Below are 55,915 nucleotides of genomic sequence, written 5' to 3'. Positions count from 1 at the left end.
TGATTGCCGATGCCGACGCCAACATGAGCTCGGCCACCGTCAAGCTGACCAACGGCCAGGCAGGCGACGTGCTTTCGATCGCCGGCCAGGCAACCACGACCGGCACGATCGGCGGCATCGCCTACAGCATCAGCGGCAACACCGTTACCTTCACCGGTTCTGCCACCAAGGCTGCTTACGAAGCTGCGATCGAAGCCGTCCGCTTTGCGAACAGCTCGGAAAACCCGAACGGCGCTGACCGTACCTTCCAGGTCGTCGTCAACGACGGCCTCAACTCCAACACCGCGACGACGATCGTCCACGTGACGGGTGTCAACGATGCGCCGGTGGTCTCGAACCTCGTCGTCACCGAGAGCGGCATCAAGTTCACGCTCGCGGATCCGGACAGCTCCGGCTTCACGCTTGCTTCGCCGTTTGCCACCGCATTCGGCAGCAACCCCGGCCTCCATGTCGGCGACAACACCCTGACGCCGACGGCACAGGCCAGCGTCGTCAGCGGCACGCTGACTGTCAGCGATGGGGCTTTGTCTGATAGCGTCGTCAACGTCATCCTCGGCACCAACGGTACCAACTCGTCGCTAACCGCCTCTGGCTCGACCCCCACAGCCATCTATGGTTTCGGCGGAAACGATACCCTGACGGGCGGCTCCGGTGCGGACTGGCTGTTTGGCGGTGATGGCAACGATACGCTCGACGGTAACGGCGGCGCGGATACGCTCTCTGGCGGCGTGGGCAATGATAACTTCCTGTTGGCCAATAACGATTGGGTTGCTGGCGAGACGATCGACGGTGGAGTTGATAGCGATACAATTACGCTTGTCGGCGCCACGACTGTCGACTTCACGACCGGCACGATCAGCAATGTCGAAACGCTGACTGGCAGCTCAAGCAGTGATACGGTTACGATGTCGGCCGAGCAGCTTACCGGCTTCACCTCCATCAACCTCGGCAGCGGCAACAGCGACTCGCTGACCGTAAGCGTAAACGGAACAGCCGATATCTCCTCCTCCGCGCCGACGATCTCGAACGTAGAAACGTTGAAGATCACCGGTTCGACCGGTAACGACAACCTGACCATCAGTGCCCAGCAGTATGCGGCCTTCGACAGCATCGATCTCAAGGGCGGCAACGACACGTTGACGGTCAACGTCGCCGGGACGACCGATCTTTCGGCTATCAGCGCGACGCTTGTCGGTATCGAAACCTCCAAGGTAACTGGGTCGACCGGTGCTGATACGGTCACAGTCAGCAATTCGCTTTCCGGCTTCACTTCGATTGACCTAGGTGACGGCGCTGATACGCTGAAGATCGCCGGCGGCTTTACTGACAGCAACGACGCTCAGCTCGCTCGCATAGAAAACGTGGTGATGGCGAGTTCGGGTACCCTCAACCTCTCGCACCAGTCCGAAGGGCTCACGATCACCGGCTTTAGCGGCAATGACGTGATCACCGGCGGTTCTGGAGAAGACAGGATCAACGGGGGTGCTGGCGCCGATGTCCTTACGGGTGGTGCCGGTAGAGATACATTCGTGATCGCCTCAGGTGAATCCACGCCTATCGCCGCTGCAGGTAGCACCGGCAACACTGCGACAAGGAATGAAAACGGCACGATCAGCGGATACGACAAGATCACGGATTGGGGAGCGGGCGGCACTGCCGACAAGCTGGATTTCTCCGTAGCCCCGGTAAAGGCCTTCGCTTCTGTGAACGGTTCAGACTCTGCGCTGACTATTGGCGGCGACACTGTCGAGTCCCACAGTGTCAATACCACTACTGGAATGACCACTTTCTATGGTAACGACAACTTCACTCAATCCTTGTCGGTGACGTCGACTTCGGGCTTGGCCGCGGTCGTCCAGTACCTCATGGCGAGTGATATTGGCGATGCGGGCGCAACGCTTGCATTCACGGGGATGGGCAACACCTACGTGTACCAGCAGACTGGCGCCACTGCCGGCGGCACGCTGGTCGAACTTTCTGGCGTCACCCTTGCCAACGTGTATGCGAGCATGGGGTCCGCGGCCACGTTCGCCATCGACCCGATCATCCTCGACCTCGACCACAATGGCGTCGCCCTGACCACGCTCGATCACGGCGTCCAGTTCGACATCAATGCCGACGGCCACAAGGATCAGATCGCCTGGACAGCCGGCAGTGATGGCATCCTGGCCTTCGACGTCGACGGCAACGGCAAGATCGACAATGGCAGCGAGATCTTCTCGCCGCACTTCGCCGGCGGCAGCTACGTCGATGGCCTGGCGGCGCTAGCGACTCTCGACAGCAACCATGACGGCAAGATCGATGCGGCCGACGAAGCCTTCTCGAAGCTCACCGTCTGGCAGGACCTGAACCACAACGGCATCACCGACAGCGGCGAACTCTCGAGCCTCTCGGATCATTCGATCAGCAGCATCTCGCTTGATGCGAACGCTTCAAACTCGGAGATCAACGGCCAGTCGATCCTTGCCGACGGCAGCTATACGTTGACGGACGGCTCGACCGGTCACTTTGTCGAGGTTGCCTTCGACACCACGCTTGGCGGCAGCAATGCCTACTCGCTGATCGGCAGCGACGGCGACGACATCCTGTCGGGCGCCGGAGGCATGTACACGCTGACCGGCGGGGCAGGGGCTGATACCTTTGTTCTCGACGCCGATGCCCTTGCTGACGTCAAGCTCGCCGACGTGATCACCGACTACAAGGCCAGCGAAGGCGATACGCTCGATGTGTCGAAGCTTCTCGACAGCCTGCTCGGTCATCAGGCCACCGAAGCCGAGGCGCTCGCCAGCGTCAAGACGACGGTATCAGGTGCGGATACCGTGGTCAGCGTCAACGCCAATGGCGGCTGGCACGATGTGGCTGTTCTCCAGAACACCACCGAAGCGGTCAAGATCCTGTACGACGACAAGCACGATACGACGACGGCCCCGCACGTCGGCTGATGCTTGTATGAACCAGCGAGGGAAAAGGCGCCGCTTGGCGCCTTTTCTGCATTCTGGGCTTATCCGTCAGCGGTCCACGGCCGAGTACGCCTTCTCAGCTCTTGAAGCAGAGAAAGTCGCTTCGGCTCTTCCCTCGAGTGGCTGCCGTCATGAGTTGATATCCGCGACCGCGACACCGGAATCGCTCGCTAGGCTGCTTGGCTACTCATCCTCGATGTGCGCGTGTGCCTGAAGTCGGTGGGTTCGTTGCCACGGCGGTCTGCCGTCGCGGGCATTACTCTACCTAGAGAAACTGCGATGGGCCGGCGGATGTGGTCGAGAACCGGTGTCTTGAACGGTAGCTTATGGGCGACAGCCGGCATTCGTTGATTCCGAAGCCGGCAACAAAAAGGCGTCCTTTCGGCACCCCACGCTGCTGACAGCCTCTTGTTGTTTGACACCCTTGCTTCTCTGTCATTCCGGCCTTAAGCCGGATTCCAGCTGTCGTGCGTCTGCGCGGCTAAAGAGCCCTTCGCGATCAAGGGCTTGGTCACGCTGGACACCGGCACCAGGCCGGTATGACGGCAATGACTAACTCCGGAAATCAATCGAGCTGACGGCTCTGTCAGCAGTCCGGCGCGCCCTGTCGGCGCCCCGGACTGTTGGCCGTGGACCGATCAGCTCAAGCGGCCGGCAGTCGTGACATCGGAATCGCCTCGTCGCTGTCGCCGCCGCGCTGCATGGCCATTTCGTCGGCGAGCTGGCGGATGTGGTTGAAATCCGTCGGCCCCTCGAAGACCGCGCCGCCGAGACGGATGCCGATGCTCATTGGGGTGCCTTCGTCAGAGAAGGACGCTTCCGCCACCCGCCGGCGGATACGGGTGCCGACATCCTGGGCGTTCTCGACGGTAGCGCCCGGCAGGAACACCCCGAGTTCGTTGGTGGCAAGACGGGCCACAAGGTCGCCCTTTCTGACCGAGGACTGGATGATGGCGGCCAGCGACTGCATGACCGTATCGGCCCATTGCGGGCCGTAGCGCCGGCTGATCTCGTCCAGCGTATCGACGACCACGGCGATCATCACGCCGCCGGCGTCGGTGGCGATTCGCTTGCGTCGGTCGATGTAGTGTTCGACGGCCGCGGCAAAGGCCGTTCCGTTCAGCGTCTTCGTTACGGCGTCGTGGCGCGCAGTATAGTTAACGGTTTCCTGTAGTTTTTTGAGTTCGGCGACCTTGAACTGCAAGATCAAGAGCAGCGGAAATGCAACAAAAAGCGAAATTACGCTTGCGCCGACAAATCCCACCAAAATTGGTCGATCCGGCACGAGAAGGTTTAAGATAAGTAAAACGCCGACGGATCCGGCCGCGAAGCAGACAGCGCCGAGGGTGGCGATCCGAAGAGCTGAAACGATTGTGGCTGAAGAGTAACGCTGGCCTAGATTCATCGCGGTCATGTCCGTTTGAAAGTAGTACCAGATAAACAGGTCCGGGCAAAACCCCCGTTAAAAAATCCTGTAAAATTCTTGCTTTAGGCAGTTGTCCACCGCGATTAACTGTTTTGGGACGAATGCTCGCGGTCGTAATTGGAATGTGGAAAGATTGGTGTTACTTATTTGCCGAAGAACAGTCTTTGGTATACGGGTACGCCGTGTGAATCTTTGATGTTGAGGGGCATCGATCTTGTTTAAGGCCAAAAGAATTTTTGCAGCATTGTCTGCGACGGTTGCTTTAAGTTTTTCGTTTTATGCTGATGCCAATGCAATGTCTCTGCAGCAGGCCATCGAAAAGACGATGAAAACGAACCCGCAGATCTTGCAGGCTGCGAAGGATCGTGAAGCTGTCGAGTTTGAACTGCGCCAGGCGCGTGGTCTATACTTGCCTTCCGTAGATCTGGAGAGCGGGATCGGGCGACGTCGCTTGTCGAACGCCAGCTCCGGGTCGCTGCGAGATGATAGTGACTATCTGTCTCCGGGCGATGTTGGTCTGACGATCTCGCAGACACTATACGATGGTGGCAGCCGTCGCGCTCAGGTGCAGCAGCAGGCCTCGCGCGTCGATGGCGCTTCCTTTCGGGTCCTCGAACGCTCTGAGTCGCTCGCCCTCGAAGTGACGCAGGACTACCTGGAATACGTGCTCCAGAACCAGATCGTTGCAGCTGCAAAGCAGAACGTTGCCTTCCACTCGCAGATGGTCGGCGATATCGACGAGAGCATCAAGGGCGGCGCCCTGACGGATGCCGACCGCCTCCAGGGCAGCGAGCGTCTGCAGGCCGCCAAGGCGCGCCTGCGCGAAGCGCTGGAAGAGCTGGAGCAGACGAAGATCCGCTTCCTCCAGGTCGTCGGCGAGCCGATCACCAATACGCAGACGCCGCCATCGGTCGCCAAGTACGTTCCGAAGACACTGAACGATGCGGTGTTCGTCGCCGCCAAGAACAGTCCGCGCATCTATTCGGCCAATGCTGATGTCGATGCGGCCGATGCCGGCGTTCGCGGCGCGCGCGCCAACTACATGCCGAAGGTCAACCTCGAAGGCACTGCCCGCGTCGGCAACGATATCGACGGCGACGAAGGCAACACCAACGACTATCAGGTTCGCGTCGTTGCCCGTTGGAACCTTTATCGCGGCGGCATCGATGTTGCTCGCGAGCAGGAGCAGATTCGCCGTGCCGGCGAGCAGCGTTACAATCTCGCCCAGGTGCAGCGCGAAGTCGAAGAGTCGGTCCGCTCTGCCTGGAATGAGCGCGTCAGCCGTGGCGAGCTCTCCGGTATCCTCAACAAGCAGGCCTCGATCAACAACCAGCTTGTCGGTTCCTATCGCGAGCAGTTCAAGGTCGGCCAGCGTTCGCTGCTCGACGTGCTCGATGCGCAGAACACCCGCTTCAACACACAGGTTCTCGCCGATACCGCGCGCGTCGCGTCGCAGTTTGCCGAGTACAAGATCCTGGCGGCCTCGGGCAATCTGCTTCAGACGATGAAGCTGAAGCCGGTCGAGCAGTCCAAACCTTATGCGCGGGAAGAGTTTGTTGTCCCCGCGGGCGTCGCGAATCCCGGATACGTCGAGCTTGATTCTCATCAGAAAGCCGGCATGCCCCTGGACCTCCTAGCGCCAATTCGACAGCAGTAGTCGACATGGCCATGGAACAATGCTGAACGTAGCGCTCGAGACCTCCAGCAGCACACCGCTGCAGACATTCAAAGCCGCATTCAAGTCCGTGGCTGCGTTCTATGGCCGACCAAGCTCCGACACGGTCCTCTTCTCCGGTCTTCCGGATGAGGTGACCGAGTCGCTTGAGCTGGATGATGTCGAGCGCATGGCCGAGCGCATCGGCTTGCAGGTGATCAAGCATCAGGAGCGTGAATGCCGCCAGGGCAATTTCGATTGCCCGGCGATCGTCGCCTTTGCGGATGGCAGCGTGCTGCCGCTGCTTGAGATCGCCGAGGACGGCTCCTATGTCACGGATATCGTTCCGATTGCCGGCAACGCGATCCGCCTGACGCGGGAAGAATTTCTGGCGCTGAAGCCGCAACTGGCCTTTGCCTTTACGCTCTACTATCAGAACGCCTCGGAAGAGGCGCTCGTCGGCAATGCCGTCGAGATCGAGAAGCGGCATTGGCTGGCGACGACGCTTGCGCCGTACTGGCGCACCTATGTCCGCGTCATGGTCGCGGCGCTGTTCATCAACCTGATCGCGCTCGGATCGCCGCTCTTTACCATGAACGTCTACGATCGGGTGCTGCCGAACAAGGCGATCCCGACGCTTTGGGTGTTGGCCGCTGGCATCTCGCTCGCCTATATCTTTGACTTCCTGCTGAAAACCGCACGCTCCTCGTTGATCGATTATGCGGGACGCAAGGCGGACCTGCGCCTCTCGCAGCTGCTCTTCGACAAGGTGCTCAATTCGACGCTCGCTTCGCGGCCGATGTCGACGGGCGAATATGCCAACCGCGTGACGCAATATGAGTTCGTCCGCGAGTTCTTCACGTCGAATACCATCGGCGTGCTGATCGACAGCCTGTTCGTCTTCATCTTTCTCGGCGTCATTTATCTGATCGCCGGCTGGCTTGTGGTTATCCCGGCCGTGGCGTTCGTCTTGTCGGTTGTCATCGGCCTCTATGCGCAAGCAGCGATTGGCAAGCGCATGGCGACCGCCGCCAACGAGGCATCGCGCCGCCAGTCGCTGTTGGTGGAGACGATTTCGACGATCGAGACGCTGAAGAGCCTGCGCGCCGAAGCGACGATGCTACGCCGTTGGCAGGAGCTCACCAAGTATTCGAGCCGCACCAGCGAGGATATCAAGCATATCTCGACGAATGCGATCAACCTGACGATGTTCATCCAGCAGATGGTGAGCGTCCTGATCGTGATTGCCGGCACCTACGAGTTTTCGGAGGGGCGGATTGCCATGGGCGCGATCGTCGCGACGGTCATGCTGGCGAGCCGCGCCGGCGCGCCGCTCGGCCAGATCGCCATGACGCTGGCGCGCTTCCGCCAGGCTACGATGTCACTGCGCATCCTCGACAAGATCATGGAGCAGCCCGACGACCGCCCGTCGACTGTCGGCTTCGTCAACCGGGAGATCCCCCGCGGCGCCTTCAGTTTCCAGGACGTGTCGTTCCAGTATCCGGGCTCGGACTATCCGGTCATCAACAAGCTGTCCTTTACCGTGAAGCCCGGCGAGCGGATCGGCATCATCGGCCGCATCGGCTCGGGCAAGACCACTCTCGGTCGCTTGCTCGACGGGCTGTTTTGCCCTTCGGGCGGTCGCGTGCTGATCGACGGCGTCGACATCCGTCAGTATCACATGGCCGAGGTTCGCTCGGCGGTCGCCGTGGCTGGCCAGTCTTCCGATCTCTTTTCTGGAACGGTGAAGGAAAACCTCCTTATCGGGCGTGCCGACGCAACCGACGAGGAACTCCTCGAGGTCGCTCGCATGACCGGCGTCGACGAGTTTGTCGGCAACCATCCCCGCGGCTTCGATATGCCGGTCGGCGAACGCGGCACGAACCTGTCGAGCGGCCAGAAGCAGGCGCTGACGATCGCTCGTCTGCTGCTCACGAAACCGAAGATCGTGTTTCTCGACGAGCCGTCCGGCGCCATGGATCTGGCCACCGAGCGCAACCTGATTGCGCGCCTGTCGCAGGCGATCAGCCGCGACACCACACTTCTGATTGCCACCCATCGCTACAGCATGCTTGAGCTTGTCGATCGCCTGATCGTCGTCGACAAGGGCCGGATAATCGCCGACGGGCCGAAGAATACGGTCATCGAAGCCATGCAGCGTAAGCCAGCGGGGGCGCAGCCATGAGCCTCGCAAGCAATCGCCACGACAATCCTCCGCTTCTCGCCCGCGGCATGCTGGCATTGGTGGCTCTCGTCATTGCGAGCTTCATCGCTTGGGCGGCAATCGCTGACATCAACGAGATCGCCCGCGGTGAGGGCAAGGTCATTCCGGTGTCCAAGACCCAGATCATCCAGTCCTCGGAGCCCGGCGTCGTCCAGCAGATCGCCGTCGTCCTCGGTCAGGTGGTTCGCAAAGGCCAGCTGCTCGTTCAACTCGACAACACCACAACGACATCCACGCTTGGCGAGTCCGTTGCCAAGGCGCGGGCTCTGGGTGCCAAGGTTGCACGGCTGAAGCTCGAGGAGGCCGGCCAATACGACGCCGCGTTCGTCTGCCCCGAAGAAATCATGTCGGTCGCCAAGGACGTCTGCAGCAACGAGGAGAAGCTCTTCGCCGCTGATCGCGCGAGTTACCAGAACAAGCTCGGGGTGTTGCAGGAACGCGTCCGCCAGCGCGAGAACGAACTGAGCGAAGCGCACGCCAATATCGATCGGCTGGAGCAGAATATCGAAGGAGCGCAGCGCCAATACGACCTCATTCATCCGTTGGCCCAGAAAAAGCTGGTCGCCCAGACGGAAGTGCTGAAGACCGAGCGCGATCTCACCGATCAGCAAGGCCAGCTCAAGGTCTACCAGGAAAGCATAGACCGCCTGCAGGCCGCGGTGCAGGAAGCCAAGCTGCAGCTCGGCGATCTTGCCCTCGAACTGCGCCAGCAGGCGCTGACGGACAAGGCGCAGGCGCTGGCCGAACTCTCCGTCGTCGACGAGACGATCCGCGGCGCGTCCGACCGCGTCAAGCGCACCGATATCCGCTCGCCGGTCGACGGCATTGTCAACACGCTCGAGGTCAATACCATCGGCGCCTACGTCGATCCGGGCCGCGTCATCGCTGGCATCGTGCCGACCGCTGATACGCTGCTCGTTGAAGCGAAGATTTCGCCGCGCGATGTCGCCTTCGTGCGCCGCGGCCAGCCGGCCGTCGTCAAGATCACCGCCTATGACTTCTCGATCTTCGGCGGCCTCGAGGGCATCGTCGAGAACATCTCTGCCGATAGTCTTGTGGAGAAGGAAAAGGGCGAGACCTACTATCTGGTGCAGGTCAAGACCGACAAGTCCGCCCTGGAGCGCAACGGCAAGTCCTACCCGATCATCCCCGGCATGGTCGCATCGGTCGAGATCATGACCGGCAACAAGACGGTGCTGAGCTACCTGATGAAACCGATCAACAAGGCGCGCAGCGAAGCGCTGACGGAGCGATAGATGTTGATCGTCAAGCCAAGCAGCAATGCCCTCTCCAAACTCGAGCCGATTGAAGAGCCATTGCCTGCCATCGCCGCCGACGAGATCGAGCCGCGCTTCCGGGCGGTCGTCGGTCGGGGCGGCGAGCGTCGCGGCATCCGTCTCGAGGGGATCTACTGGGATGGCCTCGGCCGCATGTCGTCGGCGGGCAAGATGAGCACTGCCGACCTCGTGCACTACACCGCCTCGCAGATGCCGGAGTCCGGAAACCTTGCGTCGCTGCTGCGTGTGCTCAGCTTCAAATGGGCGCTGCGTCGGCTGGATACAGTCGAGGACGCCTCATCGATGGCTAACGTCAACGCCATCATTCAGGCGTCGCCGTCGCCGACAATCCTGCTGACCCAGGAAAAGAAGATCCAGCTCTTCAACGATCCCTTCCTGACCATGCTCCGCCAGCGCCTGCCGCTTGGCGATGCGGCGCAGTTGACGAAGACCTTGCGGTTCTCGATCGATACACAGATCGACGAGGCGATCGCCACGCTTTATCGCAACAGAGGCAGGACACTGAACACCGGCTTCACGATTGCCGTCGGAGCGGCCTCGATGAAAGGCCAGATCAATCTGGCTCTCGCACCGACGCACGAGAAGCCGATGCTGATTGGCTACGTCTCGCGCTACTGATCGCTAAATGCGGACATGGAAAAGGCGGCTGAAATTCAGCCGCCTTTCCGGTGCCCCAGCCATGGTTACTTCAGAACGCCATGCCTTCGCCCGGAGCGATCTTTTCCAACGGCATGGCCGAAGCCACTTGCTTGGCGCCGGTGCGCGTTCCGTGGAGGTAGCCCTTGCCGTCCGCGATCGAATAGAGCGGAACGTAGTCAGGCAGTTTCGTGTCCGGCAGCACCTCGTCACGCATGTTGTCGAGGATGAAGCGGTTGTCGTTGACCGCGACGGAAAGTACCGCGTGGTAGAAGTGACGCCTCTGATCAAAAAGGACGACAACGGACATGTCCTTGAGGTCGACGCCTTCGGCATGCAGAGCAGCCATCTTCAGGATCGCAAAGTCTTCGCAATCGCCCTGCTGGCGCGAGAGGGTTTCGGCCGGCGTCGCCCAGTAATCGGCCACCTTGTAGGTGTCGATGTCGCGGCTGTAGCGGATCGTGTGGTTGATGGTGACGTTGACCGCGTTCAACTTGTCGCGGATAGAGGACTGCGACGTCTTGGCAAAGGCAACCTTGATCGCCGTCGTCGTTTCGGAGCATTGAGCCGCGTTGCAGTCGATGGCGGTCCCATCAGTCATTTCCGACAGCGAAGGTGCGAATTTCTTTAATGCGGCGAGCCGCTTGAAAGGGATGGCGACGGTTCCGAACGCGGCAGTGCCGGTTGGCGCGGCAATCGTCGCGCGCGCGACCGGCTGTTCCGGCGCGACGCTCTCCTTGACCCAGCGGGCTGGCTCGGGCTGCAGCGTTCGGGTCAGTGCGGCCACATCGATGGCGGCGATGGTCTTTGCGATATCGTTCGTCGCCAGGCTGACGAGGCTGGCAACACTGCCAAAGGTCAGCGCGCGCGCCGCATCGGCCGCGAAATCGGCGGTGTACATCGCGCCCGAAATCTGTGGCGAAGGCAGGACCGACGCGCCGGAAAGACTCGGTGCAACACTGGCCGCAAATGCAGCCAGAGTAAAAGCGGCAATGTTGTTTGTTTTTATACTGCGCTTCATGAAGTCGTCGCCTCTTCTTGGGTGAGGACAACGTACAAAACAGCTATAAAAATCAGGTATTTAAGCGTAGATAAGGTTGGGATAAATTATCCGTTCAAAAGAACATAAAAGTTTAGTGTGTCCATCAACCAAGTTTGGGCGAAGGGTTTGCTTTCGCGGGTCGCTTGTGCAGATATGAACCCCTGCCAAAAGGCCGGAAAAGGCCGTGATTGAGAGAGTGGGGAAACGGTGAAGGTGCATTCGATCGAGCAGGCGCAACGCGCGCATGGTTTACGCGCGGCACGGCGAGCGCCGCCTCAGGAAGGCGCCGGCCCCTTGAAACTGATCAAATCCGTCCTCGCGGTGTCGATCGTCGTCGCCTGCGGTGCGCTCTTGGGATGCCAGTCCGACGTCGATGGCATCGCCAAGAACGTCAAGACTAATGACATCAAGGCACCTTCGAGCGAGGTTGATGAGAGCTTTGGCGAAACCGGAGCGGAAATCACGCTGCTGCTGCCGAGGGGCACGGCGGGTATTTATGAGGGCACTGCGCGTGACGTGCGTGACGGCGCCGGCCTCGGCGTCGGCGAACTCGGCGGCAACCAGGTCTTTGTGAAGGTCGTCGACGTAGCCTCCGGCGCGCCTGCCGCCGCGACGGCCGTGAGCGCCGCCAAGGCGCGTGGTTCTGTGCTTCTCGTTAGCTATGCATCGCCGGCCGTCACCGCGGCTGTCGCCGCGATCCCTGCCGATCAGCGGCCGCCTTTGCTCAACCTCGGCGCGCCCGTGCCGCCAACATCGGGAAATGTCTACAACTTCATTTCCGATGAGATCGACAGCGCCATCGAGGGTGTGCGGGCAGCCGCTGTCAGCGGCCACAAGAAGGTGGTGGTTTTTGCGCAGACTGATTTTCCGGCTGCAGGCGAGGAACGTCTGGCAAGCGCCATCCGCGCCGGCGGCGGCACATATCTGGGGCTCACCCGTTACGATCTGACCGATGCTGCGGCTGCGGACGCCGTCAAAAGGAGCGCTGCCAACCTCCAGAATGCCGACACCGTGCTCGTCCTGGGCAAGACGGTCATCACGACGACCATTGCCGGCGCCGTAAAGGCGAGTGGCAAGACGAACGTGACCTTCGTCGGCACCAATGCCTGGCCGCCGCAGACACACTCGAATCCCTCCGTCGCCGGCACCGTGATCGCCATGGTCGAGCCCGAGGGCGCGACGATGATCGCCGAGCGCTATCAGCGTCACTACAAGCGGACGCTCTCCACCGATGCGGCTTACGGCTATGACGCCGTGGCGGTCGCCTCGGGCATCGTCCGGACAAAGGGGCCGGAAGGGGTGAACGCGCAGAACCTGACCAGCAAAGTCGGATTCCGCGGCGTGACCGGTCTCTTCCGACTGATGCCAACCGGCACCGTGGAGCGGAAGATGAGCCTCTATTCCCTCAGCGGCGGCAAGCTCACCTTGCTCGGCGCCACGCCGGCCTCGTTCTGATAGCCGCATTCCTGGGTCATCAATCCAAGGATAAATCCGCTATCATCCGGCGTCCGCGCATCGAGAATAGGCCGGCAGGTGCGTATCCTTTGCCCGGCATAACGGTAGGCTTTCGCACGCCAGCCCCTCCTGAGAGGCGGCCGATCGCCCGAGAATCCAGCCCTCACGGAGATTCCCGCCACCGTCACCTATCAAATAGGAGTCAGGGCACGAATTCACGTCTAACGGCCAGACTTGCGTTTGCTCTCACTTGGCGGCCTCGTCGGCGCCAAGCAGGTAGCCTCCGTCCCAGTGATAGATTTGCTTGTCGTCGACGGTCACCTTGACGACCGCCTGGAAACCGGCGAGCGTTCCGCTACCGGCATGAAACGCACAGGTTCCCTGCATCGGGCTGGCGGTGTCATAGGTGACGCAGTACCCGACCGCCGTGTCTCCGTTTCCGACGGCAATAACCGCCGTGCTACTGCCGAAAAGAGGGCTACCGGTCACCGGCCCATAGTACAAGATCTTGGTGCCCGCCGGGATCGCCGCGAGGTTCGATTCCGTAATCGTGCAGAAGCTCGGCGTCTGGCCGGTGTACTGGCTACATTCCTTGGAAATCTTCAGCGGTTGCATAGCCGGTGCGGCGGACGCCACGGAAGCCAGTGCCAGGATGGCGCCAGCCGACAGGATCAACAGTCTGCTCATTGCCTTGTCCCCCAGTCGAATGACTGTCGAAAATTGTACTCTCTATCGCCTCTCCTCGCAATTCGCCGCTGGGCGAGGGTTGTCATGCCTCGCCACCGCCTTCTTGCGACGAGCCTGTACGCTAAGGCCGTGCAGCCGCAAAGAAGGGCTCCGGGCTCTCCACTTCGATCAGCCGTCGGCGTTCGATCTGCCAGAACCGGTTGCCGATGGCGCGCACGAAGCTGCGGTCGTGGGAGACGACGAGGCAACTCGCCTGATGGGCCATGAGTTCGCTCTCCAGCGCTTCCTGCCCGTCGATATCCAGATGGTTTGTGGGTTCATCGAGCAGATAGAAGTTCGGTTCCGCCAGCCGCAGAACCAGCATGCCGAGCCGCGCCTTCTGGCCGCCCGAAAGCCGCCCGACCGGACGCACCTGCATGTCGATGCTCATACCGGCGCCCGCCAGCAACCCGCGAGCCCGCTGGTCGCCGACATCGAAGCGGCGAATGATCGTCTCCATCGGCGTATCGCTGTCTTTCAAGTCGGCAAGCGCCTGGTCGCTATAGCCGAGCACCAATGAAGGGGTGGCCTTGATGCCGTCCTGCGCCGTCTCTGCGCTGGCGATCGCTTTCCGAAGCATCGCGATCAGCCGCGATTTGCCGGCGCCGTTCTCCCCGAGCAGGACGATCCGGTCGCCCTGGCAGATGAACTGCTTGTCGGTGCGGAAGAGCGCAATGCCATCCGGGGTACGGACCTCCGCGTCGTCGAGTGTCACAAGCACCTTGGCATGCGTGCCCCGGTTGGCGAGCCTGATCGCACCCGCCGATCGCTCGAGGTGAGCGGGCTTGGCCGCATCCTCCAGCTTCTCGGCGCGCTGCTTCAACTGCTTGGTCTTGACGACAAGCAGGTCGCTGCCGGAGTTGATGCCGATATTGTTGAGCTTCGCCGCCTGCTTGCGCAGTTGCTCGGCCGTCTTCATGTCGCGCTCGTAGCGCCTCCGGTCGGCCGCATCCACTTCGTCCAATGCGGCCCGCGCCCGGCTGTAGGGCAGGGAGAAGACCTGCGACTGCTCCGGCCGCAGGAACAGCGTACGATTGGTGACGGCATCGAGAAAGGCGCGGTCGTGGCTGGAGATGATCACAGGCACATCGCGGGGCAGGGCATTCAGCCAATCCTCCAGGGCGGCAATCTTGGCGAGATCGAGGTGGTTCGTCGGTTCGTCGAGCAGCAGCGCATCCGGCTCCATCACCCAAGTCCGCGCCAGCATCGCCAGTCGCTGCCAGCCGCCGCTAAGCTGCCCGACCGGCCGGCCGCGCAAGGCTTCCGGGACATCGAGAGAATCGAGCACGATGTCGACGCGCCAGCTTTCGTTCGCCTGCTGATCTGCCGGCAGCGCCTGCAGGACAGCATCGTGGAAAGCTACATCAAGCAGCTTGGCCGGCACGTCCTGCTCGACGTAGCCGATCGTCAGCCCGCGCGAGCGCGTGATATCGCCTTGGGTTGCCTCCAGTGCCCCCGAGATGCAGCGGAGCAGGGTAGACTTGCCGCGGCCGTTGGCAGCGACGAGTCCGAGACGGTCGCCGGGATTGATGACGAGGTCGAGTTTGGCGAAAAGCGGTGCGCTAAGTGTGACGCCGAGATTGCGGATATTGATAAGGGTCATGATCTTGCTCTGGTCTTGCCGAACGATCACACGAGCGAGGGCATGCAGCCGTCATCGCGTGCGTGTGCTCAAGCTCGGTGGATGAGGAATTGCAGACGAGCCGAATGCCCGAACTGCTGCCACGAGAGGCAGACCAGGAAGAAAGTTTGTGAGAAACGGTCTCTGGTCAGCCCTGCAAACGCATTTGCAGGGCGTTGACGGGGCCACGTTGCCGGTTGAACCGGAAATAGTAATTTTGCACGCGACCCTCCTTTCTCTTTGAGTGCATAGGCGAAATACCATCCGGCAGGAAAAAATGCAATCGAGACGGTTGTATCCGGGCCTTCAGTAGGCGGACGCAGGCCAACTTGCGCAAGGCGGCTTGGTTGTTGTAAGCGGCCCCGACAGGTAAAATTCTGAACTCCAGGAGAAGCGCCATGGCAGGCGGTGACGACGAATACGTCTATGACGAAGTGACGGGTGAATGGCGCCCGGCTTCCGAATTGGCGGCCGCAGGGCAGGGAAATACCGAGGTCCGGGACGCTTCCGGAAACGTCCTTAGGGATGGCGACTCCGTTACCCTCATCAAGGACCTGAAGGTGAAGGGCGCCAATCAGACGCTGAAGCAGGGCACGGTCATCAAGTCGATCAGGCTGACGGACAACCCTGAAGAGATCGATTGCCGCCACGAAGCCATCAAGGGCCTTGTGCTGCGCACGGAATTTGTCCGCAAGCGCTAGGTGGTGTGCCCGTCGTCGGGCGGAGGGGCGATAAACGCCCTTTCCCTCAGCGCTTCAAGCTGCCGAGAATACCGCGCACGAGCGCTCGACCGACCTGTGTCGCCACCGTCCGGGCAACGCTTTTCATCGCGGCTTCCACGACCGTTTCACGCTGATAGCCGGAGGAGCGGGCGCGACCCTGGCTCTTGGCCTGCGGCTCGTTGTCGTCGTCACCGAAGCCCGGCAGGGTCCAGCGACCCGAGGCGCTGCCCTCGGTCGGTTCTGTCGGCTGCACCTGCTTGGCGGCATCGGAGTCCGACGCCTTCTTCGCGCGTGCCGCCAGAATCTCGAAGGCGGACTCGCGATCGAGGTCTTCATCATAGACGCCGAGCACCGGGCTCCTGTCCATGACCTGCTGACGCTCCGCATCAGTCAGCGGACCGACACGTCCGGACGGCGGGCGGACTAGGGTCCGCTCGACGATCGAGGGCGAGCCCTTTGCCTCCAGCGTCGACACCAGCGCCTCTCCGGTGCCGAGCGTGGTGATGACGGTGGCGCAGTCGAAGGCAGGGTTGGGGCGGAAAGTGTCGGCAGCGGTCTTCACCGCCTTCTGCTCGCGCGGCGAATAGGCGCGCAACGCGTGCTGCACGCGGTTGCCAAGCTGCGCGAGCACCGTTTCCGGCACATCGAGCGGATTCTGGGTCACGAAATAGACGCCGACGCCCTTCGAGCGGATCAGGCGAACGACCTGCTCGACGCGTTCGATCAGCACCTTCGGCGCGTCGTTGAAGAGCAGGTGGGCCTCGTCGAAGAAGAACACGAGGTTCGGCTTCTCCGGGTCGCCCACTTCAGGCATCTCCTCGAAGAGTTCGGAGAGCAGCCACAGCAGGAAGGTCGCGTAAAGCCGCGGGTTCATCATCAGCTTGTCGGCGGCAAGCACCGAAATCTGGCCGTAGCCGCGGTTGTTGGTCCGCATGATGTCGGTTATCTTCAGCGCCGGCTCTCCAAAGAAATGCTCGGCGCCCTGTTGCTCCAGCACCAGCATTGCGCGCTGGATCGAGGCGACCGACGCCTTCGAGATCAGGCCGAACTTGCTGGAGAGTTCCGTCGCGTTCTCTGCCATGTAGTTCAGCAGCGAGGAGAAGTCCTTGAGGTCGAGCAGCGGTAGGCCGCCCTGGTCGGCGATCTTGAAGGCAATGTTGATGACGCCTTCCTGCGGCTCGGAGGCATCCATCAGGCGGGCCAGCAACAGCGGCCCCATCTCTGCGATAGTGGTGCGGACACGGTGGCCTTTCTCGCCGAACAGGTCCCAGAAGATGACCGGGAACTGGTCGAACTCGTAGTCGTCGAAGCCGATCTGCTCGGCGCGCTTGGTCAGAAAATCCTTCGGCTCGCCCTTGGCGGCGATACCGGAGAGGTCGCCCTTGATGTCGGCGCAGAAGACTGGCACGCCGGCCCTCGAAAAGCCTTCGGCAAGCACCTGCAGCGTCACCGTCTTGCCGGTGCCGGTCGCGCCCGTCACCAAGCCGTGGCGGTTCCCGAACTTCAGGTCGAGATATTCCGGCTTGTTGATGCTGTCATCGGGATTGCGGCTGACGCCGACGAAAATCTTGCCATCCTCGAGCATTTCGAAAATTCTCCCTGCGGCTGTCGGCGCCGATTGCGTCAAAATGCGGAGCAACGTTTCCGCACGGTCATTGTAATATCGTTTGCCTGTTATAAGCAGGGAGCCCGGTGCGGACAACTGTCTGCATTAAAAGGAAAACTAGGATAAAGCCCGCTTTCGCGGCAGGCGTCTTGAGTTGCCCCGAAAGTTCGATTAACGTTGACGTTAACGTCAAAAATAGGAGGCTGACAATGAATGAAATAGTAGACCAGATCGCCGCGCGCGTGGGCATCCCCTCAGAGGTGGCCGAAAAGGCGCTCGGCATGATGCTCGGCTTCCTGCAGCGCGAAGCGGCGGACGGTCCGGTCGCCAAGATGATCGAAGCCATTCCGGGCGCCTCCGACCTCGTTGCCAAATACAACGGCGAGGGCGCGACTGGCGGCGGCGGCATCCTCGGCAGCATCATGGGCGCTCTCGGCGGTGGCGGTATCATGGCGCTCGGCCAGCAGCTGATGTCGGAAGGCCTCGGCATGGGCGAGATCACCACGCTTGCCAAGGAAACCATCGCGATTGCCGAGCAGTATGCCGGCAAGGAAGTGGTTGACGAGGTTGTCGGCTCGGTTCCCGGTCTCAGCCAGTTCGTCTAAGCGGGCGAGTCAAGCTTTCAGCGGGCGGGCCTGGTCCCGCCCGTTTGCATTGTAGCTACGGCGTTATGCCGAGCAAGGTGAGCCAGTTCCGCGACTGGTCGCTGGCTGCAGCGCGTCCGGTCGTGTCAAGCACATGAGGGCCGCAATAGCGCTCGACATTGCGCCGATCGGCATCGGTGATCTGAGGGTTGCGAGAGGCTGCGATGACCTCGCGCCAGGCGCAGCCAAGGACGGGCTCGACCACGATGCCGCGGTCGCAGCCAGTGCTCAGGCAAAAGGAGACTTTCCGTTGGCTTTCGATGCGGCCGCCGATCGCATCGGCGTAGAGGCCGGTCCAGTCGGCGCGGATCTGTTCGCAGCGCGCGGCCGCCCCGCTTTGGCTGCAACTGACCTTCGGCACGTAGCTGTCCGCTGGCGCCCAGTCGGCAACCTCGGCGAGGCTGACGCATCCACAGGCAAAAAGAGCTGCGGCAATGAACTGCAACATAGGGCCCCTTTGCTTGGCGCAAGCGCAAACGAATCACACGAGACAAGCTCAAGGATTTCTTTACTTGCTAAAGGAGCACTTCTGAAGCGCCATTGTATCGGGATCGGCGAGGCAAGCGGATCAATGCTTGCTCTTCGTTTCTCTCGCCAGCTTGAGGATCACGTCGTCAGCCGCGTCGGCCAGCGCCATTGCGATTTCTGCTGCCTTCCAACCCCGCTTCTCGCCATTGCGAATGAGCTCGAAGAGGAGCGGTTCGAACTCCGACCTGCAGGTTTCCATACGCTGATCGGAAGTCGAACGATTCTTAGCCAATTGAGTATCTACCATGTCAATACCCCAAAACCCTGAGGATAGATTTAGCAAGGCCGCGTAAGAGCGCAAGTAAATATATTAATCGAGCTTTAACAATTTCGACTAATATATGCTTTATTCGCCAAATGCTAGAAAAAACATAAGAAGGGCCCGTCGGGGTTGGACGAGCCCCGCCTTCTTTGTCGCCGGAAAAAGCAACGCGGTCAGCAAAGGAATCTTCGTTGTGCCAAGTGAAGGGGTCAATTCATCCATATTTTGTATAGCGTACCATAAATATGTTGGCGGCGATCGCGTATAAACATCTCTGAATCGATATTTATGCTCGTTATGCGAGAGTGGCATAGAAATGCCATTTGGTTTTACTTTAGTTGGGCGGGTATTTCTTAAGTTACTTTTGGCCTTGGTTGTGCGGCGCTTCGCCCAGCTGATGCCACTCCCGGCCATCGCGTCGGATGAGCTCGTCAGCACAGGACGGGCCGCTGCTTCCGGGCGCGTAAGCCTCCGGCGTTTCGCTGCTCTTTGCCCACATATCCAGGAAGGGTTGGACCGCCGCCCAGCCGGCTTCGATGCCGTCGGCGCGCTGGAACAGCGTCTGGTCACCGATGAAAAGGTCGTAGAGAAGCGACTCGTATCCGGTCATCTTGCCGATATCGAACTCGTCAGCGTAGCGGAAGTCGAGCGAGACCGGGACGGTATCGACGGAAAGGCCGGGCGACTTGATGGAGATCTCGACGCTCAACCCCTCATCCGGCTGCACCTGGATGACCATCTTGTTCGCTGGCAAATGGCGGTTGACGTCCTTCTTCCGGAACTGCGCGAACGGCACCTGCTTGAAGGTGATCACGACCTCCGTATCGCGCGCCTTCAAGGCTTTGCCCGTTCTGAGGTAGAACGGCACCCCGGCCCAGCGCCAAGTGTCGACATAGAGCTTCAACGCGACATAGGTCTCGGTGTTGCTGTCCGGCGAGACATCCTTGGTCTCGCGGAATGCGGTAATGTCGCGTCCGTCGAGCGGGCCGGCCGCATAGGCGCCGCGAACCGCGTGCGAGACAGCCTCTTCTGGCGTGTAGATGCGCAGAGCGCTCAGCGCCTTGCTCTTTTCCGTGCGGATTGCTTCGGCGCCGAAGCCGTTCGGGGCCTCCATCGCGATCATCGCCAGCAACTGGAACAAGTGGTTGGGAATCATGTCGCGCAGCGCGCCGGTCGCGTCATAGAATTTGCCGCGTGTTCCGACGTCGACGATCTCCGCCGCAGAAATCTGCACGTGATCGATGTAATTGTTGTTCCAGAGGGATTCGATCATCATGTTGGCGAAGCGGGCCGTCAGAATGTTCTGCACCGTTTCCTTCCCCAGGAAGTGATCGAGACGATAGACCTGGTTCTCGGAGATGTTGCTGAGGATATGCGCGTTCAACGCACGGGCGGAGGCTAGGTCGGTGCCGAAAGGTTTCTCGATCGCAATGCGCCGGAAACATCCCTCGGCCTCGGTGGTCAGCCCATGTGCGTGCAGCCTTTCGACCAGTGGTCCGAAAAACTGCGGCGGCACCGCAAAGTAGAAGGCGGCGTTGCAGCTCGTGAGGTGCTTCTTGATCTCGAGGAATATCGCATCTTGCGTGAAATCGCCGGAAATGTAGGAGACGCGTTGGCGCAGCCGACGCCATGCATCGTCGGTCTCCGGCCGGATCGGTTCGCTCAGGGTGGCGAGAAAGCTGTCCAGCCGCGCCACCAACGAGGCGTCATCGCCTGGTTCGATGCCGACGCCGAGAATCTTCAGGTCGTCGCCGACCAGCCCGCTCCGCGTCAGATTGATGATTGCCGGGATCAGCAGGCGCCGCGTCAGGTCGCCCGTGGCGCCAAAGATAACAAGGGTGGCTGGCGGAATGGGGGCGGCGTCCATAAAGCTCTCTCCTCGCTGTTTGTCACGACTATAGTGCGCACTGGTGCGGCGGCAAGCAGGATGCCGGCCGACCATTGCAGGGCGATGTCAGAGAGATCAGGCTGCGTTCCGCCCCGAAAGGCGGTCGCGCTGTTGTCAGCCCTTGACGGCCACCATGAAGATCCGCGGAAAACGCAGCAAGACGCGACCGTCCGACATCTTGGGGTAGGCCTTTTCGACGCGGCCGAGATAATCTGCCAGAAAGGCGTCGCGATGATCTTCGCCTGCGTGATCGAGATAAGGTCTGAGGCCCGTACCCTTCACCCATTCGACGATCGCGGCGGCATCCGCCATTGGATGATTGTAGGCGGTATGCCAGATGTCGACCCGCGCCGCCTTGGCGATCAGCCGGCTGTAGTAGGTCGAGGCCGGCGGCAGTGGCTTGCGGCGAACGCTCTTCGCCTCGAAGGCCGCCTTCCACGGGCCGGAATGAGCGGTTTCTTCCATCAGCAGATGGGTCGGCTCGGTAAGATTGTCAGGCATCTGCACGGCAAGCACGCCACCCGGCGCCAGCCCGTCCATCAGGCGATCGAAAATGTCGAGATGGTTCGGCAGCCATTGGAAGACAGCGTTTGCGAAGAGGAGGTCTGCCGGTTCGATCGGGTGCCAGGTGGCAAGATCTGCCTCGACGAAGGCCGTGCCGGGCATCCGCTTGCGCGCGGCCTCCAGCATGTTGAGATCGCTGTCCAGGCCGGAAACGCCCTCAGCGCCGAAGCGTTCGACGATCAGTTCGGTCGAATTGCCGGGACCGCAGCCGAGGTCGATGGCATGGCGCACGCGCTCGAGCGGCACTTGCGCGAGCAGATCACGCGCGGGACGCGTGCGCTCATCTTCGAATTTGACATATTGGCTGGCAGACCATGCCATGAAACGTCTCCTTGATTACGCATTCCTCGATACGCTCGACGCCGCGCATTGTCGATGTTGCGGCGACCCCGCCTGGCGAGCTCAAGGGCAAATTTTTGCCCACGGATAGCCGGCGAAGGCGAGCGCCGAATACAGTCGAGGAAACGCGACGGGCGCAGGGGTAACGCCCGAAACCGCCATGCCGTCCTTATATGACAGCAATTTTTAAGACAGGAGAGATCGCCCGAACAAGCAACTCGGGCGTCGAGGTCATGCCGCCAGGATGGTGATGCCGTGCGCATTGGCCGCAGCCTTCATGCGTTCCATTGTCTCGGTGGAAGGTGTCGCCTTTGGCGGCTCCTGCGAACCGGCAGCTTCCAGGAAGTCCGCCATGTCGCTATCGACGATCGCCGAGAACACGGCGGCGTCAGGACCGGGATTGGAATAGGCGTGCGGCTGGTTCGCTTCGATGCGGACGATATCGCCCGCTGTCGCCTGAAATTCCTCGATGCCGTTCTCGGTCGCGCGCCGGATTGTCAGCCGGCCCTCGATGATCCGGAAGACCTCCGGGCTCGCGTGTCGGTGAAGCGGCGTCCGGCTACCCGCCGGCACGGTAATGTCGAAGATATTGAGCCAGGCTCCCTGCAGACGAGCCCGTCGCTCGATCCGATCGCCCAGCACGAAGAACACCTTCGCGCTCGCCGGGGCAGGCGCTTTCACAAATGAGTTGGACATCATGTCTCGCTTTTCTTGTTCTTGGCGGCGAGCCCGTTAGACCTTTCCGAGGTCATTGGCAACCCGCTCAAGTTCGTCGATTGGCGCTTGCAGCGCCGACCGGCATTTGGGTGGTGATCCTGTCGGTATCAAGGTGGCGCGTCGTACCGCCGCATCGCGGACCTTCCCGTCCGAGGACCCGGCGTTCACCCGGCTTTGGCCGTGTGCTATCGTGAATACAATCAGCAAGCGAGGGCGGCCATGTCCGGTTTTCGAAGTGCAGTTGTCTCTTTGCCGGGGCGCGAGCGCGTCGCTCGGACGCCCTTCGGCGCCAGGATCGTGATCCACGCCACGGCCGCCGAGACCGGTGGCGCATTCGGAATGTGGGAAACCTTCACGCCGCCCGGACAAGGCCCGGCGCCCCACACGCACACGCGCGAAACTGAAGTCTTCCGCGTCATCCGTGGCTTATACCGCATTCGATGCGGGGACGATGAGTTCGATGCTCCGCCTGGAACGGTGGTCGTTCTGCCGCCGCATGTTCAGCACAGCTGGCGGAATATCAGCGACGAGCCGGGCCAGATGTTCGGGACAGTTACGCCGGGAGGCTGCGAGCAGCTCTTTATAGACATCGAGGCGCTGAATGCCGATACGCCCGAAAAAATTGCAGTCATCGAGGCCCGCCTCGGAATTGTCAACGATGCGACGTTGGCTATGGGTCTGGCGATTGCAAAGCGCGAATAGGCTGCGGGCGTAGACGTGGGGGCCACCCTTCAAGCGGCGGCGCTGACTTTTGCGTTGGTCTGCACGGCGCCTGGCGATCTCGTCGCGGGCGCCCCTCCACGCAGGTTCATCCGGCCGCAGAGAGCAGGGTGTACAACCAAATCAGAACTGCGTAATCACGCTGATCCCGACCCCCTCCGCACGGTCCAGCGTCATCAGGCCCGGTATCGCCTCCTCAAGTGTGATGCGCCGACCGATCAGCTTTTGCGGCGCGATCTTGCCCGACGTCAGCATCGCCAGCATCGCATCGTAGCGCCAGGCTTGCATCCCATGACTGCCGTAGATCTCCAACTCGTGGCCGATCACCTGCGCCATAGGGATCTTGGGTGTCGCATATTCGCCGAGCATCAGGCCGATCTGCACGTGCCGCCCGCGCCGGCGCAGGTTCTTGATTGAGTTGAAGCAGGTGACGGGATGGCCGAGCGCGTCGATGGAGACATGCGCGCCGCCCTTGGTGATTTCGCGCACGGCTTCCGCCACATCGACCACGTTGCTGGCATTGATCGTCGCCACGGCTCCGCATTCGCGCGCAAAAGCAAGCTTCTGATCGGAAAGATCGATGCCGATCGCGTTGGCTCCCAGCGCGCTGGCGATCATGATGGCCGAAAGCCCGACGCCGCCGCAGCCATGCACGGCAATCCATTCGCCGGGGCCGGTGCGTGCCTGGTCGGCGACCGCCCGAAATGATGTCGCGAAGCGGCAGCCGAGGCTTGCTGCGGTCGCGTCGTCGACGCTGTCAGGCAGATGCACGAGGTTGATATCGGCGTAGTCAATCGCCACGTATTCCGCGAACGAACCCCAATGCGTGAAGCCCGGCTGGAACTGGTTGGGGCAGACCTGCTGATTGCCGGAATGGCATTCGCTGCAATGACCGCAGCCGGAAACGAAGGGGACCGTCACGCGATCGCCGACCTTGAAGCGCATGACGCCCTTGCCTGTCGCAACCACCTTGCCTGCCAACTCGTGGCCCGGCACGTGTGGGAGCCTGATATCGGGATCGTGGCCCATCCAGCCATGCCAGTCACTGCGGCAAAGCCCGGACGCTCCGACGGCGATGACGACGCCGTCCTCGCTGGGCGTCGGGTCGGGGAGGGCGCGAATTTCCGGAGCCTTCTCGAAGGCGTCGTAGAACATGGCTTTCATCGCTATCACTCCCCGTCGTTCGCAGCGTTCGCGGCGCATGATGGCACGGCGCCTGCGTTGCTTCCAATCGCGCAATCCATGATTTTCAGTGATAGACCCATCGATGGCGTTCAACAGGTCGCGCACGAATATTACTCCCTGCAAACGCTCTTCGCCATTTTCTTGCGTAGGGTTCCGGGGCGCGGATTTCTCCTTGACCGCCTCTCTGCAGGGGGATTTTGCTCTTCTGACTTTTCAAGGAGAACGCAATGGCCGTCGATACATCGCCCCGTTCAACCACCTGGACCTACGTTGACGGAGAGTGGCTTCCCGGCAATCCGCCGCTGATCGGTCCAACCTCGCACGCGATGTGGCTTGCCTCGACGGTCTTTGACGGCGCCCGGTGGTTCGATGGCATCGCGCCTGATCTCGACCTGCATTGCCAGCGCGTCAATCGCTCCGCGATCAACATGGGCCTGAAGCCGGTCAAGACAGCAGAGGAAATCGAGGCGCTGGCCTGGGAAGGCATCAAGAAGTTCGACGGCAAGACGCCGATCTACATCAAGCCGATGTACTGGGGCGAGCATGGCTCGGCCGGCAGTGTGGTCACGGTTGACGGTGAATCGACCCGCTTCGCACTTTGCCTCTTCGAAGCGCCGCTCGGCAATCATGCGCCGAATTCGCTCACCGTTTCGCCCTACCGCCGTCCATCACCGGAAACGGCGATGACGGATGCCAAGACAGGTTCGCTCTATCCGAACAGCGGTCGCGCCATTGCCGAAGCCAAGAGCCGCGGCTTCGACAACGCGTTGATGCGCGACATGAGCGGCAACGTCGCCGAAACGGCATCCTCCAACATCTTCATGGTCAGGGACGGCATCGTCTCGACCCCGATCGCCAACCGCACCTTCCTGGCCGGCGTCACCCGCGCCCGGGTCATCGGCCTCCTGCGCAAGGCGGGCTTTGAGGTCCGAGAAATGACGCTCTCCGTCGAGGATTTCATGAACGCCGACGAGATCTTCACGACCGGCAACTACTCCAAGGTCGTCGGCATCAGCCGCCTCGACGGCCGCGACTTCCAGCCGGGGCCGGTCACCCGCAAGGCGTTCGAGCTCTACATGGACTGGGCTTTCGGTCGCAGTGAAAGCGACAGCTAAGTCTGTTGTCTCGGATCTGAATGGAATGGTCGCGCTTGCCGCGGCCATTCGGTCGGCTGTAGGGAGGAAGGGCCGAGATTTCATCAATCGAACGACCGAGAAGCCCGCGTCATGATCGTGCGCCCCCGTCCCAGCCTGCTTCAGCTCTTCTTCATTCTCCGCGGCTCGATCATCAAGCAGGTCTTTCCGCAGATTCTGCTGACCGGCTTCATCTCCTCGATCGTGGTCCTTGTCCACACCGTCTGGCCCGGGGTTCTGCCGGTCTTCAACGGCGCTCCCTTCGCGCTGCTCGGTATCGCAATCTCCATCTTCCTCGGCTTCCGCAACAACGCCTGCTATGACCGCTGGTGGGAGGCGCGCAAGCAGTGGGGGCAACTGATCTTTTCGGCGCGCCACTTCGCACGGCAGACGCTGATCCTCGAAACGGGGCAGGGCGAAGCCGGTGCCGAAGCGCGCAAACGCCTCGTCACACTCGTCATCGCCTTCATTCAGTCGCTGGTGCCGCACTTACGCGCCGGCAGCGGCCGCGAAAAGGTCGAGCGCCTGCTGCCGCCCGAACTGAAAGCGCGCTATCACGCTAGCCGCACGCCGCCGGAGGCGATTTCGCTGGAAATCTCGCGAGAGCTTGCCGATCTGCGCGCCAATAGCATGCTGTCAGACATCTCCTATCAGATACTGGATAAGACGCTTGGCGAGCTGACGCTGGCGCAGGCCTCCTGTGAGCGTATCCGCTGGACGCCGGTGCCATTTGGCTACACGCTGCTGCTGCACCGCACGGCGCACCTCTTCTGCCTGCTGTTGCCGTTCGGCTTCGATGATGTTCTCGGCTGGTTCATGCCGTTTGCCACCGCGCTGGTCGCCTACACCTTCTTCGGCCTAGACGCATTGGGCGACGAACTGGAAGCCCCCTTCGGCAATCAGCCGAACGCGCTGCCGATTGGCGCTCTTGCCGACACGATCGAGATCAATCTGCGCGAAGCGCTGGGAGAGACGGATCTGCCGCCTCTCCCGGTGCCGGTGGACTACCTGTTGATGTAAGCTCTGCGGCGCTTCCTCGCGTCGACAGAAGTCAGGGCAGGACAGGCGTGCCGGTCCGGTTGGCCGCGGTAAGGTAGACCTCCGGGGCAAAAAAGACGCCGTCCTGTTCGAAGGCCAGCAGCTGCTCGGCCTGTAGCGCCTCTTTCACCCTTGGCCGCTCGGCAACCCGCTTCATGAAAGCGGAAAGCATGGGCCATTGTCTGAGGTCGATAGCGATCCATGGCGACCAGTTCAGGCAGACGAAGAGATAGGCATCGGCCACGGTGAAATTTTCGCCGGTCAGGTAGGGCCCTTTCATATGGTTGCTCAGCCATTCCAGCCTTTTGACGAGCAGGGCGTGGATCTGGTCATGGGCGCCGGCATAGGCTGCATCGAAAAACATCACCATCGGTTTGTGCAGCTCCGATGCGATGAAGTGCCGGCATCAATTCATTGGACATTTGTACTGTTTCGCATAAAAATATGCTCGTCAAGAATTTAATGCGAAGCGGTACAAAAATATGATGGATGAGAAAAAGCGCGGCCGTCCGCGCGCGTTCGATGCGAGCGCCGCGATCGGCAAGGCGCGTGAGGTTTTCTGGGACCGGGGATTTTCCGCGGCGTCGCTGGACAATCTGAGCGCCGCCACCAGCCTCAACCGGCCAAGCCTCTACAATGCCTTCGGCGACAAGGAGGATCTTTATCTGGACGCGCTGGAGGGCTACCGGGCCGACAGCATGGTTGCGCTCGAGGACGCGCTGGATCCGTCCTTGCCGGTCCGAGAGAATCTAGCCCGGATGTATGATCGCGCCCTTGCCACCTACCTTCATGGCGATACAGCTGCGCGTGGCTGCCTGTTGATCAGCACCGCGACCGTCGAAGCCGTCCGGCACGAGCGGGTGCGCGAGGTGCTGGGCCGCAGCCTTGCTGATTTCGACCGCGCGATAGAAGATCGCCTCGCCCTGGCGATCGAACGCGGAGAACTGCCGGAGAAGACCGATCCGAAGGCATTGGCCCGGTTGGCCTCGACCATCATGCACTCGCTGGCAGTGCGGGCGCGGGCCGGGGAAACCCGTGAGGCGCTGGAAGCGCTGGCGCGCTCCGCCGTCGATCTTATCTGCGGCGTGCCGTGACGGCGCGCGGTCGCACGAGCCAGGCATAGGCGGAACCGGCAATCAAAAGCACACAGGTTCCAAGAAAGACCGCCCGCATGCCGATATGGCCGCCAATGAAGCCGCCGAGCACCGGGCCGGCGACCTGGCCGACATATTGCGACGATACCGAAAGCCCGAGGATGCTGCCAGCCGCACTGTCCGGTACGCTATGGCGGATGACCGCGGAAATGCAGGGCAGAAGCCCGCCGAGCGCGATCCCCATCAGGAAACGCAGGACGATCAGCTGCCAGGAACTGGTCACGAATGCCTGCGGGATCAACAGCACGCCGGCAGCGGCAAGCGCGCCCGCTATAACAGGCCAGTGACCGATCCGGTCGGCAAGCTTGCCGAGCCGCGAGGCCGACAGGATGCTGCCGAGGGCTGCGGCCGACATGACGATACCCGCGATCATCGTGACCTTGCGCGGGTCTTCCGCCAGTTGCGCGACATAGACGGTGATGATCGGCTCGATCGACATGTTGGCGAGCATCAGCAGCATACCGGTCGCGAGCATCGCGATGACGGGTCCCTTGTCCGGGATCGAGGCCCAGCCGCCGCTCGCCTTTGCGGCCTGTTTGCGGGCAGGGGACTTCTCTTCCTTGATCAGGAAGGTGGTGGCGAGAAACGCCAGGAATATCATCGCGCCGGCGGCGAGGAAGGTGTTGCGGATGCCGATCAACGGCGGCAGCGCGCCACCGATCAGCGGCCCGACAAGGTTGCCAGCCATGATGCCGGACGAGAGCATGCCGAGCGCCCAGGCGGAACGGTCCTTCGGCGTCTGCGTGGCAACCAATACCATCGAGCCGGACGAATAGCCGCCGGCAAGGCCGACGAACAGGCGCAACGCCACCAGCTGCCAGACATTGTCGGCCATGCCCATCAGCGAGATCGCGACCGTCATCCCGGCGCTGGCGCGCACCAGCATCAGCTTGCGCCCATAGATGTCGCCGAGGCGGCCCCAGAGCGGCGCCACGAATGCGGCGGCCAAAAAGGTCGCGCCATAGGCGATGCCCGACCATTGCACGATCGCCGCATGGTCGCTGACGCCCAGCTCCTCGACATAGAGCGGCAGGAAGGGGAGCAGCAGCGTCATTGCGACGATCGTCGTGAACGAGCCGAGCAGCGAAATGACCAGATTGCGCTTCCAGTATATCGAACCGCTGTCGACGACCGCGGCTTCCCATTTGGTATCGGTCATTTCATGGCCTTTGCATTGATCGTATAGGTCAGTTCAGCCGCGCGGGAGGCAAGCATGTCCCTTTGCGGCGGCAAGGAAATCGGCGCGGGTGAAGGCGTCGGGAAGCGGGAGCCGGTCGGTGTCGAGCGCATGGGCGGTTGCCCGGCAGTGGATGCGCAGATCGTTCCGGGGTGGGTACACGCCCATATAGCTCCCTCGCGGACCATCCATCAAGGCGGCTTCGAAGCCGTTTTGTCGGCGCCGTGGTGTTCCATTGGTCTCCGATGCAACCCGCCGCAGGCCGTCACCATCAGCCCTTCGCCAGCCGATTCCCGGCCGCGGTTGCGCAAGGTGGTTCCCTCTGCTATAAACTGATTGCAAATTGCAATCGGAATTAAAACGAAGGACCGGGCGATGGCAGGCGATGACACACGACGCAAGGGCATCGTTCGCAGCCTTTACGCTGCCTACATCGAGGGCCGCAAGGATGATGCCGGTGCAATGCTGACGGAGGACTTCAGCTTCTCCAGCCCACGCGACGATCGTATCGATCGGATCGAATATTTCAGCCGCTGTTGGCCAGAGCCGCCACCGTTTCGCGACATGGAGATCGAATACCTCCAGATTGCGGGCGACGAGGCCGTGGTCCGCTACCGCGCCGAAAAGCATGACGGCGGCGCGTTCCGCAACATGGAGGTTCTACGTTTCAGGGGCGACAAGGTCGCCTCCGTGGACGTTTTCTTCGGTCGCAACGTCTAGCGCTTGGAAAACAACTCGGCGAATACGCGGCCGACCCTCGAAATGCCCTAGCGCCAGCTTGGGTCGACGGGTTCTTGCGGCTGCAGCCTCGATCGGGCTCGCGCCGCAGCCGGCGTTGCAGGCCGGTCGTCAATCCGTTATACAGCCTGCGTCGGAAAAGGCAGACTTGGTTTGGTAAGCCCAAGTCCTTTTGGAAACGAAAGCTCTGGCCTCCTGCCTCGCGCATGAGATCCCCCACGACGAGCATCGGGCCGCTCAGGCGGTGCCGATTGTTCGTCCGTGTGGTTCTCGCGTCGATGAACCGCTCCGGGTCGAACACCAACAAAGGAGCAGTTCATGCACAACAGCCAATCGACCATCTATGACGTCGTGATCGCCGGCGCCGGCCCCTGTCGGCCTATTTCTCGCCTGCGAGCTGCGGCTTGTGGACCTCTCGGTCTTGGTGCTGGAGCAGGCCGAAGACCCGATTTCGCCGTTGAAGCGCCTTCCATTCGGAATGCGCGGCCTTTCGGCTCCCACCATCGAAGCCTTCTACCGTCGCGGAATGCTGGACGACATCACTGCTCCGCAACCTGCAAAGGACGACCCGGGCAACCGAAGCGCTCCGGCATCCGCGCATTGGATGCAACAGGCGCGCCGGCCGGCTGGCCATTTCGCCGGTATCCAATTTTACCAAGACAACGTTGACACCGCGAAGTGGCAGTATCGTCTGCCAAGTCCGGCCGGCACCAGCATGGTGATCGAGATGGAGCACCTCGAAGCCGTCTTGGCCGCCCGCGCAACCGCAATGGGCGTCGAGATCCGGCGCGGCTTCAGCGTCGAGGAGCTCGAGCAGTCCGGCGAAATCGTCAGCGTCCGCGCCGGTGGTGAAACCTTCGAGGGACGCTGGCTCGTCGGTTGCGATGGTGGCCGCAGCACCGTGCGCAAGGCCGCCGGCTTTGAATTCGTCGGTACCGATCCCGAGTTCACGGGCTATTCCGTCGAGGTTGAAATGGCCGATCCGGACAAGCTCCAGCTCGGCCGTCACTATACGCGGACGGGCATGTACACGTACTCCCGCCCCGGGACGATCGCGATGGTCGAGTTTGACGGGGGCGCTTTCCACCGCACGCAACCGATTACGCTCGAGCATGTGCAGGCGGTTTTGCACCGGATCTCAGATGCCAACGTGACGATAACAGCACTCCAGCTTGCCACCACCTGGACGGATCGCGCCCATCAGGCGACAGAGTACCGCAACGGCCGAGTGCTGCTCGCCGGCGACGCAGCGCACGTCCATTCCCCCCTGGGCGGCCAAGGCCTCAACCTCGGGCTTGGCGACGCGATGAACCTCGGATGGAAGCTTGCCGCCACCATCCGCGGCGATGCGGCGGACGGCCTGCTCGACACCTATGCAAGCGAGCGGCACCCTGTCGGGGCTCAGGTCCTCGACTGGTCGCGCGCCCAGGTCGCGCTCATGCGGCCGAACCGCAGTTCGCGAGCGCTCGAAGCCATCATCCGTGATCTGATCGAAACTCGAGACGGGGCGACATATTTCGCGGAGCGGGTATCGGGCGTTTCTCTCCGCCAGGATCTAGGCGGCAGCCATCCGCTGGTCGGTCGTAGCGCGCCCGACTTCGAGCTCGCCGACGGGACGAAACTCGGCGAACGCCTCAGGCGTGGGCAAGGCCTGCTGCTGGACTTTGGCCCTGGCTCTCCCCTTCAAGCCTTGGCAAACGGTTGGAGTGAACGCATGACCTACGTCGCGGGCACCGCGAAAGACCGGCTGGGTTTGAGTGCTTTGCTCGTGCGCCCGGATGGAGTCGTCGCCTGGGCCTCGGACACTGCCCCTGATCTTGAGGACGCCGCACAGGCCGCCTCGCGATGGTTCGGCGAAGCAAAGCCGGTCGCTGAATCTGCCTGAAGCCTTGTTCTCTAACGCCGCGCCCGGCAGAGCCGCAATCGCTTGCAGCCGCCCGAACTCAGCGATCGCGCGCCCTCACTGCCCATGAGGTGGTATCGTGATCGGGATGCTGGTTGTTGCTCTCCTTGATTGCTGCGGCCCAGTCGGCGCCGTTGTTCTCGGTCACACCGGCGTTTTCGATGCCCGTGATCGTATCGAACCACGCCACCATGTTTTCGGTGCACGTATTGGCAAGCGGCGGGAATGCGTGCGGATCGTCAAGCGAACCTATCATCAGGTTGGTGCGACCGTTTTTAAGGTGGTGGAAAAACAATGGCGTTCCGCAATTGGCGCAGAAGCCGCGCTCGACAAGCTCCGAGCTCTTCCAGACGCTCGGCTTGCCGCGTGTCCAGGTGAGCGCATCGTCGGGTGCGGCGACGAGCGCGGCAAAGATGCTCCCCGAAGCTTTCTGGCACATGCGGCAATGGCAGAGATGCGAATTGTCGAGCATTGCTTTTGCGTGGTAGCGCACCGTACCGCATTGGCAGCCGCCGCTCACCTCCATGTCGATGCGTTTCATTTTCTCTCCTCTTCCAAGCGGCAGGTCAGGCCCGATTTAGGTTTTCGCCGCTATCTCGACTGTTCCGGGGACTTGCCCGTTGTCCGACCGCCCGTTTGCGCTGCAAGGCTCCTGAAGCTTCGCGCTCCAGCCGATTGCACCCGTGAACATAGCGAGTGGTGCCGTGGCGTGATAGGTGTTGCACTTGGATCAAGCACAGCAGCCAACTGAACTCCTAGCAAAGGACAGATGCCATGCGAGACCAGATGCGCCCGCTCCAACCAGGGGAATACGCACCCGCCTTCGCGCTTCCGTCGGCAAATCAAGAGGGAACGGTTTCTCTTGCCAGCCTTCACGGTCACCCGTTTCTGATCGCCTTCTTCCGCGGGTTGCACTGTCCGTTCTGCCGGCGTCAGGTCGGACAACTCGGTAGTCTACAGCCTGCCCTGCACGCCGCGGGGGTGGAAACGGTTGCCGTGATCAACACGCCGGTGCAGCGCGCCCGCGTATATTTCGACCACCGGCCGACGCCGGCCGTGCTGCTATGCGACCAGGATTGCTCCACGCACCGGGCCTTTGGTGTGCCGTACGGGGAGTTCCTGCCCGAGGGCAGCTCCGAGAAACCAGTATGGCCCTATCGGGCAAGCATGGAGCAATTCGAGGCCGCTCGCATCAACCCGACGGGCGAACTGCCGGACGCGCTTCATCCGATGGCGGCCAACGCCTTACTCAACGCCCAAGACGGCTTCGAGCTTACTGAGGTTGACCATGCCATCTTCGCAAGCCACCCCACACAGCTTGTCGGACACTTCCTCATCGACGGCGATGGCATCGTTCGCTGGGTGCAAATTGAAGCGCGCGACGGGCCTGACAGCCTCTGCACCTTTCCAAACGCGGCGGAAATGCTCGCCGCCGCCAGCAGCCTCCGACGTTGAAGGCATGGCATCTCCGACATTCGTCAAGCATGTTTGAGGTCATCGGGCGGGAAGGATTTGACCGCTGATGGCGGGGTTCAGTTTGAAGTTCAATCAGATCAGACGCTCGTGCGCTTGGGCCGACAATCGACATGCCGTTTTGCGCCAAACGCAGCCAGTTGAAACTATCCGGTTATCGCTCCTTCGTTAGCCGGTCTGGCGAGCGCTGCAAATTTTGCGAGCACCCCTTTGGTGTACCTGGGATTGGGTTGTCTCCAAAGCGCGCGCCGTCGCGCGATTTCATCCTCGCCCACCTCAAGCTGAAGCAGCTTACGATGCGCGTCGATGGTAATCATGTCGCCCTCTTGAACAAGCGCGATTGTCCCTCCGACAAATGCCTCAGGTGTAACGTGGCCAACGACCATTCCCCAGGTCCCACCCGAGAACCGGCCGTCGGTGATAAGCCCCACGCTGTCGCCAAGTCCACGACCGATGATCGCAGATGTCGGAGCCAGCATTTCAGGCATGCCGGGACCGCCCTTCGGACCGAGATAGCGCAAAACCAGTATGTCGCCCGGCCGAATGTTGTCAGCCAAAATGGCATCCATAGCCGATTGCTCATCTTCGAAAACACGCGCGGGGCCGGCAATTGCAAGCTTTTTCAAACCACTGATCTTTGCGACCGCCCCATCCTCGGCCAGATTGCCTTTGAGGATTGCAAGATGGCCCTCGCTATAAAGCGGGGCATTCAAGGTTCGAATGACAGATTGGTCCGCACGAGGTTGATCTGCCAACCCCTTGAGTTCTTCGGCAATAGTACGGCCGGTGACGGTGAGACAATCCCCGTGCAACAGGCCCGCATTGAGTAGAAGTTTCAGCACCTGAGGAATGCCTCCGGCTTGATGGAGATCAACCGCCATGTATCTTCCGGACGGCTTGAGATCGCAGATGACCGGTACTTTCCTGCGTATCCGCTCGAAATCGTCGAGGGACCATTCGACTTCTGCTGCGTGTGCGATCGCGAGATAGTGGAGGACGGCATTGGTGGAGCCACCTGTAGCCATAATCAGGGCGACCGCATTTTCGATAGCGTTGCGCGTAACGATATCGCGAGGTTTGATGCCTTTTTTGACGGCCTCGACCAGCGCGCTCGCGGATAGAGAGGCGCTATCGATCTTCTCTTGGTCGGTGTTTGCCATGTTGGAAGAATAGAGTAGCGACATACCCAGCGCCTCGAACGACGAACTCATGGTGTTCGCCGTGTACATTCCACCGCACGAACCAGTTGAGGGGCAGGCGTTGCGTTCGATCCCGACAAAATCTTCCTCGCTCATGTTTCCCGCCATGAACGCGCCTACGGCCTCAAAGGAGGAAACAATGGATAGCTCTTGCCCCTTCCATCTACCCGGTTTGATCGTCCCGCCGTAAACATAAATTGCAGGAACGTTTGCTCGAAGGATGCCGATCATTCCACCCGGCATATTCTTGTCGCAACCGCCGATGACGAGGACCCCGTCCATCCATTGCCCCTGGACCGCCGTCTCGATGCAATCTGCGATCACTTCGCGGGAAACCAGTGAGTATTTCATGCCCTCAGTGCCCATGGACATACCATCAGATATCGTCGGCGTTCCGAAGACTTGAGGGTTGGCACCCGCCGCCTTGATCGATGCGATCGCCGCATCCGCCAGCGGCTGTAGTCCTGCGTTGCAGGGCGTGATCGTCGAGTGCCCGTTTGCAATGCCGATCATTGGCTTGTCGAAGTCCGCTTTCTCATAACCGAGCGCGTAATACATCGCGCGATTGGGCGAGCGTGCCACCCCCTCGGTAATATGCTTTGACCTGTCGTTAAAGGGCATCGCACTCCTCCTGCTTCGGTTTGGAGAGGGGACTAAATGAAGTCATACCATAGATCGCAGGAAGCCGTTTTCCTTTCGGCTGTCCGAAGGACTGAAATGGACAAGCTGCAGCCGATACTTCAGGGCCGCACAGAACCAAAGGCAGCCATCACGGTTCTGGTCTCTCCGCACCTCGACAGGATATCGTCGATAACGGAGGCGAGCGGCGCGGTGGCGTCAATGGCGGTCGCGTTTCTGGGAACGTCTTCTTTCGTCGCATGCAGTCGCATGATCACCTCTTGTTCGGCGGGCTTTGCGCCAAACTCGCCTTCAGGTCTGCTGGCGAGCCGCCTCTTCAAGGTGTCCAAATCGACGTCGAGGACGAAGACTTCGTCAAACAGGTCGATGAATTGATGAAAATTCCTCGAACCGCCGCAGAAGAAAGAGATCGAGTGGCTTTGATCGGCCACCATAGATTTGACTTTGTCGATGTCCCAAAGATGGTGCTTGTGGCCGAAGGCGGCATCCAGAACGCTCCGCTTTAACGCTGAGCCATCCAGTGGTTCACCCGTCTCAGGGTCGCCTTGATAGGCGAGTTCACGATCACCGTGGATGACGTGATAGCCGCGCTGCTGCAATCCGGTGGCAATTGAGGTCTTGCCAGTGCCGGACACGCCTTCGATCAAAAAGTTCCTGATACCCATTCCGTCTCGCTTGATGAACCGCGTGCCCGTGGACATCACTTAGCATGCAGAGGCACCGTTTTCGAATGGGCCGCCCAAAGCCCGTATCAGGTGAAGACGCACTCGATTTGGCCAAGTGGACCGAAGTCGGCTGCCAGGTGCTGGCCCGCCCAGACCTGGAGAATTTTCGTGCATGAGCCAGTCGCGACGATGTCGTTCGGCTCGAGCCGTCGGCCCTTTGCCGCAAGCTCTGCCGCAAGCCAGGCGACGGCGTTCAGTGGATCACCCATGACCGACGTCGCCCTTCCCGAAAAAACGGTTTGCTTGAACAGAAAGGTCGTCACCTCGATCTTGGCGACTTCGCCAGGCCAGATGCGCGGAACCGGGTCGCCGCAGATCGTTGCAACATGTAGGCCGAAGTCGGCAATCGCCGCATGGTCGCCGACGAATGTCCGGCGAGTCCGGCGGCCGACGATCCCAATGGCCGGCCGGCAGCCCAGGATGGCGTCGCTGGCAGTCTTGGTGTCGATAGGCTCGCCATCCTCCGGATAGGACCGGCGCATCGTGAACACGAACTCGCATTGGACGCCGATCGTCTCCGGCGGAAGTCTGAACTCCTTGACGCCCTCAAGCAACGAAAAGGCGGGAATCTCGGAATAGACTGGCTTGGTCAAACCCAATGTCCGCAACGACTCGTCGCTTGTCCCGATAAGCGCATAGCCCCTTCGTGCGAAGCCCAGGGCGTCCTGCGCGATCGCCTGGATGTCGTAGGCCTCTTTTTCCGAGGCAATCAGGTTCAATGGAAGATCGCAGGGGTCCTCGCGGCGCCGGCTCTTGGCGAGGATGTCGGCGGTAGCGTCCTTGAGTTCGAAATACATCTTCGTGCTCCAATTCTCAAAAATCGGCTGTGGCAAGAAGATGGCTGCAGGCGTGTTAGGGTTCCAGACGAACGCGAGCGCGCGGAAATCAAAATCTCATAGTGGCGCTGCTTCTGAACGCGACGCTTATGCGACACTTATTTTTGGCGGCTCGTCACCGTATCGATTTCATACGCCGGACCATGCGACGCTCATTCCATTGATGTGTCTGATGGAGACAGGAATGTTCGGTCGATACGGAATCCATTATCTTACTAAAGAGCGCGACATCATTGCCGGACGCTATCAGAGGCGACAGGTAGGTCCGCAATTTCGTGAGGTCCTCGTAGCCACCGGGCTGGTCTTGGTGGCGCTGCTCGGATTGATTGCCGCACGTCTTGTCGCATAGGCTGGCATTCTCGCCAGTCCGTTCGGGGGCATGACCGTTATGACAGAGCCGATGCCCGCTTTGGGGGCTTATCGCCTTCCACTGATGCGTCGCATATCGACAACGCGCCCATCGTGTTGCCGCACGGCAATCTCGAAGCGGCTACCGCCTCTCCAGGCACGATAGACGAAGAAACGACTGCGGCAGTCGATCCTCCTGACATCCCTAAAACCGCGGTTGCGGAGCAGCCTCTCGCCCTCACTGCAGGTAATTCCCCGGCCTCTATTGAGATTGGTGCCGATGTTGATGGTTATATTGGTCTGTGCACTTGCTTCGGTCGGCACGGATATTGTTGGGACGCAGAGGCCGACAGCCAGCGCTAGCGACAGGAACAACGATCTAGGCAAGGCATCCTCCCTTTACAGAGCGTGCTCCGACGCACGACACTCGCTTATCCCGGCGAACTGTACAACCGTGGCGGTCGCAGCGATAGCAGCGAAAGCGGACATCATGCGCGATTGGGTTTTCAATTTCTGCTAGACTGTCTTGGCCGCGTGTTGTTGCGGAGCAAGTTAACCGAGGGAGGAAGATCGATGGTTAGCCGCCTTCCACTTTCGTTGGTCTTCGCCACCGCCGCTTTGCCAACGCTTGGCGCCGTCGCGATCGATCCGACCACGGTGACCTGCAAGGATTATAATGCAGCCAGCCACGACGGCATGGTCGAGATTGGTTCCACGGTGCGCCAGGCGCTAAAGAACGATCCCAAGCTGGGCAAACTCAGCCAGGGCAATCTGCTCGTGGCAATCAACAACGCCTGCGAGGCCCACAAAGACGCAAAGCTGATTGACGCCCTGCATATGTGACCGTCTCGAAGACCAACCAGTCTTGGTGGATGTGGAAAAGACCATGGTGGACACGCTATTCAGTCACCGCATTGCCGCAGGTCTTCGGCTGGCGCTCGCGGGACTCGTCGTATTCGGTGGCTCCCCGTCAGCCGCGCTCGCGGGCCAGACCGACATGCGGGACGTCATTGTGCGCGAGTTCGAGGCGTTCGACCCCAACTATCGAGAGCGTCGTCAGCAATACACGGAGCGTCTCGAGGCGCTCGCCGCCGGGATCGCCGCCGAACAAGCCGCCGGCAATACGCTGCAATGCTCGGAACAGCTCTATCTCGAGGCAAAATGGCTGCTTGGCTACACGGCAAACTGGAAGGCGCTGGAGGACAAGCTGGATCGCATAGAGCGGAGCCTGAAGGATAAGGATCAGAAGTTTGCCAGCGAGCAATCGGCGGTCGATGGCTTCTGGGGGCTTTGCTACGAGCAATGGTTCATGCGACTGGGGGCGACAGCGGCGGCGATCGGCCTTCTTACAAGCCAAGGGGAGCCGCCCCACTACCGTCTGCGCCCGAGGCTCCGCACCGGCCGGGAACTCATCAATTATCTGCAGAGCCTGCTCATCTCGGACATCGAAAACACGGGTGTCGACAACCGTGGCGAACTAAGCAGCGTGATGACCAGTTATTCAACGGCAGCCTACAAACGTGATCTGCAGGATATTCTTACCGGCTACGTAGCACTCGACGAGAGCATCGCCTGGGATGAACTGCGCGAAGCTGCCTGGTTTTTCATCCACGGCGCACAGGATACCGAAACGGGCTATTGGGGCGCCTGGTACGTGATCGATGGCAAGATACGCAAGACCGCCGATCTCAGCATGACATTTCATGTCGTGCGCTACAGCAAGGGCGACGTGGAGCATTGGCCGCAGATCATCAAGACGACGCTTGCCATCAAAGACGATCCATATCCTTTCGGGTGGCGCAGCGGCGGGAAGTTTACCAACCACAACCTCTATGATGTGGCTTCGATCTTCAAGTTCGGCTGGCCGCACATGAGCGAGGAAGAGCGCGGGATGGCCCGCGAGGAAATTCGCCAGATGTTGCGCTGGTCGCTCGAGAACACTCTGAACGCAGACGGCAGCTATCGGCATGACCCCGGCTACGGGGACTCTTATGCGGACGAATATTATTTCGGCGTGTCGCTGCTCGATGTTCTAGGCTACTGGAAGCCTGCAGAAAGGTTTTGGACCGATGATCCACTTGAGCCGGCCTTGACCGGTCGCGCCGACTGCTGCCTCATCAAGCAACGCGTTATCGAATATCGCTTTGAAGGATGGGCCGGTGCCGGCGCCCTGGAGAAGCTCGAGAGGAATTGCGGCGTGTGTCCCGCTCAAGCGGCGACGCAACCCTAAGCTACCAACGTCAGTCAAGCCGTGCTGCGAGCTTTAACCAGCAATTCTCTCAGCCCCTGCTGACTTGCCGGCAGCTCCGCGCAGCTTTCCGAACTTGCCACTATTTCGTCTTCTTAGCTACCGGGGCAGTCGGCGTAACCAGCGCGAAGTCCTTCATCTCGTCGGGCGAGAGATAGTAGAGCTGGTCGGGCGGCGTTTCCATCGCGTGAATCCAGAGGCCGGGCTTGATGCCCATCTCGTCGAGATGACGGGTGACGTCAGCGGTGGTGCGCTGCGCTTCCGACATGGCACGTTCCGGCGACAGCTTTTCGCTGGTGCCATTGAAAATCTGATGCACGCCGATGACGGAGTCCTTCTCCGCCATTCGCACGACGCCGCCCGCCATGACGATCGGGCAGGAGGAGACGCAAAGTGCGCCGCCAGCAACGCTGGTTGCGATCTTGCGTTCGCGGATAACCGTGGAGATGGCGATCGCGTCGCCGATCGACCCGCCCGGTGAGTCGAGCGAAATTGTTCTGACATACTCGCCACGAGCTTTGATCTCAGCCTCGAAACGCGCGGCCGCGCCCGGTTCGATCGTGCCTTGCGCGAGCAGCACGCCGTCAGGTTGCAGTTCGAAGCGGATCGCCTTCTTGAGGAGCTCGGGGTCTGTGGTGATCTCGGCCGGTGCGCTTTGTGGCTTGCCCTCGGTGAGAGCCGGCGGAAGCATGGGGAGGGCGCCCGGCATCGCCGGATCGAAGGCTGGCGTGTCGGTGTTGCCGGCGCTGATTTCATGCCAGTCGATGACCACGAAGATTGCGGCCATCGTCAGCAGCGCGTGGAAGGCATGCCGCATCAGCCTGCCGTCATCGGCGGAGAGCACGTAGTTCTTCAACTTCTGCCCCGCCGTTTCCAGTCTCATGCGGGCGGTCCCTTGCGCGGTCCCTTGCCCGACAGGTCGAAGTTCGCGACGTTTGATTGGTCCGCCGTTTCGGTGCGCTCCGCCGCGTCAACGGCGGTCTCGATGTTAACCCCGTGGCGCTGGATTTCACGCTGCACTTCCAGCGCCTGCAGAAGCTCGGCGGCGGTGATCCGCTCGGCGAAGGGCAGGCGCTGTTCCTGGCGGCGCAGCGTCGAATGGACGATCGACAGCATGAAGATCAGCACCGCCGGCAGGATGTCGATCGATATGGCGCCGGCCCAACTCGGAATGAAATCGCCGGCATAGCGCAGCACGGCCTCCGCCGAGGAGAGCGGCACAAACCGCCGTTCAGCCACCGGCTTGCGTTCGAGGATCTGATCGGCCGCCTGCGAGAGCACCTTGGATTGCGCCGCAACGGAGGATCGGATCGTCTCCATCACTTGGTCCTGGCGTGTCGCGAGATCCGCCTCGCGCCCATCCGCAACCGGCGCGATGAAGCCGAGCGACAGGTCTTCCGCCGCGCGCTTGACCGACGGTGCGATCGAGGTTTGCTCCAGCGAGGTGATGACGCCAGAAAGCCCGACGACTTCGGCCGCGAACTGGTCGGCACGTGGGTTGATCGCACCCGGCGCCGACACCAGCGTCCGCATTGTTTCGAGATGCTTGCGACCCTCGTCAAACAGCGTCGTCACCCGCTCGCGCGAGGCGTTGATTCCGTTTTCCAGTTCGGTCAGCTGCGAGGCCATTTGTGACAGAAGCTGCACGACGCTGCCGGCGCCCGTCGTTCCCGTCAGTGCGCCGGTTTCCCGCTCCTGATCGGCTAGCCGCTGAAACCGTTCCTGCGTACGCTGGATGTCGGGCAGCAGGCTCTGGGCGGCAAGCGCGTTCTGGTGCGCCTGGTCGAGGTCGGCCGTGTAGTCTTCCAGCGTTTCGGCGAGATGCTGTTCGAGTGCTGCGGAGCCCGCCAGCGCGGCCGCGTTCAGCCAGCTCGACATGGCGATGATCATCGCGCAGCCGAGCGCCATGACGCCGAGCATCGCTGCGCGGCCGCCTGCGCTGGTTACGTGCGGATAGAAGCGGGCCATGTAGGTCCAGAAGGCATAGATCGCCACCGAAACGGCGCTGGAATAGATAAGCGCCGCGAAGAAGACAGCCGTTGCCGATCCGTCGAGGATGCTTCGGACCCCGAGGTAGGTGTAAACGCCGGAGGCAAGCGCCAGGATCGCGAACGCGAAGCGGGTCATGCTCTCGACGGCTTCGATGCCATCCTGCAAGCGATGCGACGTGCCGAGCGCCATGGTCTCCTCCTGGCCAATGCATGCCTGCCGAAAGCGAGCCGCTTCGAGGCGAGGACATGCATAAGAACAAAGACCTAAGGCAGGTCGCGCAAGTCTTTGTTCACGCGATCCGCCTTAGCTCCTTAAGAAACCAATACAATACAGGCAAAAGCAAGACTTGGCATCAGGCCGTGGCCCGACGCCGTCAAGCCTCATTCGGCGGGCGTGCCATCGGTCGACGGTGCGCGCAGTGACTTCTCGGAGATGTCGATCATTGGCGTGAAGCTTGCCGCCGGCATGCGGACGTCGTCGTGTTCATCAAGAGGGGCGGCGGGGACAAGACCACCAGCCCGTTCGCTGCGCGCGACCTCGAGCTGGCCGGTCAGAATGGCGCGCTCCGCGCGCAGCTGCCGGATCTCCGACTTGGCGATCTCAAGGCTGGTGCGCAGCTGGCCGATTTCGTAGCGATCAGAATCCATGCGTGTGTCGATGTCGCGGCGCAGTGCGTCGGCATCCCGGTCGCGGCGCACGCGCAGGCTTTCGGCTTCACGCAACTTCAGGGTCAGCTCATTTGCCTGCGTCGCGAGTTCGCGGCGGGCGGCCTCGCTTTCAGCGCCGGTCGTGCGGGCGCGCTGCAGTTCTTCGGCAAGTCGCTCGGAGCGGGAGAGGGACGTGGCGAGTTCCGATTTGACGCGCTTCAGATCGGCGCGTGCCGCCTGCAGCTCCTCGTCGGTCATCTTGTTGCGGCCGTTCGCGGTGATGAGAAGCTTTTCCACGAGTTCGGCCTTGGAACCGATCGCCTCATGCTTCGTCGTCAGGTGCGCGATCTCCAGCGCCGAGGACGCCTGCAGCGTCTCATGCTCGACCTCGAGCCTCTTGTGGCGCTCCTCGACGAGCGAAAGGTCCTGCTTCAGATTGGCAACCGTCATCTGCAGGTTGCGCACCTGGGCTTCTTGTTCGATGAGGCTGGACTTCAGATGGCTGCGTTCCTCGTTGAGCCGGGCCATTTCGCGGGTCTGGACGCCGTTTTCGCGACGTGACGTTTCGATCAGCAGCTGGTGTGCCGTCGCTTCGTTGTCGAGCTTCTCACGGGTGGCCGAGAGTTCGCGGCTGCGCTGGTCGAGCTCGGTCTGGGCGCGCTTCAGCAGCGTCGAGGCTTCGTCGAACTCGATGGCGCGATCCGTCAGCTCTCGCTCGGCGTCAAGCAGCCGATTTTCGATGATCGTGAATTCTTCGCGAGCGACCTGATGCACGCCCTGCAGCTTCGTCAGCTCGTCACGAAACGCCTCGATCTCAGAGCGAAGCTGCGTGTTGTCGGCACGAAAATCCTTGTTTTCGGCGCCGAGGCGAAGGTTGTCCTGGTCGGCCTTCTGGCGCGCGTTGCTTTCGTAGTCGAGAAGCGAGCTGATTCGCGCGCATTCGGCGCGGAGCGCGCCGGTTTCGTTCAGCGACTGGCTGTGGGTGCCGAGCAGCGAGGAAACGCGTTCCTGCAGTGATGCGAGGCTCGACATGAGATCCTCCGACGTCCGCTGGTTTTCTTCCAGCGCCGAGCCGAAGGCTGCAAAGTCGTTGACGTCGGGAATGGCGTAACGCAGCGGCTCATCGGCCGGGCGCTCATCGGTAATTGATGCGGGTCGGTATCCTGTCGTCGACAGCGATTTGCCGCCGTCTTCTGCGCGACGAAAAAAGTTCATGACCATGACTTGTGCCCCAAAAGTACTTGCCAAAAACGCCGGCGAAATATGGATTTCAGCTAATTAAGCGACCGATCGAAAATTGCCGTGAGTCCGTAAACGCATGCTCCGCGTGCATCTAGAAACGGCTATGTGTCGGTGTCAAAATACGCAACATGACAATCAACAGGTTTGACGGGCGTACCTGTGATGTTTGTGCAACAACGGCAGACGACCTTATTCGTCGGGTAGAATCCGCATCTCGTCCGTCTCAATTTCGCTGCCCAACTCGACCTCTTTCGTCTGCTTGTCATAGACACAGAAATAGCTGACGAAGCCATTCGCACCCTTCGGCTTGCCGGTCACCAGCGCGATGCCGTAGTGCTCGCTGCCGAACGGGTCGACGACGGCATGCGGAAACTCGATCGAGGCTCGCGCCGCCTGTTTGCACTTTCCTTCAACCTCGGTCGCGAACTGCTGCCAGGCGTCGCCTGGGGAGGCGCGGGCGGTCCCCGCCGCAGCGATTGCGATGGCAAACATGCAAAAGCGGATTTTATTCCTCTGCATCTGAAGAGCCCCGTCTTCCTGCTGTTGCGAAACGCGCCCATGATCAGCGATTTAGGGCTGCAAAGCCAAGTGCTTGGCGAAGGCAATTTTTCCTCTCCGTCCGTCTTTTTTGATATTTCGCCGGTTGCCTCTCCATGCTTGCGCTCCTATGTTCCGCCTCACCTGCCGATTACGCAAACTATTGCCAAAGGAGACCCGCAATGGCTTTCGAATTGCCCGAACTTCCCTATGACTATGAAGCGCTTCAGCCCTTCATGTCGAAGGAAACCCTGGAATTCCATCACGACAAGCACCACAAGGCTTATGTCGACAACGGCAACAAGCTTGCGGCAGAGGCAGGCCTTTCCGATCTCTCCCTCGAAGACGTCGTGAAGAAGTCGTTCGGCACCAATGCCGGCCTCTTCAACAATGCTGCCCAGCACTACAACCACGTCCACTTCTGGAAGTGGATGAAGAAGGGCGGCGGCGGCAACAAGCTGCCGAGCAAGCTCGAAGCTGCGGTCAATTCCGATCTCGGCGGCTACGACAAGTTCAAGGCCGACTTCATTGCGGCCGGCACGACGCAGTTCGGCTCCGGCTGGGCTTGGGTTTCCGTCAAGAACGGCAAGCTCGAAATCTCCAAGACCCCGAACGGCGAAAACCCGCTCGTGCACGGCGCAACCCCGATCCTCGGTGTCGACGTGTGGGAACACTCCTACTACATCGACTACCGCAACGCGCGTCCGAAGTACCTCGAAGCCTTCGTCGACAGCCTGATCAACTGGGACTACGTCCTGGAGCGCTACGAAGCCGCTGCCAAGTAAGCGGTTCGACAGAACAGATGTCAGCACCCGGCGCCTCGAAACGCCGGGTGTTTTCGTTTCGAGACCGTCACAGGCGTGTCATGCGGCGCGCCTAAATCGCTGTCATGACGTCCTTTTCCGATTTTCCCGTTCTCCGCTTCGGCGTCGTCGCAGATCCCCAATATGCGGCGAGGGAGCCGCATGTCGGGATGGACCGCCATTATGCAAATAGCCTCGCCAAGCTGTCGGAGGCGATCGAAGTCTTCAATGGCGAAGAGCTGAGCTTCGTCATCACACTCGGCGACATCATCGACCGGGATTTCGAGAGCTTCGACGACATCTTGCCGGTCTACGACAGGCTGAAGCACGAAAACTACTTTCTGCTTGGCAATCATGATTTTGCGGTAGCCGCCGACCGGTTGGCCGATGTCGCCAGCCGCGTCGGTCTGGCGTCATCCTATTACAGCTTCGTCAGGCAGGGCTGGCGGTTCATTGCATTGAATGGCAACGAGGTCAGCACCTTTGCGCCGCCGGAGGGGCATGCCGATCGGGAGGTTGCCGCTCGCCGGCTGGCCGAACTCCGGGCCACCGGCGCCGCCAACGCACAGGACTGGAACGCCATGCCTGGTGACGAGCAGTTCGCCTGGCTTTCCGGCCAGATCGAGGACGCCGGTGCCGCGGGCGAGCGCGTCATCGTCATGAACCACTACCCAGTCTATCCGCCGAACGAGCATGACGGCTGGGACCGCGAACGGATGATCGCGCTACTGGCTGCGCACGGCCATGTGGCCGCCTATTTCAGTGGACATAACCACGCGGGCAATTCCGGCACGCTCGACGGATGCCATTTCCTGAATTTCAAGGGCATGGTTGATACCGAGAGCCAGAATACCTTCGCCATCGTCGAAATCCGGGCGGACCATATCGAGGTTCGTGGTTTCGGACGAGAGGACAGCCGGACGCTGAAGCTCCGTCGCTAGGGGTGTCATCTCTGCGCGCCGCCACCCCGCGTGGAACCGACATGCTCCCATGAGGATTATCAAGCTCATAGGAGGCCATCATGATTCGAAAACTAAAGTCCGGCGAATATCGTCTTTACTCGCGCAAGGTCGACCCCAAGACCCACAAGCGCAAAAACCTCGGCACGTTCAAATCACGCGAAGCGGCCGAGAAACACGAGCGCGAGGTACAGTACTTCAAGCACCACTAGGCGGTGCTTGAGCGTCTGAGCCTGTCGGCGGATCGATTAATCCGGGTGGGTTCACGCCTTGTTGGTGAGCCAAACCGTTGGCGCGCCCAGAACGCCGCCAGTGCGCATCGCCGCCCTTAACTCTTCCAGCTTGCCGAAGGCCTGCGCGGCCTCGACCGTGGCAAACTCATGGGTGACGGTCACGTCGTTGGGATTGTCGGCGGCTTGGTAAACGGCCTCGGCGGTAACGCCGTTTGCCTTCTGCACGGCGGCAAACGCGTCGTAGACCTTGCGCCATGCAGCGTAGTCCGAAACCTCATGCCTTACGAACATTGTCGGCATCTGATCCTCCCACTTTTGGATTTACAGGCGAGGGCGTTCGGGTCGCCACCGTATCACCGAACGCGCCCGCGCGCCCGGGAAAAAACGGCAAGGTGCGGTATGGCAACCCGCCCATTGGGTTCGCCACATGCCCAACAGTTTCGGGGGCCGCCGGACACGCGCCGCTTTTCAATCCAAGGGGAAGAGTTACTCAACCTGCTCAGCAGGATCGCTTCGATCAATCGCGCTCAGGAGACGATCCTTTGTGTCGTAGCCATCCTGGAAGAGATCGAAGAATATCGAGGCTGCCCGGCAACCTTCGATGCTGATTGGATCTTTCTTGTGCAGGTGGCACCATTCCGAGAGTGCCTCGAATACGACGTCGACGTCTGTGAAGGAGATTAAGTTTGATAGGACGGTCATTTGGTTCGATGCTCCGCTCAGGCAGAAGCACAAAACTCCCAAGCGGCCGTTGCCATTAAATGCCGACCGATGATTGATTGTACCGCCCGCGACGAAGCACGGCTATTAACTAAGACATAGCCAGTCCAACGCCTGCCGCTCTGTGCCCTACATGCGCGCCTGCGATTACAATCTTATATTCCACCGTCATTGAACTTTTGTCATCGGCGGATGCTTCCATGTGCCGTCGAGGGCTTCCGGCTTTGGCCAATAAAGCCGCATCGCAACGACGAAAGGCCCCTTCGGTGCAGGAAGCCAGTTGGGCTCCCTGTCCTTCCCAGGCGATTCGTTTTGAACATAGAACGTCAGCCCGCCGTCGGCGTCCTTCACGAACTGCGGCAACATCGGTGAATTGAGCAGGTAACGGTCAATCGAGTTGGCGACGAGCAGGCTCTGGGGGAGTTCGTACATGGTCAGGGACCAAAAGGCGTTCACCGGTGGCAGCGTGCCGGGAGCGAAGTGGACCGTGTACCTGTTGGCGCCGTCGAGTTTCTTGCCGTCGGAATCAACGGCGTAAGCCGGGTATATCGCTTCCTGCTTCGAGTTGCCGTAGATACCGAGGACGGCAGCCGTCATTCGGTAGAGGTAGTTGTTCTTCAGATATTCACGTGTGCCGAACACGTCGCCGGAGGTCACTTCGCCGGTATCGAAGCGTTTCCGCATTGTCCCCATTTCCGCCCATGCGTCGGCCGTTCCCTGCTGGAAGGCAGTCTTCATCTCAGGCGACAGCTTGTTCGCGTCGAAGGTCTTGCCTCCGCCGATGCCGATCTTGGCAAAGCGCGCCATCAGTTCGGTTTCGGATGGATTGGTCGGGCAAAATTGCAGGACGAAATTGAGAATGCTGAAAAACTCGGGTGACGTCTTCTCTTCGTCTGGCGTGAGAGGCTTGACGAAATCGATCGCGCTCGCCGCGGCCGGGGCGGGCTGGCCGAGGAATTTGGACAGGGGCTCCGCTTTGTAGGCGGCCTGGATTTTCTTCACGTTGTCCAGATCGGCCGGATTGAAGAGCTGCGTCCGGTAGGCCGCAAGCGCAAGTTCGGTCTCCGACCGCATCACCTTCTTGATGCCTTTTGGCGTCTCGCCCTTCCAGCTCGGGCCGGCGATCAGAAAGCTCCCGCCGTCGTTGCCGGTCGCGCGACTGCCAATATAGTCGAAGTTGAAGGTATAGGCGTCGATCAGCTGGATACTGAAGTACCTGTCCTTCTCGATCGGCGGCACTGTCAGCACCATCGGTTCGGCTCGGAGATCCAGGCCGAGCATTGAATACGGCGTATCGGAGTTCGGAGTCTGCACCGCCGTGTCGGCCGGCGTATAGACACGTGGGATGTTGACCAACTGGTTCCAGGGGCCTTTGTACTCAGGGTCTTTGGTGTTGACGAAATAGGCGTATTGAATGCGGTAGCTGTCGACCATCGGGAAGCCATAGATGTAGGCTTCCTTGGCAATCGCGCGTGCCTCGGTCGCGCTGATGTCAGCGGAAATGCCCTTCGCCGGATAGAGGCTCGCGAAGCCGGTTGCCAGGATCAGTCCTTTGGTGAATTCACGTTTCGTGAGTTGCATGGCTGCCCCCATTGCTTTGATCCAAGACCGTTGATCTGCAAATCCACGAAGCAGCTTTGCGCAAAAATCGGCTCGCTGGAAGCACGTTACGGTAACATTGGTGTAAATGGCAGGCGGACGGCCGCCACGGGAGAATCCGATCGCTCTTTCAAGCCTCTAACGTCGCGGAGGTTCCTTGAACTTTATCAGGCGACGTCCATTTTCCTCCGATCGATACCCATCCAAGCGTGCTTCGTCTCTTGAAGATCGCGACCTACAACATCAACGGCGTGAACGGGCGCCTGGAAAATCTTCTTCGCTGGCTGAAGGAGGACAAGCCCGACGTCGTGTGCCTGCAGGAACTGAAAACGGAGGATGCCCGGTTTCCACGCGGCGCACTCGAGCGGGTGGGCTACGGCGCGATCTGGCATGGACAGAAGAGTTGGAACGGCGTCGCGATCCTCTCAAAAGGCTCGACGCCGATCCTGACGCGGCGCGGTCTTCCCGGCGATCCCGACGACACGCACAGCCGCTACATCGAGGCCGCCATCGAGGGTATTCTCATCGGATGCCTCTATCTTCCGAACGGAAATCCCGCGCCCGGCCCGAAATTCGACTACAAGCTCCGCTGGTTCCGACGGCTCCACGACTATGCCGCCGAACTGCACGCGCTTGACATTCCGACCCTCCTGGTCGGCGATTTCAACGTCATGCCGACGGATCTTGACGTCTACAAGCCGGAGCGATGGCGGGATGACGCCCTCTTTCGGCCGGAAGTCCGCAAGGCCTATGCCAACCTCGTCGCACAGGGCTGGACCGACGCCATAAGACATCTGCATCCGAACGAGCGAATCTATACCTTTTGGAAGTACTGGCGAAACTCGTTCGAACGCGATGCCGGCCTTCGGATCGACCACTTCCTGCTCAGCCCGATGGTCGCCCCATGGCTGAGATCGGCGAGCGTGCGCAGGAAGCCGAGGAGCTGGGAACACACGAGCGACCACGCTCCCGTGATGATCGAACTCGATATCCCCCGGCGCGAGGACGATGAGCAAGGATAACGGATGGTCTGCGAAGCAGCACCGCTCGGGGATGAAACAGACAATTCGAGGTGTCCGATGAAGTTCATAACGGGTTGGCTGACCTGCAGGCGGGGAACGCGCGAGGAGTTCCTCCTCGCCATGGAACCCCATGTCGCGTCCACGCTCAACGAGCCGGGCTGCGTATTTTTCGAGTATCATCGGCATAAGGATGACGAGGATGTGGTAGTTTTGATCGAAGGCTTTCGTGATGCCGAGGCGCACGAGTTCCATCGGCGGACACCGCACATGATCGCCATGCAGGCCGACGTTCGGCGGCTTCTCGCAAAGCTGAGTATTATTGAGACGAGTTCTGATGACGTCGCCCGTTATGATCTCGACTTTATTGCAAATCCGCCGGGCCCGTATTGTCCCTAGTCATGCCAGCGGACAGAAACCCTAGCAGGAAAGCCCACAGCCTAGGCAAAATTGGAGGAGGATAGGATGAGCGATCACGTCTACAAGAAAGTGGAACTCATTGGGAGTTCGAAGGTGTCTGTCACCGAGGCGATCGAGACCGCGGTCGCGCGAGCCTCGAAAACGATGCGCAATCTCGAATGGTTCGAAGTCGATCAAATCCGAGGCCATATCAAGGACGGCGCAGTCGCGCACTATCAGGTCGTGATGAAGGTCGGATTTCGAATCGACGACACGCCGTGACAGGCTGGGGAAGAAGAGGAGGCCGCGTGCCTTGCCTCGTCTCTGTCGGCATCCGCTCAGGCAGCCGTGACCATTGGCAGCTCTTTCCGCTCCATCGCGTCGCGCTTCGGCGGCGTGCCGAACATTCGGGAATATTCGCGGCTGAACTGCGAGGCGCTTTCATACCCAACCTGATAGGCGGCCGTCGCAACGCTTGCACCGTCCGACACCATCAGTCTCCGTGCCTCCAGCAGCCGCATGTTCTTCTGATACTGCAACGGCGTCATGGCGGTCACCTGCTTGAAATGCTGGTGGAAGGAAGACGGGCTCATGTGCGCGACGGACGCAAGCTGCTCGATCCGCACGGGCGTAGCAAAGTTCTCGCGCAGCAGATGGATGGCGTCGGTCATGCGCCTGATATGACTGCCGGGTAGCGCCAGCTTGCTGACCTCCGCCGCGTTCGGTCCTGTCAGCAGCCAGTAGCAGATTTCGCGCATGATCGCTGGATAGAGCACCGGAATGGCCTTCGGCGTGTCGGCGAGGCGCACAAGCCTCAGCACGCAATCGGCCAGCACGCCGTCGAAATTCTGCACGAAAACACCGGCCGCGCTATCGCTGGCCGGTCGTGGCGGCTGTTCCATTGCCTCCATCACTTGGCGCAGGATCGCCACATCGAAATCGATGTTGAGGCCGATATACGGCTCCTCCTTGCTGGCCTTCGTGATCTGCCCTAGGGCCGGCACCTCGAAGGTGACGATCAGCGATTGCATCTCCCCATACTTGAGGACACGGTCGCCGACCATGATTTCCTTTGCCCCCTGGACGACAATGCAGATCGTCGGCCGGTAGATCATGTGGTTCGGCATGACAGGCTGGGTAACCCGTGACACCGAGAGCGCCGGCACAGGCGTCTCAAAACGCCCGTCGGCGTCGCCGGCCGTTCGGTCGATATAGGTCTGGATGACTTGCTTCAGGGTATCGAGCATCGCCAGCGTCTCCTCGTCGTTCGGCGCCAGCTCAAGATAAGCGCCGTATCGCCTAGTCTGCAAGTTGCTTGGAGGATCAGGCAAGAAATTCGAGAGTTTCGGCATTCAACTTCGGGCACCGACGGGCGTACCGTAAGGGCATAAAATCCAGCAAAGGAAGCGACCATGCCCAACGAAACACAAGCAAATTCAGCATCTAAGGTAGCCGTCGTCACCGGCGGTAGCCGTGGACTCGGCCGCAATACGGCAATCAACCTTGCCCGTCGCGGCGTGAACGTCCTCTTCACGTATCGTGCAAATCGGGCAGAAGCGGAGACCGCTGTGTCGGAGATCAGATCACTCGGCGTCGAAGCCATCGCCCTGCAGCTGGACACCGGTCGCGTCGCCGAGTTCGAGGCCTTTGCGGGCAAGGTGAGAGATGCCTTGCAGGGTCTTGGAAAAACTCGGTTCGACTACCTCGTCAACAATGCCGGCAGCAGCTATCACGCAACAATTGCCGAAACGACGGAAGAGGCATTCGACGAACTCGTCAACGTGCATCTGAAGGGCGTCTTCTTCCTGACGCAGAAGCTGCTGCCCTTGATGGCCGATGGCGGACGCATCATCAACGTCTCGAGCGGCCTTGCCCGTTTCGCCGTCCCGGGTATCTCCGCCTATGCGTCGATGAAGGGGGCGATCGAAGTGTTCACCCGTTACCTCGCCAAGGAACTCGGCCCGCGCGGCATCACGGCCAATACGGTTGCACCAGGCGCAATCGCAACCGACTTCAGCGGCGGCATGGTGCGGGACAATCCGACCTACAACAAGATGGTCGCCGATGCGACGGCGCTCGGCCGTGCCGGCGTGCCGGACGATATCGGCCCGATGATTGCCTCGCTGCTTTCCGACGACAACCGCTGGGTCAACGGCCAGCGCATCGAAGTCTCCGGCGGCACGCACCTCTGATTGACTTAACCCGCCGCGGCAACCGGCGGGTTCGTCCACCCACTCGTCCAGAGTTGTCGCAGCCGGTCGCCGTCGCCCCGGAAATATGCGTCGGCGGTCTCGCAATGCTCGACGCGGTCGCTGCGGAAATTGCGGATCGCCTGGCGCAGCTCGCACCACGCGACGATGTTTGCGGTCTGCGAATAGTAGATGAGGGCGATCGGCTGGATCCTGCGCTCGGTCGCGCGGCCGAGTTCGTCGCGATAGTCGAGCAGCAGCTTCTGTTCGTCGCGGATGGCGCGGCGAACGAGACCAAGATCGAGCCCGACCGGGGATTGAGCCACCGATCCCCAGGCGTAAAGCGCCTTTCGTTCCATCGCCTGACGCAGCGGCGCCGGGACGGCGCCTGTTATCTTCTGGTTGACGCCCTTGGCCGCCCGCTTGAGTTCCTCGTCGCCGGTCCGGTCGAGCAACGCCAGCGACAAGACGATCGCCTCCATTTCCTCGACCGAGAACATCAGTGGCGGCAGGTCGAAGCCCGGCCGCATGATGTAGCCGATGCCGCGGCCGCCCTCGATAGGGACGCGCATCGCCTGCAAGGCGGCGATGTCGCGATAGATCGAGCGCACCGTCACCTCGAGCGTTTCCGCCATACGGGCCGCCGTCATCGGCTTGCTCGCCAGCCGCAGGATCTGGATGATCTCGAAAAGCCGTGAGGCCTTGCGCATTTTTCGGCTCCTTCAGCCTATGCTCCTGACAATACACTGTCAGTTGGGCCGTCGTATAGCACTCGCTATCGAATTGAAAATCAACATGGTCTTTGAAATCGACCTTGAATTGGATAGCGGACAACTGACATGACCTACAGCGAAAATCTCTGGCTCTACTTCACGCTTCTCTTCGGCATCATCATCGTCCCTGGCATGGATATGCTATTCGTGCTGGCCAATTCGCTGACCGGCGGCAGGCGCACCGGCATCGCCGCGACCGCCGGCATCATGGCCGGCGGCGCCGTGCACTCGCTCTATGGCGCGGTCGGGGTCGGCGTGCTCGCCGTTCTCCTGCCGACCTTGTTCAATCCGCTGCTCTTTGCGGGGGCGGCCTACATGGCGTGGATCGGCTACACCCTGATCCGCAGTTCGATCACCGTCGATACGGTCGGGGCAGGCGGCTTGCATTCGGGTTGGCGGGCCTTTCGCCAGGGCGCAGCAACCTGCCTTATGAACCCAAAGGCGTACCTGTTCATGATCGCGGTTTACCCGCAATTCCTGAAGCCGATCTACGGTCCCATCTGGGCGCAGGGTCTTGTCATGGGCGTCATGACGATGGCGACGCAGGCCGCCGTCTACGGCACGCTGGCGCTGACGGCGGCGCGAAGCCGCACGCTGCTGGTGTCCAATCCGAAGGCGACGATCCTGGTCGGACGGATCGCCGGGGCGCTCCTCATCGCCGTTTCGATCCTCACCGCATGGCACGGCTGGCGCGTGCCGGCGTGAGGCGCGAATACGAAACGATTTAGGACTCTATTTTTCCTGAAATCTCACCCACTTGTTACTTTTTGGGGCGAAAAAATTTGCCATGATGCCGCCCGTCGGCGAGGCGCCGGGCTTCGCGGATCTTGTTATCAAAGAGGAGTGGAGACATGAGACTGAAAGCTATAGCCGCGGCAGTGCTTGTCGCCGGTCTGGGGGTCGTGGGCGTTGCCATTGCAGCGCAGGAGGATGGCACGCACGAAGCACGCTCTGCGCTGATGAAGAAGGTTGGCGGCGCGGCGGGTGCCATGGCGGCGATCGCCAAGGGCGAAAAGCCCTATGACGCCGAGGTAGTTAAGGCGTCGTTGATGACCATTGCGGAAACCGCCAAAGTTTTCCCTGATCAGTTCAAGCCTGGCACCGAAAAGGGTGACAAGGCGGCGAGCCCGAAGATCTGGGAAGATCATGCAGACTTCAAGGCCCGTGCGGCGAAGCTTTCGGATGACGCCGACAAGCTGCTCGCTCAGCTTCCGGCGGACCCGGCCGGTGTTGGCGCCGCCATGAAGGCGCTTGGCGCGAATTGCGGCGGCTGTCATGAGAAGTTCCGCATAAAGACCGAATAGCGATCCTGACCTTTCAGTCAAACGATCCGCGTCAGCCTTGCCGCTGGGGCGGATCGTTTTATGTTTGCAATGATGCGATTGGCACAGGAGCGGTGAATGGTCCGCAGGTTCGTCCGGTTTTTGCTCTGTCTTGTCGGAGTGTTCGTCATTGGCGGAGCGGTTTTCTATTTCATCACCGCACCGAATCCACTTCCTGAAAGTCACTGGGCCAACCTCGGCGAACCCGATCTGAAGAACGGCGAAATGGTCTTTTGGACCGGTGGCTGCGTCAGCTGTCATGCCGCTCCCGGATCGGAAGGCGACGCCAAGCTCACTCTGTCAGGCGGCTTGGCCTTGAAGAGCCCCTTCGGGACCTTCCATGTACCCAACATCTCGCCAGACGAGAAGGCGGGCATCGGCACATGGACGCTGGCGCAATTCGGCAATGCGATGAAGCGGGGCGTGGCGCCGAACGGCGAGCACCTCTACCCGTCCTTCCCCTACAACTCCTACGCCCGGATTAGCGACAAGGACGTCAACGATCTCTTCGGCTATCTGAAGACGCTGCCGAAAAGCGGCAATGTCGCCCCGCCGCACGAACTGCCGTTCCCCTTCAATATCCGGCTGGCGCTGGGCGGCTGGAAATTCCTCTATTTCAACGACGAGCCACGCGTCGCTCTTCCGGCCAATGCCGACGACAAGATCAAGCGCGGCCAATATCTGGTGGAAGGTGCTGGCCATTGCGGCGAATGCCATACGCCGCGTGATCGCCTTGGCGGATTTGAGGCAGACCAGTGGCTCGCGGGTGCGCCGAATCCGGAAGGGCAGGGCAGGATTCCCAACATCACGCCGGGCTCGAAAACCGTCGGTTCCTGGAGCCAGGAGGATATCGCCAACTATCTCGAGACCGGCTTTACGCCCGACTTCGATTCGGCCGGCGGCTCGATGGCGGAAGTGCAACGAAACCTTGCGCACCTGCCGAAGCCGGAGCTCGAGGCGATCGCTGCCTATTTGAAGGCGGTTCCCAACCGATAATATTAGCGATATCTCAAAAATGCCGCATTGCAGCACTCCACTTGACGCCGCGCACTGATAACCCTGTGGCGAACCCCGGTTCGCTTTCCGAATGACGCAACCAAAACGTCTTCCGAAAGGACAGCTGCATGCACACCACGTCGATAGATCCTGCCGACGATCTCGAGACCGTTGCCCGCAAGGGCGGCAAATTGCGGCGCATGGCGGTGCGGATACCGACCTATATGGCTGATATCCGTGAAAACCCGGCTTGGCTGCCGATGTTCCTGTTGGCGCGAACGATACCGGCGCGCAAGGTGCATTGGCTGACCGCACGTCGCAGCAACGGCGCGATCGAGAAGTTGCCGACGCTCTTCAAGGGTGTGGATCACACAAGCGCAGTCGCGGCATTGAGGCGGGATGGGATATTTCCAGAGCTGACCCTGCCCGAAACGATCACCCGCGAAATCGCGAGCTTTGCCAGCGCCACCCCATGCTTCGGTAACTTCGATCGCAAGATCGAGTTTCAGGCGTCCGATCACCGCGCCGCCGAGCAGGAGTGGGGGAAGCCAATACTAAGCGGTCATCATTTCGAGCGAGCGCTCGATTGCCCGGCCGTTCGGACCGTCCAGCGCGACCCTGTTCTGTCGGAGATTGCCCGTTGCTATTTGGGGGCGCAGGCTCGCCTCATCACCACCCGCGTTTGGTGGAGCTTTCCGACGCGGGCGAGCGAAGCCGATCGCAGCCTTGCGTCGCTGGACAAGTTCCACTTCGATCTCGACGACTGGCGGATGCTGAAATTCTTCTTCTATCTCGTCGACGTCGACGAAGGTACCGGTCCGCATGTCTATGTCAGGGGCAGCCACAACAAGCGGCGCATCAAACATCAGCTGACCCTTCTGGTCGGCCATCCTGCCCACGAGATCCTGGATTTCTATGGCAAGGACAGCGTGACGACACTGACCGGAGCGGCAGGCTTCGGCTTCGTGGAAGATCCGTTCGGCTTTCATATGGGCACGGTTGCCACGACCAAGCCGCGCCTGATGATGGAGGTGGGCTTCGGCGTTTCCAAGCCCTCGCGCCGCCGCTTCCACGGCGAACCGGTGCTGCGATAAGCAGATGCCGCCTCAGGCCGCTTTGGGTTGATGCTCGGCGCCGAACATCAGGACGTATTGGTCCAACTCGTCGCCGGCATGCCCGAGGGCGCGGTAGATTTCCGCCGCAAAGGTCATCGGTGCCGAGCCCGGCGCGGTCACCAGCTTTCCATCACGCACGGCCTGCGGGCTGTCCTTGTAGCGTGCGTGGCCGGCATAGCCTGGCGCGCTGGCGATGAAATCGGCGGCGTTGCTGGTATGGTCGGTGGCATCAAGCACGCCGGCGCGGGCAAGCGCGAGTGTCGCCCCGCAAATTCCCGCGACGAGTTTGCCATGGGCGACGAAGTCGTCGATGACAGGCTTCAGATCGGGCGCTTTCTCCGTTTCCCAGATCGTTCCGCCGCAGAGCACGAGCCCGTCGAAGGCGTTGGCATGCAGGTTTTCCGCGGCGGTGTCGGAGGCGACGCGCATGCCGCCCATCGAGCGCACCTCAGCACCATCGGGCGTTGCGATCACCACGTCGAAGCCGAAATAGGAACGGGCAGAGGCCGTCAGTTGGGCGACCTCCCAGTCGGCGAATCCAT

At 60.9% G+C, this 55,915-nt stretch carries 55 protein-coding genes and 2 pseudogenes (2 of these 57 running past the window's edge); 29 read left to right on the top strand and 28 right to left on the bottom strand.

The annotated features are described in order from the left end of the window. Positions 1-2,942: the end of a VCBS domain-containing protein gene (locus FHT97_RS02855; protein WP_183859780.1), read on the top strand. Its footprint begins 10,201 nt before the window's first position; the window shows 2,942 of its 13,143 coding nt (coding positions 10,202-13,143); its start codon lies beyond the left edge, outside the window; its stop codon occupies positions 2,940-2,942. Positions 2,943-3,603: 661 nt separating this feature from the next. Here the strand turns inward: FHT97_RS02855 and FHT97_RS02850 are convergent. Further along, positions 3,604-4,164, bottom strand: a complete 561-nt coding sequence (locus tag FHT97_RS02850; protein ID WP_246712546.1) for a GGDEF domain-containing protein — start codon at positions 4,162-4,164, stop codon at positions 3,604-3,606. 517 nt (positions 4,165-4,681) lie between these two features. Between FHT97_RS02850 and FHT97_RS02845 the strand changes: the two genes are divergently transcribed. Genes FHT97_RS02845 through FHT97_RS02830 form a run of 4 tightly spaced genes read left to right on the top strand, consistent with a single transcriptional unit; the run spans position 4,682 to position 10,180 of the window. Further along, positions 4,682-6,043, top strand: a complete 1,362-nt coding sequence (locus FHT97_RS02845; protein WP_183859777.1) for a TolC family outer membrane protein — start codon at positions 4,682-4,684, stop codon at positions 6,041-6,043. A 19-nt stretch (positions 6,044-6,062) separates the two neighbouring features. Then, positions 6,063-8,225: a type I secretion system permease/ATPase gene (locus FHT97_RS02840; RefSeq protein WP_183859775.1), complete on the top strand. Its 2,163-nt coding sequence runs from the start codon at positions 6,063-6,065 to the stop codon at positions 8,223-8,225. Then, a complete protein-coding gene (locus FHT97_RS02835) occupies positions 8,222-9,520 on the top strand; it encodes an HlyD family type I secretion periplasmic adaptor subunit (RefSeq protein ID WP_183859773.1) in 1,299 nt (432 codons plus the stop codon). The genes FHT97_RS02840 and FHT97_RS02835 overlap by 4 nt, the downstream gene beginning before the upstream one ends. Further along, on the top strand, positions 9,521-10,180 hold the full coding sequence (locus FHT97_RS02830; RefSeq protein ID WP_183859771.1) for a ribbon-helix-helix domain-containing protein: 660 nt from the start codon (positions 9,521-9,523) through the stop codon (positions 10,178-10,180). It abuts the gene before it with no gap. Positions 10,181-10,250: 70 nt separating this feature from the next. On the opposite strand, the gene FHT97_RS02825 is transcribed toward FHT97_RS02830, so the two are convergent. Next, a complete protein-coding gene (locus FHT97_RS02825; RefSeq protein ID WP_183859769.1) occupies positions 10,251-11,219 on the bottom strand; it encodes a transglutaminase-like cysteine peptidase in 969 nt (322 codons plus the stop codon). Positions 11,220-11,534: 315 nt separating this feature from the next. On the opposite strand from FHT97_RS02825, the gene FHT97_RS02820 reads away from it, so the two are divergent. After that, positions 11,535-12,695, top strand: a complete 1,161-nt coding sequence (locus FHT97_RS02820) for a hypothetical protein (protein WP_210296586.1) — start codon at positions 11,535-11,537, stop codon at positions 12,693-12,695. A 246-nt stretch (positions 12,696-12,941) separates the two neighbouring features. Here FHT97_RS02820 and FHT97_RS02815 read toward each other — a convergent pair whose 3' ends face one another. Continuing rightward, entirely contained in the window at positions 12,942-13,382 is a 441-nt protein-coding gene (locus FHT97_RS02815; RefSeq protein WP_183859765.1) for a hypothetical protein, read from the bottom strand. Positions 13,383-13,503: 121 nt separating this feature from the next. After that, positions 13,504-15,024 carry an ABC-F family ATP-binding cassette domain-containing protein gene (locus FHT97_RS02810; RefSeq protein WP_183859764.1) on the bottom strand — a complete coding sequence of 507 codons (1,521 nt, stop codon included), beginning with the start codon at positions 15,022-15,024 and terminating at the stop codon, positions 13,504-13,506. A 416-nt stretch (positions 15,025-15,440) separates the two neighbouring features. On the opposite strand from FHT97_RS02810, the gene FHT97_RS02805 reads away from it, so the two are divergent. Next, positions 15,441-15,743 (top strand): alkylphosphonate utilization protein, encoded by a 303-nt coding sequence (locus FHT97_RS02805; RefSeq protein WP_183859762.1) that lies wholly within the window; start codon positions 15,441-15,443, stop codon positions 15,741-15,743. A gap of 46 nt (positions 15,744-15,789) precedes the next feature. On the opposite strand, the gene FHT97_RS02800 is transcribed toward FHT97_RS02805, so the two are convergent. Beyond that, positions 15,790-17,349, bottom strand: coding sequence for a helicase HerA-like C-terminal domain-containing protein (locus FHT97_RS02800; protein ID WP_183859760.1), 1,560 nt, complete (start codon positions 17,347-17,349; stop codon positions 15,790-15,792). Positions 17,350-17,579: 230 nt separating this feature from the next. Between FHT97_RS02800 and FHT97_RS02795 the strand changes: the two genes are divergently transcribed. Beyond that, a complete protein-coding gene (locus tag FHT97_RS02795; protein WP_183752013.1) occupies positions 17,580-17,975 on the top strand; it encodes a hypothetical protein in 396 nt (131 codons plus the stop codon). A gap of 55 nt (positions 17,976-18,030) precedes the next feature. Here the strand turns inward: FHT97_RS02795 and FHT97_RS02790 are convergent, their stop codons facing one another. From FHT97_RS02790 to FHT97_RS02770, 5 genes are all read right to left on the bottom strand, one after another. After that, positions 18,031-18,462, bottom strand: coding sequence for a hypothetical protein (locus FHT97_RS02790; RefSeq protein WP_183859758.1), 432 nt, complete (start codon positions 18,460-18,462; stop codon positions 18,031-18,033). A gap of 120 nt (positions 18,463-18,582) precedes the next feature. Further along, positions 18,583-18,789 (bottom strand): hypothetical protein, encoded by a 207-nt coding sequence (locus FHT97_RS02785; RefSeq protein WP_040674033.1) that lies wholly within the window; start codon positions 18,787-18,789, stop codon positions 18,583-18,585. 373 nt (positions 18,790-19,162) lie between these two features. Further along, the gene (gene zwf, locus FHT97_RS02780) at positions 19,163-20,671 is read right to left on the bottom strand and encodes a glucose-6-phosphate dehydrogenase (RefSeq protein WP_183859756.1); all 1,509 of its coding nucleotides are present in this window, start codon (positions 20,669-20,671) and stop codon (positions 19,163-19,165) included. Between the two features lie 135 nt (positions 20,672-20,806). Beyond that, positions 20,807-21,577, bottom strand: a complete 771-nt coding sequence (gene tam, locus FHT97_RS02775; protein WP_183859754.1) for a trans-aconitate 2-methyltransferase — start codon at positions 21,575-21,577, stop codon at positions 20,807-20,809. Between the two features lie 249 nt (positions 21,578-21,826). Further along, complete coding sequence (locus FHT97_RS02770; protein ID WP_183752007.1) at positions 21,827-22,294, bottom strand: cupin domain-containing protein; 468 nt, start codon at positions 22,292-22,294, stop codon at positions 21,827-21,829. A gap of 237 nt (positions 22,295-22,531) precedes the next feature. Here FHT97_RS02770 and FHT97_RS02765 point away from each other — a divergent pair, with 237 nt between their 5' ends. Then, a complete protein-coding gene (locus tag FHT97_RS02765; RefSeq protein WP_183859752.1) occupies positions 22,532-23,014 on the top strand; it encodes a cupin domain-containing protein in 483 nt (160 codons plus the stop codon). A gap of 141 nt (positions 23,015-23,155) precedes the next feature. Here FHT97_RS02765 and FHT97_RS02760 read toward each other — a convergent pair whose 3' ends face one another. Next, the gene (locus FHT97_RS02760; protein WP_183859750.1) at positions 23,156-24,196 is read right to left on the bottom strand and encodes a zinc-dependent alcohol dehydrogenase family protein; all 1,041 of its coding nucleotides are present in this window, start codon (positions 24,194-24,196) and stop codon (positions 23,156-23,158) included. Between the two features lie 248 nt (positions 24,197-24,444). On the opposite strand from FHT97_RS02760, the gene FHT97_RS02755 reads away from it, so the two are divergent. Both FHT97_RS02755 and FHT97_RS02750 read left to right on the top strand, forming a co-directional pair. Beyond that, the gene (locus FHT97_RS02755) at positions 24,445-25,332 is read left to right on the top strand and encodes a branched-chain amino acid aminotransferase (protein ID WP_183752001.1); all 888 of its coding nucleotides are present in this window, start codon (positions 24,445-24,447) and stop codon (positions 25,330-25,332) included. A gap of 111 nt (positions 25,333-25,443) precedes the next feature. Beyond that, positions 25,444-26,370 carry a bestrophin family ion channel gene (locus tag FHT97_RS02750; RefSeq protein ID WP_183859748.1) on the top strand — a complete coding sequence of 309 codons (927 nt, stop codon included), beginning with the start codon at positions 25,444-25,446 and terminating at the stop codon, positions 26,368-26,370. Between the two features lie 31 nt (positions 26,371-26,401). On the opposite strand, the pseudogene FHT97_RS02745 reads toward FHT97_RS02750, so the two are convergent. Further along, positions 26,402-26,788, bottom strand: a pseudogene (locus FHT97_RS02745) (glutathione S-transferase family protein); the annotation flags it as partial. A gap of 82 nt (positions 26,789-26,870) precedes the next feature. Here FHT97_RS02745 and FHT97_RS02740 point away from each other — a divergent pair. Beyond that, complete coding sequence (locus tag FHT97_RS02740) at positions 26,871-27,482, top strand: TetR/AcrR family transcriptional regulator (RefSeq protein WP_183859746.1); 612 nt, start codon at positions 26,871-26,873, stop codon at positions 27,480-27,482. Here FHT97_RS02740 and FHT97_RS02735 read toward each other — a convergent pair. Next, positions 27,463-28,701 carry a multidrug efflux MFS transporter gene (locus tag FHT97_RS02735; RefSeq protein ID WP_183859744.1) on the bottom strand — a complete coding sequence of 413 codons (1,239 nt, stop codon included), beginning with the start codon at positions 28,699-28,701 and terminating at the stop codon, positions 27,463-27,465. The two genes, FHT97_RS02740 and FHT97_RS02735, sit on opposite strands and share 20 nt — an antisense overlap. A 33-nt stretch (positions 28,702-28,734) precedes the next feature. Further along, positions 28,735-28,881 (bottom strand): hypothetical protein, encoded by a 147-nt coding sequence (locus tag FHT97_RS30740; protein WP_246712545.1) that lies wholly within the window; start codon positions 28,879-28,881, stop codon positions 28,735-28,737. A 213-nt stretch (positions 28,882-29,094) separates the two neighbouring features. On the opposite strand from FHT97_RS30740, the gene FHT97_RS02725 reads away from it, so the two are divergent. Both FHT97_RS02725 and FHT97_RS02720 read left to right on the top strand, forming a co-directional pair. Then, positions 29,095-29,439 (top strand): nuclear transport factor 2 family protein, encoded by a 345-nt coding sequence (locus FHT97_RS02725; protein ID WP_183859742.1) that lies wholly within the window; start codon positions 29,095-29,097, stop codon positions 29,437-29,439. 336 nt (positions 29,440-29,775) lie between these two features. Further along, a pseudogene (locus tag FHT97_RS02720) lies at positions 29,776-31,342 on the top strand (FAD-dependent monooxygenase). Between the two features lie 58 nt (positions 31,343-31,400). On the opposite strand, the gene FHT97_RS02715 reads toward FHT97_RS02720, so the two are convergent. Then, positions 31,401-31,901 (bottom strand): GFA family protein, encoded by a 501-nt coding sequence (locus FHT97_RS02715; RefSeq protein WP_183859740.1) that lies wholly within the window; start codon positions 31,899-31,901, stop codon positions 31,401-31,403. Between the two features lie 233 nt (positions 31,902-32,134). On the opposite strand from FHT97_RS02715, the gene FHT97_RS02710 reads away from it, so the two are divergent. After that, a complete protein-coding gene (locus FHT97_RS02710; protein ID WP_183859738.1) occupies positions 32,135-32,815 on the top strand; it encodes a redoxin domain-containing protein in 681 nt (226 codons plus the stop codon). Positions 32,816-32,979: 164 nt separating this feature from the next. Here FHT97_RS02710 and ilvD read toward each other — a convergent pair whose 3' ends face one another. The 3 genes from ilvD to FHT97_RS02695 form a co-directional block, all read right to left on the bottom strand. Further along, complete coding sequence (gene ilvD, locus FHT97_RS02705) at positions 32,980-34,653, bottom strand: dihydroxy-acid dehydratase (RefSeq protein ID WP_183859735.1); 1,674 nt, start codon at positions 34,651-34,653, stop codon at positions 32,980-32,982. Positions 34,654-34,772: 119 nt separating this feature from the next. Then, entirely contained in the window at positions 34,773-35,336 is a 564-nt protein-coding gene (locus FHT97_RS02700; protein WP_183859734.1) for an AAA family ATPase, read from the bottom strand. An 86-nt stretch (positions 35,337-35,422) separates the two neighbouring features. Next, positions 35,423-36,193 carry a hydratase gene (locus FHT97_RS02695; RefSeq protein WP_183859732.1) on the bottom strand — a complete coding sequence of 257 codons (771 nt, stop codon included), beginning with the start codon at positions 36,191-36,193 and terminating at the stop codon, positions 35,423-35,425. Between FHT97_RS02695 and FHT97_RS02690 the strand changes: the two genes are divergently transcribed. From FHT97_RS02690 to FHT97_RS02680, 3 genes are all read left to right on the top strand, one after another. Next, positions 36,177-36,581: a hypothetical protein gene (locus FHT97_RS02690; protein WP_183859730.1), complete on the top strand. Its 405-nt coding sequence runs from the start codon at positions 36,177-36,179 to the stop codon at positions 36,579-36,581. The two genes, FHT97_RS02695 and FHT97_RS02690, sit on opposite strands and share 17 nt — an antisense overlap. Before the next feature lie 572 nt (positions 36,582-37,153). After that, complete coding sequence (locus FHT97_RS02685; RefSeq protein WP_183751975.1) at positions 37,154-37,423, top strand: hypothetical protein; 270 nt, start codon at positions 37,154-37,156, stop codon at positions 37,421-37,423. A gap of 43 nt (positions 37,424-37,466) precedes the next feature. Further along, a complete protein-coding gene (locus FHT97_RS02680; RefSeq protein ID WP_183859728.1) occupies positions 37,467-38,810 on the top strand; it encodes a hypothetical protein in 1,344 nt (447 codons plus the stop codon). A gap of 100 nt (positions 38,811-38,910) precedes the next feature. Here FHT97_RS02680 and FHT97_RS02675 read toward each other — a convergent pair whose 3' ends face one another. From FHT97_RS02675 to FHT97_RS02660, 4 genes are all read right to left on the bottom strand, one after another. Further along, positions 38,911-39,711 carry an ATP-dependent Clp protease proteolytic subunit gene (locus FHT97_RS02675; RefSeq protein WP_183859726.1) on the bottom strand — a complete coding sequence of 267 codons (801 nt, stop codon included), beginning with the start codon at positions 39,709-39,711 and terminating at the stop codon, positions 38,911-38,913. Beyond that, on the bottom strand, positions 39,708-41,009 hold the full coding sequence (locus FHT97_RS02670; RefSeq protein WP_183859724.1) for a hypothetical protein: 1,302 nt from the start codon (positions 41,007-41,009) through the stop codon (positions 39,708-39,710). Before FHT97_RS02670 ends, FHT97_RS02675 begins: the two co-directional genes overlap by 4 nt. Before the next feature lie 191 nt (positions 41,010-41,200). Further along, positions 41,201-42,688, bottom strand: coding sequence for a hypothetical protein (locus tag FHT97_RS02665; protein WP_183859722.1), 1,488 nt, complete (start codon positions 42,686-42,688; stop codon positions 41,201-41,203). A gap of 210 nt (positions 42,689-42,898) precedes the next feature. After that, entirely contained in the window at positions 42,899-43,228 is a 330-nt protein-coding gene (locus tag FHT97_RS02660) for a hypothetical protein (RefSeq protein ID WP_183859720.1), read from the bottom strand. A 200-nt stretch (positions 43,229-43,428) separates the two neighbouring features. Here FHT97_RS02660 and FHT97_RS02655 point away from each other — a divergent pair, with 200 nt between their 5' ends. The 3 genes from FHT97_RS02655 (at position 43,429) to FHT97_RS02645 (ending at position 45,220) form a co-directional block, all read left to right on the top strand. Beyond that, entirely contained in the window at positions 43,429-44,031 is a 603-nt protein-coding gene (locus FHT97_RS02655) for a superoxide dismutase (protein WP_016553204.1), read from the top strand. A 104-nt stretch (positions 44,032-44,135) separates the two neighbouring features. Beyond that, positions 44,136-44,990, top strand: a complete 855-nt coding sequence (locus tag FHT97_RS02650) for a metallophosphoesterase (protein WP_183859718.1) — start codon at positions 44,136-44,138, stop codon at positions 44,988-44,990. Positions 44,991-45,070: 80 nt separating this feature from the next. Continuing rightward, on the top strand, positions 45,071-45,220 hold the full coding sequence (locus tag FHT97_RS02645; protein ID WP_016553206.1) for a hypothetical protein: 150 nt from the start codon (positions 45,071-45,073) through the stop codon (positions 45,218-45,220). A 51-nt stretch (positions 45,221-45,271) separates the two neighbouring features. Here FHT97_RS02645 and FHT97_RS02640 read toward each other — a convergent pair whose 3' ends face one another. The 3 genes from FHT97_RS02640 to FHT97_RS02630 form a co-directional block, all read right to left on the bottom strand. Next, a complete protein-coding gene (locus FHT97_RS02640; RefSeq protein WP_183751961.1) occupies positions 45,272-45,541 on the bottom strand; it encodes a cyclase in 270 nt (89 codons plus the stop codon). A gap of 186 nt (positions 45,542-45,727) precedes the next feature. After that, positions 45,728-45,943, bottom strand: coding sequence for a hypothetical protein (locus FHT97_RS02635; RefSeq protein WP_183859716.1), 216 nt, complete (start codon positions 45,941-45,943; stop codon positions 45,728-45,730). A 186-nt stretch (positions 45,944-46,129) separates the two neighbouring features. Beyond that, positions 46,130-47,554: a DUF1254 domain-containing protein gene (locus FHT97_RS02630; RefSeq protein ID WP_310503126.1), complete on the bottom strand. Its 1,425-nt coding sequence runs from the start codon at positions 47,552-47,554 to the stop codon at positions 46,130-46,132. Between the two features lie 227 nt (positions 47,555-47,781). Here FHT97_RS02630 and xth point away from each other — a divergent pair, with 227 nt between their 5' ends. The 3 genes from xth to FHT97_RS02615 all read left to right on the top strand — a co-directional run bounded on the left by xth (position 47,782) and on the right by FHT97_RS02615 (position 49,260). Continuing rightward, entirely contained in the window at positions 47,782-48,582 is an 801-nt protein-coding gene (gene xth, locus FHT97_RS02625; RefSeq protein WP_183860729.1) for an exodeoxyribonuclease III, read from the top strand. Between the two features lie 57 nt (positions 48,583-48,639). Further along, complete coding sequence (locus FHT97_RS02620) at positions 48,640-48,978, top strand: putative quinol monooxygenase (protein WP_183859712.1); 339 nt, start codon at positions 48,640-48,642, stop codon at positions 48,976-48,978. 66 nt (positions 48,979-49,044) lie between these two features. Beyond that, entirely contained in the window at positions 49,045-49,260 is a 216-nt protein-coding gene (locus tag FHT97_RS02615; protein WP_016553212.1) for a dodecin, read from the top strand. A gap of 56 nt (positions 49,261-49,316) precedes the next feature. On the opposite strand, the gene FHT97_RS02610 is transcribed toward FHT97_RS02615, so the two are convergent. Further along, a complete protein-coding gene (locus FHT97_RS02610; RefSeq protein ID WP_183859710.1) occupies positions 49,317-50,225 on the bottom strand; it encodes an AraC family transcriptional regulator in 909 nt (302 codons plus the stop codon). 165 nt (positions 50,226-50,390) lie between these two features. On the opposite strand from FHT97_RS02610, the gene FHT97_RS02605 reads away from it, so the two are divergent. Then, entirely contained in the window at positions 50,391-51,170 is a 780-nt protein-coding gene (locus FHT97_RS02605) for an SDR family oxidoreductase (protein ID WP_183751949.1), read from the top strand. A 5-nt stretch (positions 51,171-51,175) separates the two neighbouring features. Here FHT97_RS02605 and FHT97_RS02600 read toward each other — a convergent pair whose 3' ends face one another. After that, positions 51,176-51,877 carry a YafY family protein gene (locus FHT97_RS02600; protein ID WP_183859708.1) on the bottom strand — a complete coding sequence of 234 codons (702 nt, stop codon included), beginning with the start codon at positions 51,875-51,877 and terminating at the stop codon, positions 51,176-51,178. A gap of 129 nt (positions 51,878-52,006) precedes the next feature. On the opposite strand from FHT97_RS02600, the gene FHT97_RS02595 reads away from it, so the two are divergent. From FHT97_RS02595 to FHT97_RS02580, 4 genes are all read left to right on the top strand, one after another. After that, the gene (locus tag FHT97_RS02595) at positions 52,007-52,645 is read left to right on the top strand and encodes a LysE family translocator (RefSeq protein WP_183859706.1); all 639 of its coding nucleotides are present in this window, start codon (positions 52,007-52,009) and stop codon (positions 52,643-52,645) included. 146 nt (positions 52,646-52,791) lie between these two features. Further along, positions 52,792-53,244, top strand: a complete 453-nt coding sequence (locus FHT97_RS02590; RefSeq protein WP_183751944.1) for a cytochrome c — start codon at positions 52,792-52,794, stop codon at positions 53,242-53,244. A gap of 96 nt (positions 53,245-53,340) precedes the next feature. Continuing rightward, on the top strand, positions 53,341-54,258 hold the full coding sequence (locus FHT97_RS02585) for a cytochrome c (RefSeq protein WP_183859704.1): 918 nt from the start codon (positions 53,341-53,343) through the stop codon (positions 54,256-54,258). A 128-nt stretch (positions 54,259-54,386) separates the two neighbouring features. After that, positions 54,387-55,352: a hypothetical protein gene (locus FHT97_RS02580; RefSeq protein ID WP_183859702.1), complete on the top strand. Its 966-nt coding sequence runs from the start codon at positions 54,387-54,389 to the stop codon at positions 55,350-55,352. Positions 55,353-55,364: 12 nt separating this feature from the next. Here FHT97_RS02580 and FHT97_RS02575 read toward each other — a convergent pair whose 3' ends face one another. Next, a protein-coding gene (locus FHT97_RS02575; RefSeq protein WP_183751938.1) for a type 1 glutamine amidotransferase family protein crosses the window boundary here: on the bottom strand, positions 55,365-55,915 show its 3' portion. The gene runs 28 nt beyond the window's last position; 551 of the gene's 579 nt are visible here — the last part of the coding sequence; its start codon lies off the right edge, out of view — the gene reads right to left on this strand; the stop codon is at positions 55,365-55,367.

The organism is Rhizobium sp. BK399 (assembly GCF_014194695.1).
GTDB lineage: Bacteria > Pseudomonadota > Alphaproteobacteria > Rhizobiales > Rhizobiaceae > Rhizobium.
Note: the sequence above shows the minus strand (reverse complement) of the source record. Positions and strands in the feature narration are given on the sequence as shown.

Coding starts and splice junctions, on each gene's coding strand:
- FHT97_RS02845 (WP_183859777.1), top strand. CDS start 4,682: ATGTCTCTGCAGCAGGCCATCGAAAAGACGATGAAAACGAACCCGCAG.
- FHT97_RS02840 (WP_183859775.1), top strand. CDS start 6,063: ATGCTGAACGTAGCGCTCGAGACCTCCAGCAGCACACCGCTGCAGACA.
- FHT97_RS02835 (WP_183859773.1), top strand. CDS start 8,222: ATGAGCCTCGCAAGCAATCGCCACGACAATCCTCCGCTTCTCGCCCGC.
- FHT97_RS02830 (WP_183859771.1), top strand. CDS start 9,521: ATGTTGATCGTCAAGCCAAGCAGCAATGCCCTCTCCAAACTCGAGCCG.
- FHT97_RS02825 (WP_183859769.1), bottom strand. CDS start 11,219: ATGAAGCGCAGTATAAAAACAAACAACATTGCCGCTTTTACTCTGGCT.
- FHT97_RS02815 (WP_183859765.1), bottom strand. CDS start 13,382: ATGAGCAGACTGTTGATCCTGTCGGCTGGCGCCATCCTGGCACTGGCT.
- FHT97_RS02810 (WP_183859764.1), bottom strand. CDS start 15,024: ATGACCCTTATCAATATCCGCAATCTCGGCGTCACACTTAGCGCACCG.
- FHT97_RS02805 (WP_183859762.1), top strand. CDS start 15,441: ATGGCAGGCGGTGACGACGAATACGTCTATGACGAAGTGACGGGTGAA.
- FHT97_RS02800 (WP_183859760.1), bottom strand. CDS start 17,349: ATGCTCGAGGATGGCAAGATTTTCGTCGGCGTCAGCCGCAATCCCGAT.
- FHT97_RS02795 (WP_183752013.1), top strand. CDS start 17,580: ATGAATGAAATAGTAGACCAGATCGCCGCGCGCGTGGGCATCCCCTCA.
- FHT97_RS02790 (WP_183859758.1), bottom strand. CDS start 18,462: ATGTTGCAGTTCATTGCCGCAGCTCTTTTTGCCTGTGGATGCGTCAGC.
- FHT97_RS02785 (WP_040674033.1), bottom strand. CDS start 18,789: ATGGTAGATACTCAATTGGCTAAGAATCGTTCGACTTCCGATCAGCGT.
- zwf (WP_183859756.1), bottom strand. CDS start 20,671: ATGGACGCCGCCCCCATTCCGCCAGCCACCCTTGTTATCTTTGGCGCC.
- tam (WP_183859754.1), bottom strand. CDS start 21,577: ATGGCATGGTCTGCCAGCCAATATGTCAAATTCGAAGATGAGCGCACG.
- FHT97_RS02770 (WP_183752007.1), bottom strand. CDS start 22,294: ATGATGTCCAACTCATTTGTGAAAGCGCCTGCCCCGGCGAGCGCGAAG.
- FHT97_RS02765 (WP_183859752.1), top strand. CDS start 22,532: ATGTCCGGTTTTCGAAGTGCAGTTGTCTCTTTGCCGGGGCGCGAGCGC.
- FHT97_RS02760 (WP_183859750.1), bottom strand. CDS start 24,196: ATGAAAGCCATGTTCTACGACGCCTTCGAGAAGGCTCCGGAAATTCGC.
- FHT97_RS02755 (WP_183752001.1), top strand. CDS start 24,445: ATGGCCGTCGATACATCGCCCCGTTCAACCACCTGGACCTACGTTGAC.
- FHT97_RS02750 (WP_183859748.1), top strand. CDS start 25,444: ATGATCGTGCGCCCCCGTCCCAGCCTGCTTCAGCTCTTCTTCATTCTC.
- FHT97_RS02740 (WP_183859746.1), top strand. CDS start 26,871: ATGATGGATGAGAAAAAGCGCGGCCGTCCGCGCGCGTTCGATGCGAGC.
- FHT97_RS02735 (WP_183859744.1), bottom strand. CDS start 28,701: ATGACCGATACCAAATGGGAAGCCGCGGTCGTCGACAGCGGTTCGATA.
- FHT97_RS02725 (WP_183859742.1), top strand. CDS start 29,095: ATGGCAGGCGATGACACACGACGCAAGGGCATCGTTCGCAGCCTTTAC.
- FHT97_RS02715 (WP_183859740.1), bottom strand. CDS start 31,901: ATGAAACGCATCGACATGGAGGTGAGCGGCGGCTGCCAATGCGGTACG.
- FHT97_RS02710 (WP_183859738.1), top strand. CDS start 32,135: ATGCGAGACCAGATGCGCCCGCTCCAACCAGGGGAATACGCACCCGCC.
- ilvD (WP_183859735.1), bottom strand. CDS start 34,653: ATGCCCTTTAACGACAGGTCAAAGCATATTACCGAGGGGGTGGCACGC.
- FHT97_RS02700 (WP_183859734.1), bottom strand. CDS start 35,336: ATGGGTATCAGGAACTTTTTGATCGAAGGCGTGTCCGGCACTGGCAAG.
- FHT97_RS02695 (WP_183859732.1), bottom strand. CDS start 36,193: ATGTATTTCGAACTCAAGGACGCTACCGCCGACATCCTCGCCAAGAGC.
- FHT97_RS02685 (WP_183751975.1), top strand. CDS start 37,154: ATGGTTAGCCGCCTTCCACTTTCGTTGGTCTTCGCCACCGCCGCTTTG.
- FHT97_RS02680 (WP_183859728.1), top strand. CDS start 37,467: ATGGTGGACACGCTATTCAGTCACCGCATTGCCGCAGGTCTTCGGCTG.
- FHT97_RS02675 (WP_183859726.1), bottom strand. CDS start 39,711: ATGAGACTGGAAACGGCGGGGCAGAAGTTGAAGAACTACGTGCTCTCC.
- FHT97_RS02670 (WP_183859724.1), bottom strand. CDS start 41,009: ATGGCGCTCGGCACGTCGCATCGCTTGCAGGATGGCATCGAAGCCGTC.
- FHT97_RS02665 (WP_183859722.1), bottom strand. CDS start 42,688: ATGGTCATGAACTTTTTTCGTCGCGCAGAAGACGGCGGCAAATCGCTG.
- FHT97_RS02660 (WP_183859720.1), bottom strand. CDS start 43,228: ATGCAGAGGAATAAAATCCGCTTTTGCATGTTTGCCATCGCAATCGCT.
- FHT97_RS02655 (WP_016553204.1), top strand. CDS start 43,429: ATGGCTTTCGAATTGCCCGAACTTCCCTATGACTATGAAGCGCTTCAG.
- FHT97_RS02650 (WP_183859718.1), top strand. CDS start 44,136: ATGACGTCCTTTTCCGATTTTCCCGTTCTCCGCTTCGGCGTCGTCGCA.
- FHT97_RS02645 (WP_016553206.1), top strand. CDS start 45,071: ATGATTCGAAAACTAAAGTCCGGCGAATATCGTCTTTACTCGCGCAAG.
- FHT97_RS02640 (WP_183751961.1), bottom strand. CDS start 45,541: ATGCCGACAATGTTCGTAAGGCATGAGGTTTCGGACTACGCTGCATGG.
- FHT97_RS02635 (WP_183859716.1), bottom strand. CDS start 45,943: ATGACCGTCCTATCAAACTTAATCTCCTTCACAGACGTCGACGTCGTA.
- FHT97_RS02630 (WP_310503126.1), bottom strand. CDS start 47,554: ATGGGGGCAGCCATGCAACTCACGAAACGTGAATTCACCAAAGGACTG.
- FHT97_RS02620 (WP_183859712.1), top strand. CDS start 48,640: ATGAAGTTCATAACGGGTTGGCTGACCTGCAGGCGGGGAACGCGCGAG.
- FHT97_RS02615 (WP_016553212.1), top strand. CDS start 49,045: ATGAGCGATCACGTCTACAAGAAAGTGGAACTCATTGGGAGTTCGAAG.
- FHT97_RS02610 (WP_183859710.1), bottom strand. CDS start 50,225: ATGCTCGATACCCTGAAGCAAGTCATCCAGACCTATATCGACCGAACG.
- FHT97_RS02605 (WP_183751949.1), top strand. CDS start 50,391: ATGCCCAACGAAACACAAGCAAATTCAGCATCTAAGGTAGCCGTCGTC.
- FHT97_RS02600 (WP_183859708.1), bottom strand. CDS start 51,877: ATGCGCAAGGCCTCACGGCTTTTCGAGATCATCCAGATCCTGCGGCTG.
- FHT97_RS02595 (WP_183859706.1), top strand. CDS start 52,007: ATGACCTACAGCGAAAATCTCTGGCTCTACTTCACGCTTCTCTTCGGC.
- FHT97_RS02590 (WP_183751944.1), top strand. CDS start 52,792: ATGAGACTGAAAGCTATAGCCGCGGCAGTGCTTGTCGCCGGTCTGGGG.
- FHT97_RS02585 (WP_183859704.1), top strand. CDS start 53,341: ATGGTCCGCAGGTTCGTCCGGTTTTTGCTCTGTCTTGTCGGAGTGTTC.
- FHT97_RS02580 (WP_183859702.1), top strand. CDS start 54,387: ATGCACACCACGTCGATAGATCCTGCCGACGATCTCGAGACCGTTGCC.